Origin of the sequence: Marinobacter antarcticus, from assembly GCF_900142385.1 — a bacterium.
GTDB classification, from domain to species: domain Bacteria; phylum Pseudomonadota; class Gammaproteobacteria; order Pseudomonadales; family Oleiphilaceae; genus Marinobacter; species Marinobacter antarcticus.
The window spans coordinates 1,657,729-1,715,399 of record NZ_FRAQ01000001.1 but is presented as its reverse complement, the minus strand read 5'-3'; the positions used below and the strand labels follow the sequence as shown (position 1 = coordinate 1,715,399).

At 55.7% G+C, this 57,671-nt stretch carries 52 protein-coding genes (2 of these 52 only partly in view); 26 read left to right on the top strand and 26 right to left on the bottom strand.

Annotated elements, in window-relative coordinates:
* Together BUA49_RS08075 and oadA are read left to right on the top strand one after the other, a co-directional pair.
* Positions 1-165, top strand: partial view of an acetyl-CoA carboxylase biotin carboxylase subunit gene (locus BUA49_RS08075; protein ID WP_072796660.1) — the final stretch only. It extends 1,251 nt beyond the left edge of the window; only the last 165 of its 1,416 coding nucleotides appear in the window; its start codon lies off the left edge, out of view; its stop codon occupies positions 163-165.
* A gap of 19 nt (positions 166-184) precedes the next feature.
* Positions 185-1,990, top strand: coding sequence for a sodium-extruding oxaloacetate decarboxylase subunit alpha (gene oadA, locus BUA49_RS08070; RefSeq protein ID WP_072796659.1), 1,806 nt, complete (start codon positions 185-187; stop codon positions 1,988-1,990).
* A 63-nt stretch (positions 1,991-2,053) separates the two neighbouring features.
* Here the strand turns inward: oadA and rimO are convergent, their stop codons facing one another.
* A complete protein-coding gene (gene rimO / locus BUA49_RS08065) occupies positions 2,054-3,397 on the bottom strand; it encodes a 30S ribosomal protein S12 methylthiotransferase RimO (RefSeq protein WP_072796658.1) in 1,344 nt (447 codons plus the stop codon).
* Positions 3,398-3,692: 295 nt separating this feature from the next.
* Between rimO and BUA49_RS08060 the strand changes: the two genes are divergently transcribed.
* The 9 genes from BUA49_RS08060 to lnt all read left to right on the top strand — a co-directional run bounded on the left by BUA49_RS08060 (position 3,693) and on the right by lnt (position 13,641).
* Positions 3,693-4,103 carry a PilZ domain-containing protein gene (locus BUA49_RS08060; RefSeq protein WP_072796657.1) on the top strand — a complete coding sequence of 137 codons (411 nt, stop codon included), beginning with the start codon at positions 3,693-3,695 and terminating at the stop codon, positions 4,101-4,103.
* 169 nt (positions 4,104-4,272) lie between these two features.
* A complete protein-coding gene (gene cysD, locus BUA49_RS08055) occupies positions 4,273-5,181 on the top strand; it encodes a sulfate adenylyltransferase subunit CysD (RefSeq protein WP_072796656.1) in 909 nt (302 codons plus the stop codon).
* A gap of 1 nt (position 5,182) precedes the next feature.
* A complete protein-coding gene (cysN, locus tag BUA49_RS08050) occupies positions 5,183-6,841 on the top strand; it encodes a sulfate adenylyltransferase subunit CysN (RefSeq protein ID WP_072796655.1) in 1,659 nt (552 codons plus the stop codon).
* A gap of 256 nt (positions 6,842-7,097) precedes the next feature.
* Entirely contained in the window at positions 7,098-8,114 is a 1,017-nt protein-coding gene (locus BUA49_RS08045; protein ID WP_072796654.1) for a nucleoid-associated protein, read from the top strand.
* 268 nt (positions 8,115-8,382) lie between these two features.
* Positions 8,383-9,729, top strand: coding sequence for a tRNA (N6-isopentenyl adenosine(37)-C2)-methylthiotransferase MiaB (gene miaB / locus BUA49_RS08040; RefSeq protein WP_072796653.1), 1,347 nt, complete (start codon positions 8,383-8,385; stop codon positions 9,727-9,729).
* Between the two features lie 73 nt (positions 9,730-9,802).
* Positions 9,803-10,786 (top strand): PhoH family protein, encoded by a 984-nt coding sequence (locus BUA49_RS08035; protein WP_072796652.1) that lies wholly within the window; start codon positions 9,803-9,805, stop codon positions 10,784-10,786.
* On the top strand, positions 10,783-11,256 hold the full coding sequence (gene ybeY / locus BUA49_RS08030; RefSeq protein ID WP_072796651.1) for an rRNA maturation RNase YbeY: 474 nt from the start codon (positions 10,783-10,785) through the stop codon (positions 11,254-11,256). Before BUA49_RS08035 ends, ybeY begins: the two co-directional genes overlap by 4 nt.
* The gene (locus BUA49_RS08025; protein WP_072796650.1) at positions 11,253-12,101 is read left to right on the top strand and encodes an HlyC/CorC family transporter; all 849 of its coding nucleotides are present in this window, start codon (positions 11,253-11,255) and stop codon (positions 12,099-12,101) included. The genes ybeY and BUA49_RS08025 overlap by 4 nt, the downstream gene beginning before the upstream one ends.
* A gap of 58 nt (positions 12,102-12,159) precedes the next feature.
* The gene (lnt, locus tag BUA49_RS08020) at positions 12,160-13,641 is read left to right on the top strand and encodes an apolipoprotein N-acyltransferase (RefSeq protein ID WP_084063564.1); all 1,482 of its coding nucleotides are present in this window, start codon (positions 12,160-12,162) and stop codon (positions 13,639-13,641) included.
* Positions 13,642-13,723: 82 nt separating this feature from the next.
* Here lnt and BUA49_RS08015 read toward each other — a convergent pair whose 3' ends face one another.
* On the bottom strand, positions 13,724-14,272 hold the full coding sequence (locus tag BUA49_RS08015; RefSeq protein ID WP_072796649.1) for a zinc ribbon-containing protein: 549 nt from the start codon (positions 14,270-14,272) through the stop codon (positions 13,724-13,726).
* Between the two features lie 156 nt (positions 14,273-14,428).
* Here BUA49_RS08015 and leuS point away from each other — a divergent pair, with 156 nt between their 5' ends.
* From leuS to BUA49_RS07995, 4 genes are all read left to right on the top strand, one after another.
* Positions 14,429-17,014 (top strand): leucine--tRNA ligase, encoded by a 2,586-nt coding sequence (gene leuS / locus BUA49_RS08010; RefSeq protein WP_072797763.1) that lies wholly within the window; start codon positions 14,429-14,431, stop codon positions 17,012-17,014.
* A gap of 1 nt (position 17,015) precedes the next feature.
* Complete coding sequence (locus BUA49_RS08005; protein ID WP_072796648.1) at positions 17,016-17,612, top strand: LPS-assembly lipoprotein LptE; 597 nt, start codon at positions 17,016-17,018, stop codon at positions 17,610-17,612.
* Positions 17,609-18,616 (top strand): DNA polymerase III subunit delta, encoded by a 1,008-nt coding sequence (gene holA / locus BUA49_RS08000; RefSeq protein ID WP_072796647.1) that lies wholly within the window; start codon positions 17,609-17,611, stop codon positions 18,614-18,616. Before BUA49_RS08005 ends, holA begins: the two co-directional genes overlap by 4 nt.
* A 110-nt stretch (positions 18,617-18,726) precedes the next feature.
* Positions 18,727-18,990, top strand: coding sequence for a hypothetical protein (locus tag BUA49_RS07995; RefSeq protein WP_072796646.1), 264 nt, complete (start codon positions 18,727-18,729; stop codon positions 18,988-18,990).
* A 436-nt stretch (positions 18,991-19,426) separates the two neighbouring features.
* Here the strand turns inward: BUA49_RS07995 and BUA49_RS07985 are convergent, their stop codons facing one another.
* From BUA49_RS07985 to bioB, 7 genes are all read right to left on the bottom strand, one after another.
* Positions 19,427-21,223: an acyl-CoA dehydrogenase C-terminal domain-containing protein gene (locus BUA49_RS07985; RefSeq protein ID WP_072796644.1), complete on the bottom strand. Its 1,797-nt coding sequence runs from the start codon at positions 21,221-21,223 to the stop codon at positions 19,427-19,429.
* 220 nt (positions 21,224-21,443) lie between these two features.
* Positions 21,444-23,243, bottom strand: a complete 1,800-nt coding sequence (locus BUA49_RS07980; RefSeq protein WP_072797761.1) for an acyl-CoA dehydrogenase C-terminal domain-containing protein — start codon at positions 23,241-23,243, stop codon at positions 21,444-21,446.
* Positions 23,244-23,563: 320 nt separating this feature from the next.
* The gene (locus BUA49_RS07975) at positions 23,564-24,313 is read right to left on the bottom strand and encodes a putative metalloprotease CJM1_0395 family protein (RefSeq protein ID WP_072796643.1); all 750 of its coding nucleotides are present in this window, start codon (positions 24,311-24,313) and stop codon (positions 23,564-23,566) included.
* An 11-nt stretch (positions 24,314-24,324) separates the two neighbouring features.
* Positions 24,325-24,570, bottom strand: coding sequence for a flagellar biosynthesis protein FlgE (locus BUA49_RS07970; RefSeq protein ID WP_072796642.1), 246 nt, complete (start codon positions 24,568-24,570; stop codon positions 24,325-24,327).
* 64 nt (positions 24,571-24,634) lie between these two features.
* Positions 24,635-25,327 carry a dethiobiotin synthase gene (bioD, locus tag BUA49_RS07965; protein WP_072796641.1) on the bottom strand — a complete coding sequence of 231 codons (693 nt, stop codon included), beginning with the start codon at positions 25,325-25,327 and terminating at the stop codon, positions 24,635-24,637.
* Positions 25,328-25,342: 15 nt separating this feature from the next.
* On the bottom strand, positions 25,343-26,503 hold the full coding sequence (gene bioF, locus BUA49_RS07960; RefSeq protein WP_072796640.1) for an 8-amino-7-oxononanoate synthase: 1,161 nt from the start codon (positions 26,501-26,503) through the stop codon (positions 25,343-25,345).
* 20 nt (positions 26,504-26,523) lie between these two features.
* The gene (gene bioB / locus BUA49_RS07955; RefSeq protein ID WP_072796639.1) at positions 26,524-27,582 is read right to left on the bottom strand and encodes a biotin synthase BioB; all 1,059 of its coding nucleotides are present in this window, start codon (positions 27,580-27,582) and stop codon (positions 26,524-26,526) included.
* Positions 27,583-27,911: 329 nt separating this feature from the next.
* Between bioB and BUA49_RS18030 the strand changes: the two genes are divergently transcribed.
* A complete protein-coding gene (locus BUA49_RS18030; protein WP_228704428.1) occupies positions 27,912-28,367 on the top strand; it encodes a ComF family protein in 456 nt (151 codons plus the stop codon).
* A gap of 11 nt (positions 28,368-28,378) precedes the next feature.
* On the opposite strand, the gene BUA49_RS07945 is transcribed toward BUA49_RS18030, so the two are convergent.
* Positions 28,379-29,488 (bottom strand): NAD(P)/FAD-dependent oxidoreductase, encoded by a 1,110-nt coding sequence (locus BUA49_RS07945; RefSeq protein ID WP_072796637.1) that lies wholly within the window; start codon positions 29,486-29,488, stop codon positions 28,379-28,381.
* A 170-nt stretch (positions 29,489-29,658) separates the two neighbouring features.
* Here BUA49_RS07945 and BUA49_RS07940 point away from each other — a divergent pair, with 170 nt between their 5' ends.
* The 4 genes from BUA49_RS07940 to cmoB are packed head-to-tail and all read left to right on the top strand — an operon-like array spanning position 29,659 to position 32,843.
* A complete protein-coding gene (locus BUA49_RS07940) occupies positions 29,659-30,660 on the top strand; it encodes a serine/threonine protein kinase (protein ID WP_072796636.1) in 1,002 nt (333 codons plus the stop codon).
* A gap of 30 nt (positions 30,661-30,690) precedes the next feature.
* Positions 30,691-31,077 (top strand): kinase, encoded by a 387-nt coding sequence (locus tag BUA49_RS07935; RefSeq protein ID WP_072796635.1) that lies wholly within the window; start codon positions 30,691-30,693, stop codon positions 31,075-31,077.
* Positions 31,070-31,825, top strand: coding sequence for a carboxy-S-adenosyl-L-methionine synthase CmoA (gene cmoA, locus BUA49_RS07930; RefSeq protein WP_072796634.1), 756 nt, complete (start codon positions 31,070-31,072; stop codon positions 31,823-31,825). Before BUA49_RS07935 ends, cmoA begins: the two co-directional genes overlap by 8 nt.
* Before the next feature lie 25 nt (positions 31,826-31,850).
* The gene (gene cmoB, locus BUA49_RS07925; RefSeq protein ID WP_072796633.1) at positions 31,851-32,843 is read left to right on the top strand and encodes a tRNA 5-methoxyuridine(34)/uridine 5-oxyacetic acid(34) synthase CmoB; all 993 of its coding nucleotides are present in this window, start codon (positions 31,851-31,853) and stop codon (positions 32,841-32,843) included.
* A gap of 56 nt (positions 32,844-32,899) precedes the next feature.
* Here cmoB and BUA49_RS07920 read toward each other — a convergent pair whose 3' ends face one another.
* From BUA49_RS07920 to BUA49_RS07870, 11 genes are all read right to left on the bottom strand, one after another.
* Positions 32,900-34,195 (bottom strand): adenylosuccinate synthase, encoded by a 1,296-nt coding sequence (locus BUA49_RS07920; protein ID WP_072796632.1) that lies wholly within the window; start codon positions 34,193-34,195, stop codon positions 32,900-32,902.
* A gap of 68 nt (positions 34,196-34,263) precedes the next feature.
* The gene (locus tag BUA49_RS07915) at positions 34,264-35,445 is read right to left on the bottom strand and encodes an ATP phosphoribosyltransferase regulatory subunit (protein ID WP_072796631.1); all 1,182 of its coding nucleotides are present in this window, start codon (positions 35,443-35,445) and stop codon (positions 34,264-34,266) included.
* A 179-nt stretch (positions 35,446-35,624) separates the two neighbouring features.
* A complete protein-coding gene (gene hflC / locus BUA49_RS07910) occupies positions 35,625-36,500 on the bottom strand; it encodes a protease modulator HflC (RefSeq protein WP_072796630.1) in 876 nt (291 codons plus the stop codon).
* Between the two features lie 2 nt (positions 36,501-36,502).
* The gene (hflK, locus tag BUA49_RS07905) at positions 36,503-37,699 is read right to left on the bottom strand and encodes an FtsH protease activity modulator HflK (RefSeq protein ID WP_072796629.1); all 1,197 of its coding nucleotides are present in this window, start codon (positions 37,697-37,699) and stop codon (positions 36,503-36,505) included.
* Between the two features lie 79 nt (positions 37,700-37,778).
* On the bottom strand, positions 37,779-39,077 hold the full coding sequence (gene hflX / locus BUA49_RS07900; protein ID WP_072796628.1) for a ribosome rescue GTPase HflX: 1,299 nt from the start codon (positions 39,075-39,077) through the stop codon (positions 37,779-37,781).
* Between the two features lie 117 nt (positions 39,078-39,194).
* Positions 39,195-39,446: an RNA chaperone Hfq gene (gene hfq, locus BUA49_RS07895; protein WP_072796627.1), complete on the bottom strand. Its 252-nt coding sequence runs from the start codon at positions 39,444-39,446 to the stop codon at positions 39,195-39,197.
* Between the two features lie 34 nt (positions 39,447-39,480).
* A complete protein-coding gene (miaA, locus tag BUA49_RS07890) occupies positions 39,481-40,479 on the bottom strand; it encodes a tRNA (adenosine(37)-N6)-dimethylallyltransferase MiaA (protein WP_084063515.1) in 999 nt (332 codons plus the stop codon).
* 70 nt (positions 40,480-40,549) lie between these two features.
* Positions 40,550-42,436, bottom strand: coding sequence for a DNA mismatch repair endonuclease MutL (gene mutL, locus BUA49_RS07885; protein ID WP_072796625.1), 1,887 nt, complete (start codon positions 42,434-42,436; stop codon positions 40,550-40,552).
* A 21-nt stretch (positions 42,437-42,457) separates the two neighbouring features.
* Positions 42,458-43,789 (bottom strand): N-acetylmuramoyl-L-alanine amidase, encoded by a 1,332-nt coding sequence (locus tag BUA49_RS07880; protein ID WP_407656690.1) that lies wholly within the window; start codon positions 43,787-43,789, stop codon positions 42,458-42,460.
* A 61-nt stretch (positions 43,790-43,850) separates the two neighbouring features.
* Positions 43,851-44,348 carry a tRNA (adenosine(37)-N6)-threonylcarbamoyltransferase complex ATPase subunit type 1 TsaE gene (gene tsaE, locus BUA49_RS07875; RefSeq protein ID WP_072796623.1) on the bottom strand — a complete coding sequence of 166 codons (498 nt, stop codon included), beginning with the start codon at positions 44,346-44,348 and terminating at the stop codon, positions 43,851-43,853.
* Positions 44,345-45,919 (bottom strand): bifunctional ADP-dependent NAD(P)H-hydrate dehydratase/NAD(P)H-hydrate epimerase, encoded by a 1,575-nt coding sequence (locus BUA49_RS07870; protein WP_072796622.1) that lies wholly within the window; start codon positions 45,917-45,919, stop codon positions 44,345-44,347. The genes tsaE and BUA49_RS07870 overlap by 4 nt, the downstream gene beginning before the upstream one ends.
* 147 nt (positions 45,920-46,066) lie before the next feature.
* Here BUA49_RS07870 and queG point away from each other — a divergent pair, with 147 nt between their 5' ends.
* The gene (gene queG, locus BUA49_RS07865; protein WP_072796621.1) at positions 46,067-47,146 is read left to right on the top strand and encodes a tRNA epoxyqueuosine(34) reductase QueG; all 1,080 of its coding nucleotides are present in this window, start codon (positions 46,067-46,069) and stop codon (positions 47,144-47,146) included.
* Here queG and orn read toward each other — a convergent pair.
* On the bottom strand, positions 47,141-47,683 hold the full coding sequence (gene orn, locus BUA49_RS07860; protein WP_072796620.1) for an oligoribonuclease: 543 nt from the start codon (positions 47,681-47,683) through the stop codon (positions 47,141-47,143). The genes queG and orn overlap by 6 nt on opposite strands.
* Before the next feature lie 109 nt (positions 47,684-47,792).
* Here orn and rsgA point away from each other — a divergent pair, with 109 nt between their 5' ends.
* Positions 47,793-48,848 carry a small ribosomal subunit biogenesis GTPase RsgA gene (gene rsgA, locus BUA49_RS07855; protein ID WP_072796619.1) on the top strand — a complete coding sequence of 352 codons (1,056 nt, stop codon included), beginning with the start codon at positions 47,793-47,795 and terminating at the stop codon, positions 48,846-48,848.
* Between the two features lie 16 nt (positions 48,849-48,864).
* Here rsgA and motB read toward each other — a convergent pair whose 3' ends face one another.
* Together motB and motA are read right to left on the bottom strand one after the other, a co-directional pair.
* Entirely contained in the window at positions 48,865-49,824 is a 960-nt protein-coding gene (gene motB / locus BUA49_RS07850; RefSeq protein ID WP_072796618.1) for a flagellar motor protein MotB, read from the bottom strand.
* A gap of 25 nt (positions 49,825-49,849) precedes the next feature.
* Positions 49,850-50,701 carry a flagellar motor stator protein MotA gene (gene motA / locus BUA49_RS07845; RefSeq protein ID WP_072796617.1) on the bottom strand — a complete coding sequence of 284 codons (852 nt, stop codon included), beginning with the start codon at positions 50,699-50,701 and terminating at the stop codon, positions 49,850-49,852.
* A gap of 197 nt (positions 50,702-50,898) precedes the next feature.
* Between motA and asd the strand changes: the two genes are divergently transcribed.
* Entirely contained in the window at positions 50,899-51,756 is an 858-nt protein-coding gene (asd, locus tag BUA49_RS07840; protein WP_072796616.1) for an archaetidylserine decarboxylase, read from the top strand.
* A gap of 2 nt (positions 51,757-51,758) precedes the next feature.
* Here the strand turns inward: asd and epmA are convergent, their stop codons facing one another.
* Together epmA and efp are read right to left on the bottom strand one after the other, a co-directional pair.
* The gene (gene epmA / locus BUA49_RS07835; protein ID WP_072796615.1) at positions 51,759-52,727 is read right to left on the bottom strand and encodes an EF-P lysine aminoacylase EpmA; all 969 of its coding nucleotides are present in this window, start codon (positions 52,725-52,727) and stop codon (positions 51,759-51,761) included.
* Between the two features lie 7 nt (positions 52,728-52,734).
* On the bottom strand, positions 52,735-53,310 hold the full coding sequence (gene efp, locus BUA49_RS07830) for an elongation factor P (protein ID WP_072796614.1): 576 nt from the start codon (positions 53,308-53,310) through the stop codon (positions 52,735-52,737).
* Positions 53,311-53,355: 45 nt separating this feature from the next.
* Here efp and epmB point away from each other — a divergent pair, with 45 nt between their 5' ends.
* The 3 genes from epmB to BUA49_RS07815 all read left to right on the top strand — a co-directional run.
* Complete coding sequence (gene epmB, locus BUA49_RS07825) at positions 53,356-54,405, top strand: EF-P beta-lysylation protein EpmB (RefSeq protein WP_072796613.1); 1,050 nt, start codon at positions 53,356-53,358, stop codon at positions 54,403-54,405.
* Between the two features lie 226 nt (positions 54,406-54,631).
* Entirely contained in the window at positions 54,632-56,440 is a 1,809-nt protein-coding gene (locus tag BUA49_RS07820; RefSeq protein ID WP_072796612.1) for a GTPase, read from the top strand.
* Positions 56,441-56,629: 189 nt separating this feature from the next.
* Positions 56,630-57,671: the start of an EAL domain-containing response regulator gene (locus BUA49_RS07815; protein ID WP_072796611.1), read on the top strand. It continues 1,043 nt past the right edge of the window; 1,042 of the gene's 2,085 nt are visible here — the first part of the coding sequence; it begins with the start codon at positions 56,630-56,632; the stop codon falls past the right edge of the window.

The following is a 57,671-nucleotide window of genomic DNA, read 5'->3' as shown; positions in this document are numbered from 1 at the left end:
CAGTATTACCAGCAAATTCTGGAGCATCCGGATTTCCGCGCTGGCATCTTTGACACCAGTTTTGTGCCCAGCCATCCGGAGCTGCTGAAGTATTCCACCAAACGCCACCCCAGTGAAATTGCACTCGCCATCGCCGCTACCATCGCCGCGCACTCAGGCTGGTAAACCGCAGGAGAATGACATTATGAGCCAAGCAAAGCCCATTGAAGTAACAGACCTGATTCTGCGTGACGCGCACCAGTCGCTGATCGCCACCCGCATGCGCACCGAAGACATGCTGCCCATTTGCGGCAAGCTCGACCAGGTAGGCTACTGGTCGCTGGAAGTCTGGGGTGGGGCCACTTTTGACGCCTGCGTGCGGTTCTTGAAAGAAGACCCGTGGGAGCGGCTGCGCCAACTGCGCGAAGCCCTGCCCAACACCCGCCTGCAAATGCTGTTACGGGGACAAAACTTGCTGGGCTACCGCCACTACGCCGACGATGTGGTGGAAGCCTTTGTGCAAAAAGCGGCGGATAACGGCGTCGACGTGTTCCGGGTGTTCGACGCGCTGAACGACCTGCGCAATATCGAAACCGCCATGAAAGCGGTAAAAAAAGCCGGCAAGCACGCCCAGGGCACAATCTGCTACACCACCAGCCCGGTACACACCCCCGCACTGTTTGTACAGCAAGCCAAAGAGATGCAAGCCATGGGGGCAGACTCCATTGCCATCAAGGACATGGCCGGACTGCTGACGCCCTACGCCACCTTCGACCTGGTCAAGGCCATCAAGGCAGAAGTGGATCTGCCATTGGTGATTCATAGCCACTCCACCTCGGGCCTGGCGCCGCTGTGCCAACTCAAGGCCATCGAAGCCGGCGTCGATCGCATGGATACGGCCATTTCCTCGTTCGCTTCGGGTACCAGTCACCCGGCAACAGAAACCCAGGTCGCCGCGCTGAAAGGCACTGATTACGACACCGGGCTTGATTTGAACCTGTTGAGCGAAATTGCCGATTACTTCCGCGAGGTGCGTAAAAAGTATCAGCAATTTGAAAGCGAGTTCACTCGCGAGGACGTTTCGGTGCAGATCAACCAGGTGCCTGGCGGCATGATGTCCAACCTGGCGAACCAGCTGAAAGAACAGAACGCGCTGGACCGCATCCGTGAAGTATTCGATGAAATTCCAAGGGTGCGGGAAGACCTGGGCTTTCCGCCGCTGGTCACACCTACCTCACAGATTGTGGGCACCCAGGCGGTGTATAACGTTCTGGCCGGCCAGCGCTACAAAACCATCACCAACGAAGTAAAGCGCTACCTTCAGGGTGGCTATGGTAAACCGCCAGCACCGGTGAACACTGAAGTGCGCAACAAAGCCATCGGCAATGAAGCCGTGGATGAAGGCCGCCCGGCCGATCAGCTCAGCCCGGAAATGGACAAGCTGCGCAAAGATATTGGTGAGCTGGCCCTTAACTCGGAAGACGTGCTCACCTACGCCATGTTCCCCGACCTGGGCCGCGAATTTCTGCAACAGCGCAAAGACGGCACCCTGGTGCCGGAAGCCCTGTTGCCACCGGAGACAAAAACCCGTGAGCGCCTGAGCACCGGCGTCGCCACCGAATTCCGCATTGAAGTGCACGGTGAAAGTTACGAGATAGCGGTCACCGGCTCCGGCGATTCGGGTGCAGGCAAGCGCAAACTCTACCTGTCGCTGGATGGCATGCCGGAAGAAGTGCTGTTTGAGTCGTTGAACGAATACGTGGCAGAGAGCAGTAGCGGCCGCAAAAAAGCCTCAACACCCGGACACGTGAGCACCGCCATGCCTGGCAATGTGGTAGAGGTTCTGGTGAAGGAAGGTGACAGCGTCAGCGCCGGTCAGGCCGTACTGATCACCGAGGCGATGAAGATGGAAACCGAGGTACATGCCAATATTGATGGCAAAGTAGAAGCCATCTATGTGTCCAAGGGCGACCGGGTAACTCCAGGTGAAGTGCTGATTGAGATCGCCTGATCAGCAGGAAAGATCGCAAGTCGCCTCTGGCTGCAGAGGCGACTTGCTGATTTCAGTAAACGCTCAGGCCAGCACTGCCCAAAGGTCGTGCTCGTCGGCGTGTTCAACCACCACACTAACAATCTGCCCCGGCTTCAGGTCGGTGATATCATTCAGATACACCATACCGTCAATCTCTGGAGCATCGGCTTTGGAGCGACCGATGGCACCCTCTTCATCTACCTCGTCAATCAGCACCTCAATGGTGGTGCCAATTTTAGCCTGCAAACGGGCACCTGAGATCTCGGCCTGCTTGGTCATAAACCGGGCCAGGCGCTCTTCCTTGACGTCTTCCGGCACTGCGCCTTCAATCTCGTTGGCTTTGGCCCCTTCCACGGCGCTGTAGGTGAAGGCACCCACGCGATCCAGCTGTGCCTCGTCCAGCCAGTCCAACAGATACTGGAAGTCTTCTTCGGTTTCACCGGGAAAACCGACAATAAAGGTGGAACGAATGGTCAGCTCAGGGCAGATTTCCCGCCACTTGCGGATACGATCCAGGGTTTTGCTGTCATGGGCCGGGCGCTTCATGGCCTTCAGCACTTTCGGGCTGGCATGCTGGAACGGAATATCCAGATACGGCAGGATTTTCCCCTCGGCCATCAGCGGAATGATGTCGTCTACATGGGGGTAGGGGTAAACATAGTGCAAGCGAACCCAAACGCCCATTTCGCCCAAGGCTTCGCACAGCGACTGCATTTTGGTTTTCAGCGGACGCCCCTGCCAGAAACCGGTGCGGTACTTGGTATCTACGCCGTAGGCCGAGGTATCCTGGGAGATCACCAACAGCTCTTTCACACCTGCATCGACCAGCCGTTGGGCTTCGTCCATCACGTCGCCAATGGGCCGGCTGACCAGATCGCCGCGCATGGAGGGGATGATGCAAAAGGTGCAGCGATGATTGCAGCCTTCAGAAATTTTAAGATAAGCAAAGTGCCTTGGCGTCAGCTTGATGCCCTGGGGCGGCACGAGATCGGTGAACGGATCATGCTTGCGTGTCGGTGGAACAAACTGATGCACCGCACCCACCACCTCCTCGTAGGCGTGCGGACCGGATACCGCCAGCACCCCCGGGTGGGTTTCGCGGATTTTATCGGCTTCCACACCCATACAGCCGGTGACGATGACTTTGCCGTTTTCGCTGATGGCCTCGCCAATAGCATCCAGAGATTCCTGTTTGGCTGCATCAATAAAACCGCAGGTGTTCACCACCACAATGTCTGCATCGTTGTAGGTAGGCACTACGTCGTAGCCATCCAGTCGCAGCTGGGTCAGGATGCGTTCGGAATCTACCAGCGCCTTGGGACAGCCCAGACTGATGAAACCAACTTTGCCGTTACTAGCCACTGTATTCTCGTTTTTGTCTGTCATAAAACGCTTCAGGATTCCTGGCACCCGACGGGAGCACGCGAATGAATGGGAGCGGGAATTTTACACCAATCAGGCGCCTTCCTGCAGTAAAAGCCGAGCAGCGCTTGAGGCTAAACGTTCCTGATCTGAATCAAAACTGTGAACCTTTGTTCAGAAAAATATAATAAATCTGCAACAATGTACGACACTCAAGTTGCTGATCAGAAAACAAACAACTACACTTTTTATCGTTTACACGTTGTTCTGAATCATTATTTGAGTCTGAGCATGCCCTACAGTGCCCATAAGAGAGCCCATGAAAGCTGCCACAATGAAGCCAAATTTACGTAACCAGCAACGCGTGGATGTTGTCAGTGACATCGTCATCGAGAAGCCGGATGGTTGCCTGCTCACCTGCACAATATCCAACCTTTCTCGCACAGGCGTAATGGTTTCCTGCAATCAGGAAACCGCAGGCCAGCTCATTCCGCGCTTGAAAGCACCCGCTCCGGGGAACTGGATTACGGTTAAAGCCCGGTTCTCTGTACCTGTCGTCGCAACCCAGCCAGTATCGATTTTAGCCAACGGGAATATCGTTCACCTGCGAAGAATGGCCCGGGACGAATTTCAGCTGGGCATCCAGTTTGCGGATTTTGAGGGGAACGGGTTTGATTATGTAGACAGGTACGTGCGCAAGCTTCTGGTTGACACGCCCAAACCTGCCTGACACCGCACGACATAGCGCGCCCATTCTTATTACCGGTCGCGCTCACTTCGCCGCTATAATGCTATAACTTAAAACTCTAACCGCAATGCTTCTTATAGCCTTATTGCCTCTGATATGATTGCCGCTCAAATTTGCACGCCCTCAAGGCCCGCTGCGGCAATGGATTATCATGACCACATACAACCTCACGCACCTGAAGCAATTGGAAGCGGAAAGCATCCATATCATCCGCGAAGTGGCCGCCGAGTTTGATAACCCGGTAATGCTCTACTCCATTGGTAAGGATTCTGCGGTCATGCTGCACTTGGCCCGCAAGGCTTTCTACCCGGGCAAATTACCCTTTCCTCTGATGCACGTAGACACCACCTGGAAATTCCGGGAGATGATTGATTTCCGGGAGCGCAAGGTAAAGGAATACGGGCTGGATCTGATTGTGCACACTAATCAGGATGGCGTGGAACAGGGCATCGGGCCGTTTTCTCACGGCAGCGCAAAACACACGGATGTGATGAAAACTCAGGCCCTCAAGCAGGCCCTGGACAAGTATGGATTCGATGCGGCATTCGGCGGCGCTCGCCGGGATGAGGAAAAATCCCGGGCCAAGGAGCGGGTTTATTCCTTTCGGGACAAGTACCATCGCTGGGACCCCAAGAACCAGAGGCCGGAACTCTGGAACACCTATAACGGCAAGGTTAACAAGGGCGAGAGCATTCGGGTGTTCCCGCTCTCCAACTGGACTGAGCTGGATATCTGGCAGTACATCTATCTGGAAGACATTGAAATTGTTCCGCTTTACTACTCGGCGGTGCGCCCTGTGGTGGAGCGCGACGGCTCACTGATCATGGTGGACGACGATCGCATGCCTATTAAAGAGGGTGAAACGCCGATGATGAAATCCATCCGTTTCCGCACCCTTGGGTGCTACCCGCTGACCGGCGCCATTGAATCCGAGGCAGACACTTTGCCCGAGATCATTCAGGAAATGTTGCTGGCGACCAGCTCAGAACGCCAGGGCCGCATGATCGATCACGATTCGGCCGGCTCCATGGAACAGAAAAAGCGGGAAGGGTACTTCTGATATGTCACATCAATCTGACCTCATCGCCGAGGACATCCAGGCATACCTCAAACAGCACGAGAACAAAGAGCTGTTGCGCCTGCTTACCTGCGGCAGCGTCGACGACGGTAAAAGCACTCTGATCGGCCGACTGCTGCACGACACCAAAATGATCTACGAAGATCACATGGCCACCCTGAAAACCGACAGCGCCAAAATGGGCTCCACCGGCGAAAAGCTGGATCTTGCCTTGCTGGTTGACGGTTTGCAGGCCGAGCGTGAGCAAGGCATTACGATCGATGTCGCCTATCGTTACTTTTCCACCGACAAGCGCAAGTTCATCATTGCAGACACGCCGGGGCACGAGCAGTACACCCGCAACATGGCCACCGGCGCTTCTACCGCTCAGGTCGCCATTCTGATGATCGACGCCCGCCGTGGCGTGCTGACCCAGACTCGCCGGCATTCTTATATTGCCTCCCTGCTTGGTATCCGGCACATCGTGGTGGCGGTGAACAAGATGGATCTGGTGGATTTCAGCGAAGACCGCTTCAACGAGATCAGAGAGGAATACCTGGCCTTCGCCGCCAAGCTCGGCCTGAACGATATCCGGTTTGTGCCGATCTCGGCACTGGAAGGCGACAATGTGGTCAATCGCAGCGAGAACATGCCATGGTTTAACTGCCAGCCGCTAATGGGCATTCTGGAAACGGTGGAAGTCGATCGCGACAAGAACCTTGAGCATTTCCGGTTCCCGGTGCAGTACGTCACCCGGCCTAACCTGAACTTCCGCGGCTTCTGCGGCACGATTGCCTCGGGCGTGATTCGCCCGGGCGACAAGGTTATGGCCCTGCCCTCCCGGCGCACCAGTTCCATCAAGGAAGTCGTGACGTTCGATGGAAATCTTGATGAAGCCTACATCGACCAAGCCGTAACGCTGACGCTTACAGACGAAATTGATCTCAGCCGCGGCGACATGCTGGTGAAGCCTGAAGATGAGCCGGAAGTGGGCAACCGTTTCAAAGCCAATATCGTATGGATGACAGATGCACCGCTGCAAACCGGTCGTCTCTACGACATCAAGCTGGGCCCGACTTTCACGTCAGGCACCGTTCGAAAAATCCACTACCAGACCGACGTAAACACACTGGAGCAGCACGCCAACCCGGCCCTGCTGCAGGTCAATGAAATCGGCCTGTGTGATCTCACCCTGAGCCAGCCAATCGCCTTTGATGCCTATCGGCGCAATCACGCGACTGGCAGCTTCATTGTTATCGACAGACTGACTAACGTAACCGTTGGCGCCGGTATGATCGATGGGTTGGCGGATTCCGCAGAAACCCTGGAGCCCGTAAGCCCGGAAGAGCGTGAGCGCCGACTAGCTCAGAAACCCCTGATTATCGGTTGCTCCGGTAAGCAGGCACCCGCCCTTGCCCTTGCTGTAGAACGTGCTCTGTTTGATCAAGGTAAAACCACCGTCATTCTGAGTGAGGATAACGCCGGTGATGCCGACAGTCGCCGCCGCGCTGCGCAGCTGCTGACAGCCTATGGCCTGATCGCAATTGCTGTGAACCTTGGCGCAGATGTGGCCAATGTTTCGATAAAGGCTGATAGCACAGAGGAAGTTTCCGGTGTTGCTGCAACGCTGGTTCAGGAGCTGGTTCGCAATAAACGGATCTAAGCCAAGATCAGCATTAATATCGCTCTAACGCAGTGATAAAAGCCAAGGGGTGGGGATGTCTTTTCTGCCGGAAAAAGATGTCTGAGCGCAGCGAGTTGCTTTTTCCAGAAGAAAAGACATCCCCACTGCTTGGCCAACTCCCAACTAGACAATTCTCGTTTTAGTCGTGAATGTAATGGTTGTCCGTGGCAGAATCTGTGGCCCTGAAGGTTTCCTTCGGGGCTTTTTTGCTTATTAATTCGGGAATTTTCTGTTTATGGCCATCAAACACCTGCGCACCGCTTTTTCCAGTCAGTACCAGCCGGGGCAGCCTGCTCGCCTCCAAAGTGGTGAATCTCTGCAAGAACCCGGTGGCGATTATGAGGCTCTGCATAAGCAGATGAAACGGTTGTTCAACAGCAAGCCGGGCAAGAAATACGGGCGGTTTTCGGATGACATCGGTGAGAGCCCTCTGAGGAGCTGGCTGAAGGAATACCTTGAGGACAAGCAGAGCTTTGCGGCTTTCACTGATCGGTTGTTCGGGCAGTGGCAGGAACTGCTTACCGGGTCTCAGGAGGAGTTTCAAGGGCAGTTGATGATTGTCCATGAGGCATTGGCGGATTCAGAAGTGGTCTATCTGCTGATTATGGAGAGCGACGGCGCCTTGCGTTTTGATGGCACTCAGGCTCTGGATACGACAGATGTGCTGAGCATGTCGCGTCTGAATTTGGCGATGCGTGTTGAGCTTGATGACTGGCTGGGCGATAACGCAGCTGAGAACTATCTTACTCTGGTTCATGCACGCGGCACTGGCGAGCCCGGTGAGCTGTTTATTCGGCTTTGTGGTTTTACCAACCAGGTGGATGTGGAGAAGGAAACGCTGACGTTTCTGGATGCGGTGGAGGCTTTTGCGAAGTCTTCGGAGCCGGAGAAGGCCGGCGAGGTACGTACTCGGGCCTATGAGTTCTGCAAGGAGCAGCATGCGCTGGGTGAGCCGGTTGCCATTGAGGCGCTGTCTGGCTATCTGGATGAGGAGCAGCCGGAGCGTTTCAAGGAGTTTGCGAGTAAAGCAGCGGAAATGCCGGAGAGTGGTGTATTGCATCCGGATCATCGCAAGGTGAAGAAGCTGGTGCGTATTGCGGGTTCTGGTGGTGGTATGAGTGTTTCTTTTTCTTCGGATCTGGTGAATCAGGCGATTTACTACGATCGCGACAAGGATGCGCTTACGATTACGCGGTTGCCTAAGGCTTTGCGGGAGCAATTGGAGCGGTTTCTGGAGAATCGGGAGGATTAACGTCCCACCTCGGGGGCTGGCTCCGCGGCGCGGCGTGTCTTTTCTTCTGGAAAAAGCAACTCGCTGCGCTCAGACATCTTTTTCCGGCAGAAAAGCCTCACCACACCCCGGGCCGATCTGACATTTTAGGTTTGACTGGCAGTTTACCGAGACAAGGCTGGTTACAGAATGATCACGCCGTTATAATGCGCAGTTATCCTTTTCAGCGCGCCCAATTTGGACAATTCAAAGCTCCAGGCGCCAAATACATCCAGTTGTGTTGAGACCCATGGCCAAAAAGCTATACATCAAAACCCACGGTTGCCAGATGAACGAATACGATTCATCACGCATGGCCGACCTGCTTAAAACCGGCGAAGCGGTTGAAATGACGGACTCCCCGGACGACGCCGATATCCTGTTGCTGAACACCTGCTCCATCCGGGAAAAAGCCCAGGAAAAAGTCTTTCATCAGCTGGGTCGCTGGAAAAAGCTGAAAGCGAAGAAACCGGAACTGATTATTGGTGTCGGTGGCTGTGTCGCCAGCCAGGAAGGCCAGGCCATTATCGAACGGGCGCCTTATGTTGATATGGTCTTTGGCCCGCAAACCCTGCACCGCTTGCCGGATATGATTACCGAAGTGCGCATGAAGGGTAACGGCGTTGGCGTGGTGGATGTCAGTTTTCCGGAGATCGAAAAATTCGACAACCTGCCGGATCCGGGTGCCGACGGCCCCTCAGCGTTTGTTTCCATCATGGAAGGCTGCAGCAAATACTGCACGTTTTGTGTGGTGCCCTACACCCGTGGTGAGGAAGTCAGCCGGCCGGCGGACGATGTGATTGCCGAAGTCGCCCACCTGGCCAGTCAGAACGTGCGCGAGGTGAACCTGCTCGGCCAGAACGTTAACGCTTATCGTGGAGAGACCCACGATGGCGATGTCATGGATCTTGCGGAGCTTATTACCCTGATCGCCACTATCGACGGCATCGATCGCATCCGCTACACCACCTCACACCCGGTTGAATTTACCGATGCGATGATTGAGGTTTACGAACAGGTGCCCGAGCTGGTCAGCCATCTGCACCTGCCTGTACAGAGCGGTTCGGATCGCATTTTGTCGGCTATGAAGCGCGGCCACACGGCGCTGGAGTACAAATCCAAGCTTCGCCGCCTGCGCAAGATTCGTCCCGATATCAGTTTTTCATCGGACTTCATCATCGGTTTTCCCGGTGAAACCGAAAAGGACTTTGAAGACACGATGAAACTGATCAACGATATCGGTTTCGATATGTCGTTCAGTTTCGTTTACAGCGCCCGGCCGGGAACTCCGGCATCCGATCTGCCGGATGACACTCCGATGGAAGTAAAGAAGCAGCGCCTGAAAATTCTGCAGGACCGGATCAATCAGACAGTGATGGATATCAGCCGCAAGATGGTAGGCTCGACCCAGCGTATTCTGGTGACGGGGCTGTCGAAGAAGGACCCTGGGGAGTATTCTGGGCGCACGGAGAACAATCGGATTGTTAATTTCCGGCATGAAAATCCGGGAATTATCGGGCATTTTATCGACGTCGAGATTGTTCAGGCATACGCAAATTCTCTGCGTGGCTTGCCGGTAGATTCGGAATTATATTGAGCTTCAGACCATTACAACACCGCTAGCTATGCATTCTCCCGAAAACGGGGAAACCATCAGAACCGGAGTAATATTGGACACCAACGATTCCAGACAATTTGATTTACACCCCATAGATCAACACAGGTTGACCACGCTTTGCGGACAGTTTGATGAGAATCTGAAGCACGTCGAACGGCGCCTGCAAGTATCGGTCAGCCGCAGGGGCCACCACTTCCGGGTGGAAGGTGAAACCGAACACGTTGCCGCGGCTGTGGAAGTGATTCGGCATCTCTATCGGGAAACCGAAGCCACGGATGATATTTCACCGGATACCGTACACCTTTACATCCGGGAAACCGGGTTTGAGCGGCTACCGGAAGATGTGCCGTTCGACGGTGCCGTGACCATTATTAAAACCCCGAAGCTCACCGCCAAACCTCGCGGTGCGAATCAGCAGAAGTATGTGCATAGTATTCGCTCCCACGATATAAACTTCGGTATCGGCCCAGCCGGCACAGGTAAAACCTGGCTGGCCGTTGCCTGCGCGGTGGAAGCTCTGAAAGATGAGCAGGTGAAGCGGATCTTGCTGGTGCGCCCGGCGGTTGAGGCGGGTGAGAAGCTGGGCTTTCTGCCCGGGGATCTGGCACAGAAGGTGGATCCATATCTCCGGCCGCTATACGACGCGCTTTATGAAATGCTCGGGTTTGATCATGTCACTCGACTTATTGAGAAAAGCGTCATCGAGATTGCGCCGCTGGCTTTCATGCGTGGTCGCACTCTGAACAACTCGTTTATTATTTTGGATGAAAGCCAGAACACTACCCGCGAGCAGATGAAAATGTTCCTGACGCGGATCGGTTTTGGTTCCACTGCCGTGATCACTGGCGATACCACGCAGGTGGATCTGCCACGCGGCCAGAACTCCGGGCTGATCCATGCAGCGGGTGTGCTTAACAACGTCACGGGTATCGGTTTTACCCGTTTCGAAGCCAAGGACGTTGTCCGACACCCCCTGGTCCAGCGAATAGTGGAAGCCTACGATTCGTTTGATGACGGGAGCGACCGCAAACGATGAGCGAACTGACGGTTGATCTCCAGAACGTGGTTGACGGGCCCGGAGTGCCTACGGAATCCCTGTTTCAGTCCTGGGCTCAGGCTGCCTGGTTAGGGCCGGATCCTTCCGAGGTCACCATCCGTATTGTCGGCATTGACGAGAGCCAGGCGCTCAATCATCAATTCCGCGGGAAGGATAAACCAACCAATGTGTTGTCCTTTCCATTTGAAGCCCCAGCCGGTATAACAGTGCCATTGGCAGGAGATCTCGTTATTTGTGCCCCTGTCGTGGAAGATGAAGCCAGGGACCAATGCAAAGAGCCGGCAACTCACTGGGCACACATGGTGGTGCACGGGATGTTGCATCTCCAAGGCTATGATCATATTGACGATGAAGGCGCAGAGGCCATGGAGGCTCTGGAAATCCGGTTGCTGGCACAGTTTGGGTTCGGCAACCCCTACACAGCAGAGGAAACGGTAAAGGACTCATGAGCGACGATCAGTCGAGTCGCAGTCAGGGCTCCAACAAGTCCTGGCTGGAACGTATCTCACATGCCTTCTCCAGCGGGCCAGAATCCATCGAAGATGTGCTGGAACTACTGCGGAGCGCCGAATCCCAGGCCATCATCGATGTCGATGCCATGAGCATCATCGAAGGCGCGATGCAGGTGGTGGATATGCGTGTGGATGAAATCATGATCCCCCGCTCCCAGATGGTCACCGTTCGAGCCTCCCAGGACCCGAAAGAATTTCTGGATGAAGTCATCTCGTCTGCCCATAGCCGGTTCCCTGTCATTGGCGACAGCCAGGATGATGTCATCGGCGTTCTTCTCGCCAAAGACCTTTTGCCTCTGGCCCTGAACAACGACATGGACTGGTCTCATGTCCGCGAGATTCTACGCCCTCCAACGTTTGTTCCCGAGAGCAAACGCCTGAATCAGCTACTCAAGCAGTTCAAGGAAAACCGCAATCACATGGCAATCGTCGTGGATGAGTACGGCGGAACGGCGGGTCTGGTGACCATTGAAGACGTGCTCGAGCAGATCGTCGGCGAGATCGAGGATGAGCACGATTTCGACGAAGAAACCCACATCAAGGTCCGCGGCAATGGCTCTTACGCCGTGAAAGCTGTGACGCCGGTTGACGACTTCAACGAGTTCTTCAATACGGGGCTGGATGAGGAAGAGTTCGACACCATTGGCGGCGTAGTACTCAAGGAATTCGGACACCTGCCCAGACGCGGTGAAACGGTTGAATTCGGTGGTTTGCGCTTTACCATTGCTAATGCCGATAACCGTGTCATCCGTCTGTTACAGGTAACCCGCAGTGAGCCTTGACGATTCAACACCCCCGATTGCCCCAACCCGTTCGTTATTTCCCAATCGCTGGTTAAGTATGGCAACCCTCGTGGTTGCCGGTGCTCTGCAAACCCTGACCTTTTCGCCGTTCCACCTCTGGTGGCTTGGCCCGGTTTCCTTGCTACTCACTTTGCTGGTTACCATTCCTCTGCCGGCAAAGAAACTGTTTGCCGCGGGCTGGCTGACCGGTCTGGGCCTGTTTGGCTCAGGGGCCAGCTGGGTCTATATCAGCATCAGTGAGTATGGAAACACGCCTATCCCGGTTGCAGTGTTGCTTACTGTTGCTTTTGCGGCAGGGCTTGCTCTGTTCCCTGCCCTGGCATTCTGGTTCTGGGGCAAGCTGGCGAAAGACAGCGCCGTACGGAGGCTCATTCTATTCCCAGCCATCTGGATTCTCGGGGACTGGCTCCGCGGCTGGCTACTTACCGGTTTCCCCTGGCTTTATCTGGGCACAGCTCATACGGACGGCCCATTGGCAGGGTTGGCACCGGTGGTTGGCGTTCATGGCCTAACCTTCTGGATAGCTGCCAGCAGCGCCGCAATCTTTGCGACAACCTGGCTTATTGCCCGGCGGCACCATATCAGCGCCGGCATTGTGGCGGTTGCGGCACTGACACCCTGGCTCGCGGCTCCGGCTCTGAACCGGGTTGACTGGACAGACATCAACGCAGAGCCCATTTCGGTGGCGGCAATGCAGGGCAATATCCCCCAGCAGATCAAGTGGGACCCGGAGTTTCTGAAAGATCAGATTGTGGCTTATCTGGGCATGACGGAATCATATTGGGATACCGATCTGATTCTCTGGCCTGAGACGGCTATCCCCATCCCCCAGGATCAGGCGGGGAAAATCATTGATCACATCGAAGAGAACCTCGGTGAAGAGAGTACTCTGATCACCGGTATTCCCTGGTACGGCTTCAGCGAGCGGGCCGGGGGCTTTACCTATCACAACAGCATTATGGCCATTGGCAACGGCGAAGGAATTTATCATAAGCAGAAGCTGGTGCCTTTTGGGGAGTACGTTCCTCTTGAGGGTATCCTGCGGGGGCTGATCGGCTTTTTTGATTTGCCCATGTCGAGCTTTACCCGTGGCCCGGAAAACCAGGCGCCGTTGCAGGCCAATGGTGCCCGGGTGATGCCGTTTATCTGTTATGAGGTTGCCTATCCGGATTTTCTTGCGCGCAATGCGGTGAATACGGATTTGCTGCTGACAATCAGCAACGATGGCTGGTTCGGTGATTCGGTGGGGCCGTTGCAGCACTTGCAGATTGCCCGCATGCGGGCGTTGGAAACCGGGCGTTATATGATTCGCGGCACGAACAATGGGGTGACGGCGATCATTGATAATAAGGGGCAGATCACGGCGCATATTCCGCAGTTTGAGCGGGAGGTGCTGACAGGCGAAGTCTTCACGGCGAGTGGCAGCACGCCTTATATGGTGACGGCTTCCTGGCCGGTACTGACGTTGGCGTTGATCCTGATTGTCTTTGTTCGCGAGCGGGTTATTCCTGAAAGCTGATTCTGTTTGAGCTTTCGTGCCAGCAGCCACGGCCGCCCAAACTCGAGAGGGAGGCGCCAGCTCCCTTTTTCTCAGACCAGCATCAGCTTTCTTTTTTTGGCCAGCGGCTGGTTACGCGCTTGTAGTATTGCGAACCACAGGCTTCGCAGGGTTTCAGGTGGCTGGTAGAGGTGAGACACAGCATGTGCTCGCAGTTCAGGCACTGGAACATACCGGCCGTGGCAACCTCACCGGCGATGTACTGCCCGGCACCATGGCTTTCGAGTTTTTGCCGCAGTGCCAAGGTGTCCACCAGAGTCTGGTCAGCAACCGACAGCAAGCGTTCGCTCAGCCGGTGCTCCAGTAACGACAGGTCGAGCTGCAACCACTCTGCGAGGCCTTCACCGGTTTCATCCACAAAGTGGATCAGATGTTCCAGATCTCTCTGAAGGTAGGTTCCAAGGAGGCTGATTTCGTCCCTGGTCATTTCCTCCAGTTCCTGTTCAGCCTCTATCGCCTTATCAACCTCTTCTTCCAGAGTTTCCAGCGTCGTTTCCTGTATTGTGCGTAGCCGTTGCTGAACCTGCTCGAGCATGCGGTCATAGGCCTCAAGGGCCTGACCTGAGAGATGGTTTCTTTCCGGATCCGTCATCGCATTTTCCTTTTATGAATGCCGTTGCTTCATTGTGGGCCATCATCTGCAGCCGGACAAGCATGTGGGAGACTACCTGTTACGACTTGTGTGCGTTAGAATGTCCGGCCCCTCCGCACATCACTTTGATACAGGGTAACTTTGGTAATGGCAGGTATGGACGAGCAGTACAATCCCCGTGACATAGAACACAATGCGCGCACCTTCTGGGACGAAAACAAAACCTTTGAAGTCAGGGAAGAGCCGGGTAAACCGAAATACTACTGCCTGTCCATGTTCCCCTACCCCAGCGGCAAGCTCCACATGGGGCACGTCAGGAACTACACCATCGGCGATGTTATCTCCCGCTATCAGCGTATGCAGGGCAAGAACGTTATGCAGCCCATGGGCTGGGATGCGTTTGGCCTGCCCGCTGAGAACGCTGCCATTGCCAACAAAACCGCGCCGGCCAAGTGGACTTACGCCAACATCGAGTACATGAAAAACCAGCTCAAACAGCTGGGTTTCGGCTACGACTGGAGCCGTGAGCTGGCGACCTGCAAGCCGGACTATTATCGCTGGGAGCAGTGGTTTTTCGCACGGCTTTATGAAAAAGGCCTGGTATACAAGAAAATGGCCACCGTGAACTGGGACCCGGTCGACCAGACCGTTCTTGCCAACGAACAAGTAGTCGATGGTCGCGGCTGGCGCTCCGGTGCGCTGGTTGAGCAAAAAAAGATTCCCCAGTGGTTCATTCGCATTACCGATTACGCAGAAGAACTGCTGAACGATATGGACGACATGGATGGCTGGCCGGAACAGGTCAAGACCATGCAGCGCAACTGGATCGGCAAATCCGTGGGTACGGAACTGACCTTTCCTCTAAAGAACAGCGACGACGGCCTCACGGTTTATACTACTCGCCCGGACACGCTGATGGGCGTGAGCTATATGGCCGTCGCAGCTGAGCATCCGCTGGCTAAAGCAGCCGCCGAGCGCCACAAAGACGTTGCTAAATTTGTGGAGGAGTGCCGTAACAGCAAGGTGGCCGAAGCTGAAATGGCCACCATGGAAAAGAAAGGCGTGGATACCGGGTTCAAGGCTATAAACCCGCTCACTCAGGAAGAAATTCCTGTCTGGATCGCCAATTTTGTTCTCACGGATTACGGAACCGGTGCGCTGATGGCCGTGCCCGGCCACGATGATCGCGACCATGAGTTTGCACTCAAGTATCACTTGGCCGTGAAGCAGGTTATTGCCGCCAGTGATGGGCGCGAAATCGACGTGCAAGAGCAGGCTTTCACTGGAAAAGGCGTGCTGGTCTCCTCCGGCAAATACACCGGCATGACCAGCGAAGAAGCCTTTGACGACATTGCCAATCATCTGGAAAAGCATGGCATCGGCAAGCGCACCATCAACTACCGCCTGCGTGACTGGGGCGTATCGCGCCAGCGTTACTGGGGCGCGCCCATTCCCATGGTCACACTGGCAGACGGCACCCAACATCCGGTTCCGGACGACCAACTGCCGGTACTGTTGCCCGAAGACGTCGAAATGACCGGCGTACAGTCTCCGATCAAAGCGGATCCCGAGTGGGCCAAGACCACTTTTGAGGGCCAGCCCGCGACCCGCGAAACCGACACCTTCGACACCTTTATGGAATCGTCCTGGTACTACGCACGCTTCTGCAGCCCCAATTACGACAAGGGCATGCTGGACCCTGCGGCAGCAAACTACTGGCTGCCGGTGGATCAGTATATCGGCGGCATCGAGCATGCCATCCTGCACCTGCTTTACGCGCGCTTCTTCCACAAGCTCTTGCGTGATGTTGGTCTGGTAACCAGCTCTGAGCCATTCAAGCAGCTTCTGACCCAGGGCATGGTGCTGGCAGATACCTACTATCGCGAAGATGACAAAGGCGGCAAGGTCTGGATTGCTCCGGCGGATGTCACCGTTGAGCGTGACGACAAAGGCCACGCGATCGGTGCGGTTCACAAGGACGACGGACAGCCTGTGATCTCCGGCGGCGTGACCAAGATGTCGAAGTCGAAGAACAACGGCATAGATCCCCAATCCATCATTGATGCGCACGGCGCAGACACCGTGCGCCTGTTTATGATGTTCGCAGCTCCACCCGAACAGTCTCTTGAGTGGTCGGACAGCGCTGTGGAAGGCGCTCACCGCTTCCTTAAGCGGCTGTGGCGCCTGGTGCATGAGCAGGTTGCAGGCGGCGGCGTGCCGGCTCTGGATGTGGGCTCTCTGAATGACTCCCAGAAAAGCCTGCGGCGTAAAACCCATGAAACCATTGCCAAGGTGAGCGACGATATCAGTCGCCGCCTGACCTTCAACACAGCCATTGCTGCGGTGATGGAGCTGCTGAACGATGTCAGCCGACTGAACAATGAGGACCCACAGACCCGCGCAGCCCGTCAGGAAGCCCTGGAAGCAGCGGTCGTGATGTTGGCGCCGATTGTGCCGCACATCTGCCATACTCTCTGGCAGGCCTTGGGTCACCGTGACCCGATTGTTGATGCGCCCTGGCCGGTAGCTGATGAATCCGCCATGGTTCGTAGCGAGATTCAGGTTGTTCTGCAGGTTAACGGCAAAGTGCGCGCCAAAGCAGACGTTCCAGCCGACATCAGCAAAACAGATCTGGAACAGCTGGCACTGGAAAACGAGAATGTTATGCGTTTTATCGAAGGCGCTACGGTTCGCAAAGTCATTGTAGTACCCGGCAAACTGGTCAACGTGGTGGCTAACTGATATGCGGCTGCGCACCCTGCACGGAAACACAACCCGACTGATCACCGTTAGTATGATGGCGATCAGCCTGGGGGCCTGTGGTTTTCAGTTGCGGGGTGTACCACCGGTTTCCTCTGCCCTGGAGCCTCTGGAACTGGATTGCCAGCCTCCTGTACCCGCGTCTCTTTGCCTGTCAGTTCGCGAGCAGCTTGAGCTTGGAGGTGTTCAGCTTGTTTCGGGTGAAGACGCCAACTATCGCCTCAGGCTCCGTGGTTTTGAACAGGATCGCCGTGCCTCCGCAATTACCGTTCAGGCTGCGGCTGCCGAATATACGCTCAGGCACTCGATTAATCTTGAGCTGATCAGCGCCGACGGAGTTCCGGTTATCGCCAGCACACGCCTCACAACCACTGAGAGCTACAGATACGACGAGACCAACGTGCTTGCCAAACAGCGCGAGGAAGAGAGCCTCCAGCAGCAGCTGAGCGACCGCCTGGCACAGCAGATTATCTTCCGCCTGGCACCTATTACTCCGGAACGGTTGCAGGAAGTCCGGGACAACCACGAAAAATCCAGCGCCCCGGCCGACACGACCGACAAGCACCCTGCCAAACCATGAAGACGAATCCGGGCCAGCTGTCACAGCTACTCCGCAAAGGCCTCGCGCCGGTCTACCTGGTTTCCGGGGATGAGCCCCTGTTGGTACAGGAGTGCTGCGACCAGATACGCAGCGCTGCCAAAGAAGCAGGCTTCCACGATCGCCTGACCTTTCATGCCGATCAGCAACTTGACTGGAATATGGTTGCCGATGAATTCAATGCCATGTCTCTGTTTGCTGAACGGCGCCGAATCGAGATTCGCCTGCCCACGGGAAAGCTGGGAGATGGCCGCGCTGTTCTGGAGCGGGTCCTTGCTCAACCTCCTGAAGATATAATTGTCCTGTTGATTAGCTCCCGCTTGGACGCTGCAGAAACCCGGCGCAAATGGTACAAGGAACTACAATCCAAAGGCGTCCACGTGCCGGTATGGCCGGTGGACGCGGATAAATTTCAGGGCTGGCTTCAGCAACGCGCAGGAAACCGCGGGCTGAGCCTGACCCGTGGGGCTCTGGCAATGCTCGCAGAAAGGCTTGAGGGCAACCTTTTGGCAGCCAGTCAGGAACTAGACCGCTTGGCGCTGCTGACCAACGGCAATACTATTGACGAAGAAACTGTTGAGCAGGCGGTGCAGGATAGCTCCCGTTTCAACGGTTTCGAACTGGTCACTGAACTGCTTTCCGGCCGTGCGCCCCACGCTGGCAAGATGATTGGCGTGCTGCAGCAGGAAGGTGAAAACCCTCTTGGCCTTCTGACGGTATTGAGCCGTGATCTCAACCTGTTACTTGAACTGAAGACCGGTGAGAACAGAACCGAGAACCCATCCGCATTTTTTAAAAAACGCGGCGTCTTCCAGCCACAACGAGCACGGGCGTTGGAACAGGCGGCCCGACGACTGGACCCAATGCAACTGCACGAAGCCGTAAAACTTTGCAGCCAGGTTGATCGCGCTGCAAAAGGCTTTGACGAGCTTTCCCCTTGGCATTACCTGAGGGATATGTCGGCACTGCTTGCTGCCAGATCCTGATCTGGATCAAACACGCTCCATATAGGCCCCTTTCTGCACCCCAGCCACTTGACAGTTTTTCACGATTAGTTGCATGGTAAGAGCATCATTAACTCAAAGAGGTGCTTGATATGGGTCTTCAAGAAGAGCTCAAAACTCTCTCGGATAAAATCAAACAGTATCGTGATGAAGCTCGAGTGCAACTTCACCTGGCTCGTCAGGACGTAAAAGATGAGTTTGATGACCTCGATCAGGAATGGGGCAAGTTCAGAACTCGCTTTGATCAGGTAGTGGATGATGCGAGCGATGCATCCCAGGAAGCACGACAGACAGTAAAGAAACTCGGAGAAGATCTGAAGACGGGTTACCAGAGCATTCGCGATAAAATAAAGTGAAAGCGTTAATCTGTTAACAGAATGCTACAAATATTTACCATAGGGGCTCTCGCAACGGAGTCCCTATGCCATAATCCTCTGTGGTAAGTGAACTGAGCGTCACAATTTTTTTGACGAATTCGCCCGAGTCGCGCTGCGCGACTAATAAGGCGCGTTTCGCCAAGGCGCTTACAGACACTGAGAGGTATAAATGGCCTATGAAAAAGTTGTTCCTCATCCCGACCGCTCTGGTTATCCTGCTGACCGCAACGTTTGTTATCGGCCAGAACACTCGTTTCAGTGACCCCAAAACCGTCATAAAAGAGTGGCGGAGATTCAAGGTAATGAGAACCCCTATATAACCGACCCGACGCGTCTTGAGCGCCTCTAGCGCTGACTGAAACAACATAAAAAAAGCAGGCCCGAGGGCCTGCTTTTTTTCACTTCCAGGGAGGAATCAGAATTCCTCGGCGGTAAGCGCCATCATAGAGTCACTGCCGCTTCGGATACCTTCCGCAAGGGAAACCGTTTTCGGCAACAGGCGATCGTAGTAGAAGCGTGCGGTTTTCAACTTGCCGCTGTAGAAGCCGGACGTATCATCGCCAGCTTTGGGTGCCGCTGCCTTCACAATGCGTGCCCACATGTAGCCCAGCGCCGTCAGCCCGAACAGGTCCAGGTAGTCTACTGAGGCTGCGCCAATGGCATTGGGGTTGTCAGAAGCCTGGGTAATAACGTGTTCGGTAACATCCGACAAACGTTCAAGTGCCGCCGCAAGCGGCTCCAGATATGGACGCAGGCTCTCTTCACCGCTGTTTTCCTCGATAAAGCTGGCCACATCTTCAGCAAACAGCTCATACAGCTTGCCCTGGCTTGCAACCACCTTGCGACCCATAAGGTCCAGAGCCTGGATGCCGTTAGTGCCTTCGTAGATCTGGGTAATGCGGCAGTCCCGAACCAGCTGTTCCTGGCCCCACTCACGGATAAACCCGTGGCCACCAAGTACTTGCTGGCCCATGATGCAGGCATCCAGACCACGATCTGTCAAAAATGCTTTTGCAACCGGCGTCAACAGTGCAACCATACCTTCAGCGTGCGTGCGACGATCCTCTTCAGCGGCATCCGCATACTTTGAGATATCCAGCCACTGCGCCACGTAGGTTGAGAAAGCGCGACCGCCTTCAACGTAGCCTTTCATGGTCAGCAGCATACGACGCACATCCGGATGCACAAGAATCGGGTCTGCCGCTTTTTCAGGCTGCTGCGCACCAGTCGGAGCGCGACTCTGGATACGATCCATGGCGTATTCCCTTGCGCTCTGCAGGGAAGCTTCTGCAGCGCCGATACCCTGGATACCCACACCCAGACGTTCGTAGTTCATCATGGTGAACATGGCGTTCAGCCCCTTGTTCTCCTCACCCACGAGCCAGCCTTTGGCACCGTCAAAGTTCATCACACAGGTTGCTGAGCCTTTGATACCCATCTTTTTCTCAATGGAACCACAGCTTAGGCTGTTGCGCTCCCCCAGGGAGCCATCGTCGTTCACCATGAACTTGGGAACCAGCAGCAGGGAAATACCCTTGGGGCCTTTCGGCGCGCCCGGCAGCTTGGCCAGCACCAGGTGGATAATATTCTCCGCCATGTCGTGCTCACCCCAAGTGATAAAAATCTTGGTGCCGGTCACATTGAACGAGCCGTCGTCGTTGGGCTCTGCTTTGGTGCGGATAATGCCCAGATCGGTCCCGGCATGCGGCTCTGTAAGATCCATTGCGCCAGACCAGACACCTGAATACATGTTGGGGAGGTACTTTTCCTTCAACTCCTGGCTGCCGTGCGCATCCAATGAGAGGCAGGCACCGGCGGTCAGCATGGGAGCCAGGCCAAATGCCATGTTGGCGCCCTGCAGCATTTCCTCAAATTGGGCGACCAGCGTTTTGGGCATACCCATGCCACCAAATTCAGGATTGCCACCAAGACCATTCCAGCCGCCCTCTACAATCGTTTGATACGCTTCTTTAAAGCCATCCGGCGTGGTTACTTCGCCTTCGTTCCACTTGCAGCCCTGTTCGTCTGCTTCGCGGTTCAGGGGCGCCAATACGCCGCTGGTAATTTTACCGGCTTCTTCAAGAATCGCATCGGCGGTGTCGGGATCCACGTTCTCGGCTACTTTGGGCAGTGATGCCCAAAGTGCCGGCGCATCAAAAACTTCGTTCAGTATAAAACGCATGTCACGCAAAGGTGCCTGATAATCACTCATCAAAACTCTCCAGTTTCAAAACAGTCCAATTTCCAGAATAGTCTGTCTGTGCAGGTGGCAAACAAGCGCGAAGCCAGGCCACCCGCTCGGCCCGTGTGTCCGGGATTGTTATCTTTTATGGGCAAATATTCTAACTCAAACCCGACCGTAACTCATGAAAAAAGCCCGGCTCCTGAGAGCGCGGGCTTTTTTACCGGTTAACCTGCAACGCTCTCCAAAATCAGAGTGCGAAGGCTTCTTCCGGCATATCCAGCAGAGTATCCGCGCCAGCCAGCATGGTTACTGCGTGGGTCTTGGTGCGCGGCAGCATGCGGGTAAAGTAGAAGCGTGCAGTCTGCAACTTGGCGTTGTAGAACAGCTCTTCAGTGGTACCTTCAGCCAGCTTCTCCTGAGCAATTTTAGCCATACGAGCCCACAGGTAAGCAAACACCGCGTAACCCGAGTACATCAGATAGTCCACAGATGCGGCACCGACTTCCTCGCGGTTCTTCATGGCGGTCATGCCCACTTTCATGGTCAGGTCGCCCCACTCTTTGTTGAGCTCTGCCAACGGCTCGATAAACTGCTTCATCTGCTCGTTATCGGCGTTCTCTTTGCAGAATTTATGCACTTGCTTGGTGAAGCCCTTCAGAGACTCGCCTTGCGTCATCAACACCTTACGGCCAAGCAAATCCAGCGCCTGGATACCGGTTGTACCTTCGTAGATCATGCCGATGCGAGCATCACGCACGTTCTGCTCCATGCCCCACTCGGAGATATAACCGTGCCCACCAAATACCTGCATGCCCAGATTGGCTGCTTCGTATCCCATCTCGGTCAGGAACGCTTTAACAATCGGGGTCAAGAAACCCAGCAGCTCATCCGCTTCTTTGCGCTCTTCTTCTGACTTACCACGTTGAAGAATATCCGCTTTCTGCGCCGTCAAATAAATCAGTGCACGGGCGCCTTCTGCGACGGCTTTCTGAGTCAGCAACATGCGACGAACGTCCGGGTGAACGATGATCGGATCCGCAATGCCTTCTGGGTTCTTGGCACCGCTCAGTGAACGCATGGCCAGACGGTCCTTGGCATAGGCCAATGACCCCTGGAAACCAAGCTCTGCTGCGCCCAGGCCCTGAATGGCGGTTCCGATACGCGCTACGTTCATGAAGGTAAACATGCAGTTCAGGCCCTTGTTCTCCGGCCCGATCAGCCAGCCTTTGGCACCGTCGAAGTTCATCACACACGTAGCGTTACCGTGGATACCCATCTTGTGCTCCAGAGAGCCGCAGGATACCGCGTTACGCTCGCCGGCGGAGCCGTCTTCAGCAGGCACGCACTTGGGCACTATGAACAGGGAAATACCCTTGGTACCTTCCGGCGCACCTGGAAGACGCGCAAGTACGATATGAACGATGTTATCGGTCATATCGTGCTCACCGGCCGAGATGAAAATCTTGGTGCCGGTAATACTGTAAGAGCCGTCTGCGCTGGGCTCTGCCTTGGTGCGCAGGGTGCCCAGATCGGAGCCACAGTGGGCTTCGGTCAGACACATGGTACCTGTCCACTCACCGCTGATCATTTTGGTGAGGTAGGTCTGCTTCTGTTCTTCGGTACCATGCGCTTCCAGCGTGTTGATCGCGCCATGGCTCAAGCCTGGGTACATGCCCCACGACCAGTTGGCGGTGCCGTTCAGTTCGCTCATCACGATACCGAGCGAATCGGGAAGGCCCTGGCCACCGTAGTTGGGGTCGGCAGCCAGTGATGGCCAACCGCCTTCAACAAACTTGTTGTAAGCTTCCTTGAAGCCTGTCGGTGTTTTCACACCGTCTTCGCTCCAGGTGCAGCCTTCCTTATCGCCGACCGCATTCAGCGGGGACAGTACCTGCTCAGCAAACTTCGCACCTTCCTGGATAATGGCATCAACCATATCCGGAGTTGCGTCTTCAGCACCTTCCAGACTGGCGTAGTGGGCCTCGCTGTCAAGCAGCTCGTTCATTACGAATTTGATATCACGCAGGGGCGCTTTGTACTCAGGCATGTAAACCACCTCGGTTTTCGGTCTTGGCTGAAAAAGAAATAACAGCTTGTGGCCTTGGATTTGCTCAGACACTGCGACGTTGGGCGCCGCAGCATTAATTAAACACTTGTTTGAAACATACGTTTAAAGACACAGAATTGTCAATACCCGAAGGCACAATTTGTGTAGAGATTGGTCACCGACGCACATTTCAGCGGAGCGTTCAAAACGCACTCACGAGCGCATCAATGGCGTCTGGCCGGGTTCTAAGCCGCTTTGGGCTATTTATGGGATGTAAACGGCAGGAGCCCGAGCAATTAGCAGGCTAACAAATTACCAAATCAGGCCGAAATGGGTAGAAACCCGTCTACTACGGAAGTTGATCCTGGCACGAAGCCAGCGATATCCTGGTAGATATTACTGGCTTGCTGAGCGGCTCTGGAAGGCCGCTCCGAGGCGCTTTCCTGGGAGCCAGGAGAGCCATCTTCATTATCGCGCACTGACGCTTTTACCTGAGCGCCGGAGGAATCCTGCCCCGAAGCAAGCTCGGACTGAGCTTGCAGCATGATCTGCATAGCCTGTGATGCAACGGCACGATCCTGACCCGAGGGTTCCGCGGGCGCCATCGCAGCTGCACGAACCACTCGCATTTTTTCGATGGTTGCCTGCGGATTGCCATTAACAGAGGAGATATCAATAGACACTTCGCCACCTACCGCGTATTGGGCTCCATCCGGGCCTCGCTGATAGGTAAATGACATGGCGCCTGAGTGTTGACCTCCGGTTGCCTGGTGGGCAGCCTCATGGGCGCGCACTTCACGATCCCGGGCTTTGAGCTCTGTGAGCTGTTTCAGCTCGGCTTCTTCCAGTCCGCCTGCCCCTTTGCTGGAGGCTTCAGATTCACCGGGTTTACGATTTGCTCCCGCAATTTCGCTCTCATCTGCAGCACGAACCGCCCGGCTATCGGTTTCCGCAGGTGGCTCGCCATTCGCGTTGCCGGTATTGCGCGACTCACGAACAGCCGGGGCTGCGGAACTATATAGAGAGGAGCTATATGGAGATATGGGAGGGAGTGACGAAAGTGGGTTCATGGAACCAGAACTCAGACCATAATGTCTAAAAGGGTGCCGAGTGTCTCGTCAGCAGCTTTCACCACCTGTGCAGACGCCTCTACGCTACGCTCATAGAGCTTGAGATCGACGATCGGTTCGATAAGGCTGTTCCCGTTTGCGGCGCTGCCCTGGGGGCCATCAACGCCGCCGCGGGCGATTTTGCGGGCGGCGTTCTCCATGCCGTACATGCCGTCCTGGATACCTTGAATGCCAATTGCGAGCGTATTACTGATCATGACTGCTGCTTCCCGTGACCATTAAATAGCACCATTAATTGGAACCATTAGGCCACATTGTTGTTCAATTTTCAAACAGCACTTCAACATCAAGATAACCGCTCAGGGTTTCCGGGTTCGCACCCTCAACCCAGGGCATAACACCCAGACAGGGAGCCTGGAGATGCTCTACAAGATAGCGCAGAGTTTCCTGTTCACAGCTCATTGCCACAGACTCAGCGTGATTAGCCGCCCAGCCCGCGAGCACCAATCCATCGTTGCGGATAGCCTCCGCTGTTAACAGCGCCTGGTTAATACACCCGAGCCTGAGAGCAACCACAAGAATCACCGGCACACCGAGTTCCCGGGGTACGGCCGAGTATGTTTCCCGGTCATTCAACGGGACTCTCCAGCCGCCGGCACCTTCAATCAGCAAAAGATCCGCCGGGCGCATTTGCATTCCACGGCAGAACCCCACCAGCCGGTCCGCAGAGATGGTACGCCCTGCTTGCGCGGCTGCAACATGCGGCGCAATGGCCGGCGCCAACGCGACGGGGTTCACAAGATCGTAGGCAATCGTTTCAGTGGCCGCTTGCTGGAGAGCCAGTGCATCTTCATTGCGATGCCCCTCTGGCGTGCTTTCGCAGCCGGAAGCAATGGGTTTCATACCCAGCGTGCGCTTGCCAGACGCTTTAGCGGCTTCCAGAATTGCCGCAGATACCATGGTCTTTCCAACCCCTGTATCTGTACCTGTCACAAAAAACGTTTTTTTAGCCATAGCGTCAAACAGTTATCAGGATCTCAATAAATAGCGACAATCCGACAAAGCCTGCAAAAGACTATCCAGATCATCATGTGAATGGGCAGCACTCAGCGTAACCCGCAAGCGCGCTTCACCCTCGGCTACCGTGGGAGGCCGGATAGCCGTCACTAGCAATCCGTGCTCTTCAAGCGCGTGGCTCAATGCCAGGGCTCGTGTGTTGCTTCCGATCATAATGGGCTGAATGGGCGTGCGCGAAGGCATGAGATCATAACCCAGAGCGGAAGCCTTATGCCGGAACCTCTCAATCAGATTATGCAGATGCGAACGCCGCTCATCGCCATGCTCAATCAGATCAAGACTGGCGCAGGTTGCCAGCGCCAGTGCCGGAGGCATGGCCGTGGTGTAGATGTAAGTGCGGGCCTTCTGCACCAGATAATCCATCAGCACTGCCGACCCGGCCACAAACGCCCCACTGGTACCCGCAGCCTTCCCTAATGTGCCTATAAGAATCGGCACATCGTCTTCAGACAAACCGTACTCCGCTGCGCTCCCCTGCCCATGCGGCCCAAGAACCCCGAAACCGTGGGCATCATCCACCACCAGCAAGGCACCGTGCTGCCGGCAAACCTCAGCCAACTCGCGCAGAGGAGCCACATCACCATCCATGCTGAACACACCGTCGGTAACCACCAGCTTGTGACCTGAAGTCTCAGCAAGCATGGCCGCAAGCGACGTCACATCCCCATGAGCATAACGGCGAACCTTCGCCCGACTCAGGATGCAGCCATCAATAATGGAGGCATGGTTCAATCGATCTGAAAAAACCGTATCCCCACGCCCTGCCAGCGCAGAAATCACACCCATATTGGCCATGTAGCCAGTAGAGAAGAACAGTGCCGAACTGCGTCCGGTAAACGCCGCAAGACGCTCCTCTAAGAGGTGGTGCGCCTCATGGTGCCCACAGATAAGATGGGAAGCCGCTCCACCCAGCCCCGTTTCCGGCAAGGCATTTCGGAGTGCTTCAATATTTGCAGGGTGATTGGCAAGGCCAAGATAGTCATTGCTACAAAACGAAAGCAATCGCTTGCCATCGGCTGTTAACACCGGCTGCTGAGGACCTGAAACCTGCCGACGTGTCCGGTAGAGCCCGGTCTGTTTTCGTTGTTCCAGTTCTGACGCAAAATCCCGCACGTTGTTTGCTCCAATGCAGGTCAGGCAGATTCCCGAGTAGCGTCATAAAACATGTGACGAGTCGCCTCATGCTCCAGCGCCCCGGCAATCGCCTCTTCCTCCTGCGCCTCAGATGCACACTGTTCCCGCTGCTCCGGCCGGATACCCAGGCGACGGAACAAAGCCATATCCGCATCCGCCTCCGGATTCGCCGTCGTCAGAAGCTTCTCGCCATAGAAAATGGAATTCGCACCTGCCAGGAAACACAACGCCTGCATTTGCTCATTCATCATTTCCCGCCCTGCGGACAGGCGCACGTGAGAAGCCGGCATCATGATTCGGGCGACTGCAAGAACGCGGACAAACTCAAACGGATCCAGATCCTCCACGTGTTCCATGGGCGTCCCTTTCACCTTCACCAGCATATTTACCGGCACACTTTCAGGGTGATGCGGCAGATTTGCCAGCTGAGTCAGAAGTCCGATCCGATCATCTTCATCCTCGCCCATACCCATAATGCCGCCACAGCAAACTTTCATGCCCGAATTACGCACATTATCAAGCGTATCCAGCCGATCCTGATAGGTACGTGTGGTAATAATGTGGCTGTAATATTTTTCGGAAGTATCAAGATTGTGGTTGTAGTAATCCAGCCCGGCTTCTGCCAGCTCTCCGGCTTGCTCCGGCTTCAGCATACCCAACGTCATGCAGGTCTCCAGGCCCAGAGACTTCACCTGTCGAACCATGTCCAGCACATAGGGCATATCCTTCGCAGCCGGGCTTCGCCAAGCAGCGCCCATGCAAAAGCGCGACGCACCTTTTTCCCTGGCGGCGCGGGCTTCCGCAACGACTGTCTCGATCGCCAGCAGTTTCTCCTTTTCCAGACCGGTATTGTAATGACCGCTCTGGGGGCAGTATTTGCAGTCCTCCGGACAGGCTCCGGTTTTGATCGACAGTAAGGTGCTGATCTGCACCTCGTTTGGGTCAAAATGCTGTCGGTGCACCGACTGGGCGCGGAACATCAGATCATTGAAAGGAAGCTCAAAAAGTAACCGAGCTTCCTGGAGCGTCCAGTCGTGGCGTATTGCTGTGGCAGTCATACAGAAGTCCTGTTAACCTTTTTCGGTATCTGGGTTTACGGATGAATCAGATGATAAAGGGACTGAACCGGCTGTCAACCTTAAAATCATTATTGGTTGACAGAGAAAACATCAAAGGCCTGTGCGTCGGCTGCCTTTCCTCCACTTCTGTTAACGGCTTATGCTGTTCTTGCGAGGCCGACCTTCCGGTTAACCGATGGCACTGCCACTGCTGCGCCCTGCCGCTCGCGTTCTCTGGAGCTGACTTACTTTGTGGTGACTGCCTGACATCACCGCCGCCGTTCGATCGCTCTCTAATACCCTGGCGCTACCAGTATCCGGTCGACAGCATGATCAGCCGCTACAAATACAACGGCCAGCGGAAATTTGCCCGACCACTTGTCACAGGCTTCTCGGACTACCTGCAATCCGCTTTCGAGGGCTGCAGTGATGCCAAGCCGGACATACTGATTCCCTCACCCATGCTCCCCGCTCGCCGTCGTAAACGCGGCTTCAATCAGGCCAGGGATATTGCAGAAAGCCTGGGCCAGGCACTGAGCATTCCGGTTGACGCTGGCGTGGTTCGCCGGATACGCAAGGTTCAGTCCCAACGAGGACTGAGCAGAGAGGCAAGACTGGCAAATCTTCGTGGCGTTTTTAAGGTCTGCGCGGCGGTGCCAGAAAGGGTCGCCATCGTGGACGATGTGGTAACAACCGGCGCTACGATGCGGTTGCTTGCGTCGGCGTTAAGGGAGGCAGGCGCACAGGAGATTCAGGTTTGGGCACTGGCGCGGACACCAGGCTAACCTGATCTGACCTATGCCAGCTTGTTCTTCACCAGATCGGCAATTGCCAGACAGGATGTCAGCCCCGGAGATTCAATACCAAAAAGGTTTACCAGCCCCGGAACACCGTGCTCCTCGGGACCATCGACCCGGAAATCAAAAAAACCGCCTTCCGCATCTTTCAACTTCGGCCGGATGCCTGCATAGGCCGGCTGGAGGCGCTCGACCTCAAGGCCGGGCCACCACTGCCTGATACCAACCGCAAAGGCACGCACCCGCTCGGGATCAACCGCATAATCCTCCCGCTTGATCCACTCTACGTCCGGGCCAAAGCGTGCCTGGCCGGCGAGATCAAGAGTAAGGTGAACACCCAAGCCACCCGGCTCGGGAACCGGATAGATCAGGTTGCTGAACGGATGACGACCGCTATAACTGAAATAGACACCCCGGGCGAACCATTGGGCTGGTTTCTGCTCATCAGGAATACCCACCCAGTTCCGGGCCAGCGGAACCGCACCTAACCCGGCCGCATTGACAAGATTCCGGACCTTGAGCGTGCACGGCATAGCGCCGGCGATCTGAATCAGGTGGCAGCCGCCCGCTGATTCCACGCGTTCGACCGGTGAGCGTAATACGAGCGAACCACCCGCATCCTCCAGTTCACCCAGTAACGCAAGCATAAGACCATGAGTATCCAGAATGCCGGTTTCCGGCGACCAGAGCCCTGCGCTAACGCGGACTTCCGGCAACTGCCGGGCGACGGTCTCACCATCCATCAGAGCCAGAGCGATATCATTTGCCGCAGCGTGCGACTGAATTCCTTCAAGCAACCGGCTTTGCGCTTCACTGGTGGCAATAATCCACTTGCCGCACTTTCGATACCCTACCTTGTGGCTTTCGCAGTAGTCGTATAATTGCTTGCGGCCCTTCACGCAAAGGCGGGCTTTCAGTGAGTTCTGCGGATAATAGATCCCGGCATGGATCACCTCGCTGTTTCGTGACGAGATACCTTCGCCAAAGCGATCTCCGGCTTCCAGAACAATCACGTCACGGCCTGTCCGAGCGAGGGCCCGGCCAACCGCAAGCCCCACAACACCGGCTCCGATAACAGCGGTGTCCAATTCGAGAAAATCACTTGTCACGAGATAAACCTGCTGCCGGCTGAGCGTTTCCGGTAAACGGAAAACAAAGGGGCTTACGTTAACCCAATCCTGCGCATGCAGGAACCCATGGAAACATCCCGGACCCGTATTACGGGAGCACTGGCAAGCAGGTATACTTGAGCCCAAATTTACCAGCTTGGCTTCGCTTTATGATGAACGTCTCAGCCCATCCATACGATGCCCTGACTCCGGACACACTTCTGGATGCCATGGAAGAAGCCGGCTTCGCAGTCAGTGGGCGCCTTTTTGCTCTGAACAGTTATGAAAATCGCGTGTACCAGATAGGGCTGGACGAAGGCCCTCCGGTGGTCGCCAAGTTCTACCGCCCCGGTCGCTGGACCGAAGAGCAGGTGCGAGAAGAACATGAGTTTACCCGGGAGCTGCTGGAAGCCGATATTCCGGTGGTAGCGCCCCTTGAAATGCCATCCGGCGACACGCTCGGAAAGCATGGTGAGTTTATGTTTGCTGTCTTTAACCAGCGTGGCGGCCAGGCGCCTGACACAAGCATTACCGACACCCTGTATCGACTCGGACAATGGCTCGGCCAGATTCACAACATTGGTACCCGGAAGCCTTTTCAACATCGCGTGGCCCTGTCGCCTCTGGATGGCATTGAAGCGAGCAACCATCTTTTACTTGAGGGAGACTGGATCCCGAAGGACCTTCGACCAGCCTGGGACAGCCTGATTCCAGACCTGCTAACCCACTGCCGTGCCCGCATGGAAGATGCCGGCACCGTTGAAACGCTGCGACTGCACGGAGATTGTCACGCCGGTAATATTTTATGCCGCGATGAGCAGATGCTTTTTGTGGATCTGGACGACTGCCGTTCAGGCCCTGCCATTCAGGACATGTGGTTGTTACTGAACGGCGACGATCACGAACGTGGGGCACAGCTCGGTGAATTACTGGAAGGCTATGAAATGTTCCGGGATTATAATCGCCGCGAGAGACACCTGATCGAGCCTTTGCGCTGTTACCGGCAGATCAGCCACTGCGCCTGGCTTGCAAAGCGCTGGGATGATCCTGCATTTCCGCGCTTTTTCCCATGGTTCGCTCAGCCCAGATTCTGGTCAGATCAGGTGTTATCACTGAGAGAACAGCTGGCCGCTCTGCAAGCGCCGTCTATTACACTCCCCGGTCAATATTGATCATTCATTCACGTTCAAAATGAGGTAGGCATGAGCCAGAACGAGTCCCGTTACACCATCCGCAGCCTGTTTGTGACCGCCCTGGCCACCATCATTGGTACCGTACTGGTACTGGAGGTCAGCGGAAGCATCAAACATTCAGATAACAAGGATCATGTGCCGGTCGGCGACTTCCAGGCGATCCATGTAACGCCGGGCGAGACCTTCCGCATGTCACCCAAGGCCTCCGAGCTCCACGCGACCTGTGAAAACGGCTATCTGGCCGTCGCTGCGGATGTGGACTCGTCCTTCCGTGGCATCCTGGTGGATTACAAAAACCGGGGCGTACGCTGTTACCGGCCCTCTCCCACTGCGCCGGCGGCAATACCTCAGCCCGATGCGCCCGCTCAACAAGAGGATCCCGCCAGCGATGAGTAGAACCGATCGCTCACCGGAGCAACAGACAGATCGGCTTTTCGCCACCGAACGGCAGCCTGAAGACTTCCGTTTCGATGCGGCGGTTGCCCGCGTATTCCCGGATATGATTCGCCGGTCTGTCCCCGGTTACACCACCATCATCCCGATGATTGAAGTAATCACAGAACAGTACGCCCAGCCGAACTCCAATTGTTATGACCTGGGCTGCTCACTGGGAGCCTCCACCCTGGCCATGAGGCACGGCATTTCGTTTGACAGCTGCTCTCTGGTGGGCGTTGATAATTCCGAAGCGATGATCGAGCGCTGCGAGCATCACATCGCTCTGGATGATCACTCGCTGCCGGTCAGTCTCCGTTGCGAGAATATTCAGGAAACAGAGCTGACTAACGCTTCCGTGACGACTCTGAACTTCACGCTGCAGTTTGTTCCGCCAGAGCAGCGAAGCAGCCTTTTGAGCAAAATTGCCGATGCAACCCGGCCTGGTGGCGCGCTGATCCTTTCGGAAAAAATCCGCTTCGATTGCGAAGATGAACAGACCATTCAGACCCGCCTCCACCATGAATTCAAACGTGCCAATGGATACTCAGGCCTGGAGATAAGCCAGAAGCGCAGCGCCATCGAGCAGGTGCTGATTCCGGAAACACTGGACGCTCACAAGCAGCGTCTTAAAGACGCGGGCTTTGATCGAGTGCTGGTCTGGTATCAGTGCTTCAACTTCGTATCCATGCTGGCTATCAAGGCCGACTGAAACCCATACGGAGAGCGAGCAGACCATGTCGAACTTTGACTGGAAAACCTGTTTTGGGCGGCTATTGACTGAGCTGGATAACACTGGCCAAAGCAGCTGGGCAGATAGTGTCAGAAGCCAGCTGACACACCGCTTTGATGACAACCCCCACGGCGACCTCGGCCGCTGGCAGTCAGCACTGGACAACCTCCCGGATATTTCCGGGATAACATCAGAACTGAACACCTCCGCGATCACCCTCGGCTCAGCAGGCTCCCTGAGCAGTAACCAGCAGCAAGCGCTTGAGCGCGGACTCAGGGGCCTTATGCCGTGGCGCAAGGGGCCCTTCGACTTCTTCGGCACCCACATTGATACCGAATGGCGTTCTGACTGGAAGTGGGACCGGGTATCACCGTACCTTTCAGACCTTGCCGGCCGGCGCATTCTGGACGTAGGTTGTGGCTCGGGTTATCACTGCTGGCGCATGCTGGGCGAAGGTGCAGAACGTGTGATCGGTATTGATCCCGGGCTGCTGTTCATGTTCCAGTTTCTCAGCTTAAAGCGCTATCTGGGAGAGGTTCCGGTCGACCTTCTCCCGATACGTATGGAGGACCTGCCTGAAGGGCTTGAAGCCTTTGACACCACCTTTTCCATGGGCGTGCTTTACCATCGCCGATCGCCTCTCGATCACCTGCTGGAGCTGAAAGGTACGCTGCGCCTGGGAGGAGAACTGGTACTGGAAACTCTGATAGTGGATGGGCCCGAAGGCTTCAGCCTGATGCCCGAAGACCGCTATGGGCAGATGCGCAACGTATGGTTTCTGCCAAGCTGCGACACGCTACTGAGATGGCTGGATCGTACCGGATTCCGCAACGCCCGGGTTGTGGATGTCTCGGAAACCAGCACTGACGAACAGCGCAGCACAGACTGGATGCGCTTCAATTCCCTTAAGGATTTTCTGGACCCGGCAGACCCCACGAAAACCATAGAAGGCTATCCCGGACCAAAGCGCGCCACAATCATTGCAGAGAAACCCTGAAAACAAAAACCCGCCGTGCCGGTTAAGGCAGAGCGGGTTTTTGAACTGCCTAACGCTTAGCCGTCAAACGGGTGGCGCAGGATAATGGTTTCAACCCGGTCAGGACCGGTGGAAATAATATCGATCGGAGCTTCAATATTCTCTTCCAGAAACTGGATATAAGCTCGGGCATTTTCTGGCAACTGCTCCAGCTTAGTCAGCCCGAATGTGCTTTCACTCCAGCCCGGCAACTCGACGTATACCGGCTCGATATCCCTATAGCTGTCGCAACCGATTGGTGGGCGGGTAATTTCGCCATTAGGCGTTTTATAGCCTACGCAGACCTTGACGGTTTCCAGCCCATCAAGAACATCCAGCTTGGTCAGGCAGATACCGGACACGCTGTTGATCTGAATTGCATGGCGCAGGGCAACCGCGTCAAACCAGCCACAACGGCGGGAACGACCGGTTGTTGTACCAACCTCACTGCCTTTGACCGCCAGATGCTGCCCCATTTCATCAAAAAGCTCAGTCGGAAACGGGCCAGAGCCAACACGAGTGGTGTAGGCCTTGGTAATGCCCAGCACGTAATCGAGATACAAAGGGCCAAAACCAGAGCCCGTGGCGGTGCCGCCAGCTGTAGTATTAGATGAGGTTACGAACGGGTAAGTCCCGAGATCTATATCCAGCAAGGACCCTTGGGCACCTTCAAACATGATGTCCTGCCCACGCTTGCGATAGCCGTGAAGCAAATCGGTAACGTCTGCAGCCATAGGCAGAATTTCCTCACCCATCTGCTTCAGCTCTTCCAGAGCCGCATCGATATCTTCAGCGTCTTCCTTGAAGTACTCGGTCAGTACAAAGTTGTGATAAGACATGATTTCCCGCAGCTTCACCTCGAAGCCAGCCGGATTGTGGAGGTCACCAAGACGAACGCCACGACGGGAAACCTTATCTTCGTACGCCGGACCAATTCCCCGGCCGGTGGTGCCTATCTTGTCATTACCTTTGGCGCGTTCGCGAGCCTGATCAATACGCACGTGAGTGCGCAGGATAATCGGGCACGCCAGGCTGATACGCAGCCGGTCGCGAACCGCAACGCCGGATGCTTCAAGCTCCCGGACTTCTTTCAGAAGGGCTTCCGGCGAAACAACAACCCCGTTACCAATCAGGCACTGAACGTCTTGCCGCAGGATACCGGAGGGAATCAGGTGCAGGGCCGTTTTCTTGCCTTCTATGACCAGAGTATGGCCCGCGTTATGGCCGCCCTGAAAACGGACCACCGCTGCCACTTTTTCTGTCAGCAGATCAACGATTTTACCCTTGCCTTCATCACCCCACTGGGTGCCCAGCACAACAACGTTTTTACCCATGATTCTCTCTCAATGCGCACACAGTAAAGCGTGCGTCTTGCAAATTTGGTAAATGTACCTGTATGAGCTCAGCTCAGCGTCTGAACGACCCAATCATCACCCTGTTTTACCAGCTTCCGGTCACATCCCCGGGTTGAGGGATCCACTCCGCTGTCTTCCGGTAGTGCCCGGACAACGGTCTCCGTCATCCTCAGCTCCGAGACCACCTGCTCCAACGCTGCATCATCGCCTGCAGGCGCCCAAACGGCTTTGCTGCCACTGACAGAGCGCTCGCCCAGAGTTACCAGCGCCCGTATGTCCAGGCTGAACCCTGTAGCAGGACGTGCCCGCCCGAAATCACTGCCAATGGCATCATAACGGCCACCCTTGGCAACGGAATCACCGTGGCCCGGCACATAAGCGGCAAACACCAGGCCAGTGTGATAGTTGTAACCGCGCAGCTCGCAGAAATCGAAACCGAAACTGACTTCCGGAAAGTCTCTCTCGAGCATCTCCGCGACCCGGCCTAACTGATCGAGAGCTGCGCTCAGGTTATCAGAGGCACCACTCAGTATTCTGCGCGCCTCTGCCAGAGCTTCCGGGCCACCGCTTACACGGGCAAGTTCACGAAGACGCGCACCTGCTGATCCTGCCGGGCAGTCACCGAGAAGCCTGTCAAGTTCAGGTACCGACTTGCGTGCCATAGCATCAAAGATCGCCGCACTTGTATCACGATCAAATTCAGCCTCGCCAATCAGGCTTTCGTAGATGGACACGTGGGCCAGATCCAGGTGGACGTGCGGCAGGCCAGCAACGCGAAGGGCCTCAAGCATCAGGCTGATGACTTCCAGATCCGCAGACTCAGACGCGCTGCCGAATAACTCGCAGCCTGCCTGAATCGGCGTACGCCCGGTCAGCATATGTTTAGGGCGGGTATGAAGTACATGCCCGGCATAGCACAGGCGCGTAATACCCTCCTGCCCCAGAGTGTGGGCGTCAATGCGCGCAGCCTGGGGCGTCATATCGGCACGAACACCCATCATGCGCCCGGTCAGCTGATCCGTCAGCTTGAAGGTCTGCAACTCCAGGTCGTGTCCGGTTCCGGTAAACAGGGATTCGAGGTATTCGATAAGCGGCGGGATTACCAGTTGGTAGCCCCAGCGCTGGCAGGTATCCATTACATCCCGGCGCAGCGACTCTATCTGTCCGGCCAGTGGCGGCAAGATATCCTCCACCCCGTCCGGCAGTAACCAGCGATCAGATACTGTCATGAGATTCCGTTGTCCATCCTGCGCACTCCTGCTCGTCATGCAGAAGAAGCACACAGATATTAGGGTGACATTCGGGGCAGAAAAACCCGAACCAAAACCTGACGGATTTTACACTGTTGGGGGACACAAAAAAACCGGAATACCTGGGTATTCCGGTTTTTCGGTGTACCGGGCGAGTTTTAGCTTCCGCCCTTTGAATCCTTCAGGAATTTCATGAATTCACTGTTGGCGTCAATAACCATCATGTCGCTTTTGCTGGAGAAGGTATTCCGATATGCCTGGAGGCTACGGTAGAAGCTGTAGAACTCCGGGTTGGAGCCATAGGCATCTGCGTAGATCCGGGCAGCTTCACCGTCGCCTTCACCCCGGGTTGTTTCCGAGGAGGCGAATGCTTCCGCCAGTGTCACAGTTCTCTGACGATCGGCATCTGCGCGGATACCTTCGGCCAGCTCACGCCCTCGAGAGCGGAACTCCTGAGCCAGCTTCTCACGCTCAGTCGCCATCCGGCGATAGACTGCCTCACTGACTTGCCCCGGGAACTCGATGGCCTTGATCCGGATATCTATTACATCAATACCGAATTCCTTGACCGACGTCTCGTTAACCCGTTCACGCAGGGTGCTCATCAGTTCATCCCGCTGACCTGAAACCACTTCGTGCATGGTACGAACACCAAACTCATCCCGCAGGCCGTTATCCACTCGGGATAACAATAGCGACTGAGCGCGTAACTCATCCCCGCCTGTAGCACGGTAGAACTGATCCACATCGCGGATCTTCCAGGCGATATAAGAGGTGACGTCCAGCGGCTTCTTCTCAACCGTCAGATACTGCCGCGAAGGCAAATCCATGGTCAGCAGGCGGATATCAAACTCCCTGACCTGATCGATTACCGGCACCTTGAAGTGAATGCCCGCCTGGACGTCGGTCTCAACCAACTCACCAAACCTCAGCATGACCCCACGATGGGTTTCAGGAATAATAAAGACACTCGAAAGTACCAGCAGAACAACGATAAGAGCGCCTGCAAGACCCGCTACACTTTTAGATCCCATGATTATCTGCTCCTCCGTGTATTAGTGTCCTGCCGGGTTCGAATTTCCTTGATAACCTGATCCGTGACCGTCTGGATATCCATCTGCCCGTCGCTGCCGGAAGACTGGTTTCCGCTTCGTGGCAACCCGCCGCCCTGGGTAAGGCGATCCAGTGGCAGATACATCATATTGCCGCTGCTTTCGGTATCCACAAGAATCTTGCTGCTGCTCGAAAGCACAGTCTCAAGGGTCTGCAGGTACATACGCTCACGAGTTACCGTCGGTGCCATCTGATACACAGCCAGCAACTCGAGGAAACGGGCGGTTTCACCACGGGCACGCTCGGTGACTTCTTCCTTATAGGCGCTAGCCTCTTCAATCATGCGTTGGGCTTGACCGCGGGCTTCAGGAACAACCTTGTTTCGGTATGTTTCCGCCTCTTCCTTCACTTGCTGCTCGTCCTCACGGGCACGCTGAACCTCACGGAACGCGTCCTGTACCGCTGGGGGCGGCTGGGTGCTTTCAACGTTAACCCGGACAATTTGAAGACCGGTTCCATATTCCTCAAGGAAGCCCTGGAGCCGCTGCTCAACACGAACGGCCAATTCTGCGCGCCCCTCCGTGAGCACATCATCCAGAGACGAACTGCCAACCTCATGGCGCAGCGCACTATCCGTCGCAAATGCCAAAGCCTGGTTGGAGTCCCGGACGTTCAGCACATAGTCACGAGCCTCGCCGACACGGTACTGCACCTGCAGGTCAACCGTGACCAGGTTTTCGTCCTGAGTCAGCATCTGGCCACTGGATTGGGCGGTTCTCACGCTGGTGACCAGCACCTTGGTGACGTCATCAATCAGAGGCACCTTGAATCTCAGGCCAGGGCTTTCTGTCTTGGAATACTCACCAAACCTCAGCACTACCGCGCGCTCCTGCTCGTTCACAGTGTAGAACGACTGAAAGATCACGTAGCCCACGACAAGAATGGCTCCCAGCGCGAGAACGGCACCAAAACCGCCCGCCACACCTGAACTACCGCCACTGTTGCCGCCGTCGCCACCTGATTTCTTGCCTTTGCCACCCAGCATTTTATTGAGTTTGTCGAGACCTTTTTTCAGCGCCTCATCAAGGTCTGGTGGTCCCTGATCATTACCGCGACGACCACCACCATTTCCCCAGGGGTCATTGTCATTGCGGTTTCCACCCGGTTCATTCCAGGCCATAGTTCTCTCCGTTCCTAACATGTCGAATGGTTGCAAATACTAGGGATTTATAATCGCCCCGGCAATAGCTGCTATGGTTTCAGGCTTGCCCGTTATCCAGGCGCACTGTTTCTTCACTCATGCCGGCACGGCTCAGCAGCTGCAGCCAGTCCCGGTGTTGCAGCCGGGTTTCGAGTACCGTGTCTCCGGTTTCCCGGTGCTTTTCACTTAGCACCGAGCCAGCCTCGTGCAGGAGCGCCCGGAGCTTGCCATCAGCAGGCCCGAGCAAAACAAAATGGTGTACAACATCTTCAGCCAGTCGCTCTACGATGGCGTCGTAAAGACCATCCAGGCCCGCACCCGTAACGGCCGAGACCCAGGCACGAACAGGCACGCCATCCTCATTGCGCTCGACCCGAGGTGTAAAATTGTCCAACAAGTCTATTTTGTTGAACACTTGAAGCACAGGTACCTCATCGGCGCCGATTTCCGCCAGCACTTCCTCAACCTGCTCAATGTTTTCATCACGACGGCTGTCGTGGCTGTCAACAATGTGCAGCAGAATGGTTGCTTCCGTCGTCTCTTCCAGGGTTGCCCGGAATGCTTCAACCAGTTTATGCGGCAGATGCCGAATAAAGCCCACGGTATCTGCCATTACGACCGGCCCGATATCCGGAAGTTCCAGGCGCCGGATCGTCGGATCCAAAGTTGCGAACAACTTATCTGCAGCGTATACGGAAGAAGTGGTAATCCGGTTGAACAGAGTGGACTTGCCAGCGTTGGTGTAGCCTACCAGAGATACCGTCGGAATATCAGCGCGCTTACGCGCTCGACGACCCTGATTGCGCTGACGACGAACCTTTTCGAGACGTTTGTGGATGGACTTGATGCGTTCGCGCAACAGCCTACGGTCGGTTTCCAGCTGGGTTTCACCGGGGCCGCGCAGGCCAATACCGCCTTTCTGACGCTCAAGGTGCGTCCAACCGCGAACCAGGCGCGTTGACATGTGGTCCAACTGGGCCAGCTCTACCTGCAGTTTGCCTTCATGCGTGCGAGCGCGCTGAGCAAAAATATCCAGAATGACACCCGTGCGATCGAGCACGCGGCATTTTAGCTCACTCTCGATATTCCGTTCCTGACTAGGTTTGAGGGCATGATTAAACAGAACAACATCTGCCTCATGCAGCGCCACCGCATCGCGGATTTCCTCAAGCTTGCCTTCGCCCACGAACAGTCTGGGGCTGGGCTGTTTGCGGGAACCGGTCACTACTCCAACCGACTCAACTCCGGCAGATGACACAAGCTCCCGGAACTCATCCGGATCTTCAGAGCCGTCATGGGAGGTAAAATCGATGTGGACGAGTATCGCTCGCTCACCTACATCCGGGCGTTCAAACAATGGGCATCAACTCCGAAACAGCTTGGCTGTTATCCTCATAAAAACAAACACCCGCGACCATCGGAACCCAGAGGCTCGTCAGGAACGCGGGTGGCAATACCGGCAAGCCGGGTCAATTCAGTCTTCAGGCTCACCATCTTCCGCCGGATTCTGCTGAGGAATGCGAACATTCCGGGCAGGCACAACGGTGGAAATTGCGTGCTTGTAGACCATCTGGCTGACAGTGTTTTTCAGCAAAATCACAAATTGGTCAAAAGACTCTACCTGCCCTTGCAGTTTGATGCCGTTAACCAAAAAGATGGAAACCGGAATGCGTTCCTTGCGTAAGGCATTGAGGTAAGGGTCTTGTAACGAGTGCCCTTTTGACATGTGTGTTCTCCTGTTTATTAGTAAATGCAGATCGTCAATATTCAGAGCTAAATGTGGTGTGAAACCTGACTTTTTTCAAGGCTGCCTCAACGATAAACCCGTCTTCGCTGTCCAGCCAGTTCAAATCAGACCACTTGCGAAGCCAGGTGAGCTGCCGCTTGGCAAGCTGACGAGTGGCCGCGGCGCCCTTACTTACAAATGCGTCATAATCATGTTCGCCGGCCAAGTAACTCCAAGCCTGACGATAACCGACACAGCGCATGGAAGGGAGGTCCGGGTTCAGATCACCTCTGCCCATCAGAGTACGGACTTCATCCAGCAACCCCGCTTCCAGCATATTCAGAAAGCGCTGGTGAATCCTGTCGTGAAGCACTCGCCTCTCCGGGGGCACCATGGCAAGCTGCGTTATAGTATACGGAAGCGATGAAGTTTCGTCTGCCTGCCATTGAGTAAAATAAGTGTAATCCTCAATACCCTTACGGCCTGCCTCTTGGCGAAATGGCCGGCTGCCCTGCGCCTCCCAGAAAGCCGAAATCGGCCGCCCGGTCAGGCGGATAACTTCCAGAGCTCTTAACAGGCGCTGATGATTATTCGGATGGATCAGTTTTGCCGCTACCGGATCGGTTGCCTGCAGTTCCGCATGCAGCGCAGCCCATCCAAGCTGTTCTGCCTCCGCCTCAAGAGTTCTGCGTAGCTCCGGACTGGCCGACGGCAGCCCCGACATACCATGCAACAATGCCTTGAAGTACATCATGGTGCCGCCCACAAGCAGAGGAATACGCCCGGCAGCGGATATCCGTTCCATTTCAGTCAGTGCATCCCGACGAAAATCGGCAGCAGAATAGGTTTCAGACGGATCGCAGATATCAATCAACCGATGGGGGGCGCGGGCCAGTTCATCAGCAGTGGGTTTGGCCGTACCAATATCCATGCCACAGTAAATCATTGCCGAGTCAACGCTGATGATGTCGCATGGCAGCTGCTCGCAAAGCGCCATGGCCAGATCCGTCTTGCCTGAAGCCGTGGGCCCCATCAGGAAGATGGCCGGCGGCCTGTCCTGCTCACCACAGGCGCTAGTCGGTTGTGGCACTCTTGGTGACACTCTAGCGCCCCCGCAGGAACAGCTTGTCTAGCTCCGCCAGTGTAACCAGCGTCCAGGTGGGGCGGCCATGGTTACACTGACCACTGCGCTCTGTCGCTTCCATGTCCCGAAGCAGGGAGTTCATTTCAGGCATGGTTAGCTGGCGATTTGCCCGCACCGAACCATGACACGCCATGGTCCCGAGAAGCTCGTGGGTAACGGCTTCGACCCGATCACTCTGGCCGTGCTCAATCAGATCAGATAAAACATCCCGAACGAGCTGCTCTGTATCGGCTCCCCGCAGCAGCGCCGGTACCTGCCGGATTGCAAGCGTCTCAGGCCCGATACGCTCAATCTGCAGCCCAAGCTGTTGCAGGTCCTCTCCGTGAGTTTCAGCGAGCGCCGCCTCTTTCTGACTGACAGCAAGAGACAGAGGCACCAGTAACGGTTGGCTTTTGAGATCCTGCTCTGCCAGTGCGCGCTTCATTCGCTCGTAGGTAATACGTTCGTGAGCCGCATGCATATCCACTACGATCATCCCGACACTGCTCTGGGCCAGTATATAAATGCCGTGCAACTGGGCAATAGCATAACCCAGAGGCGGCTCTTCATGACCATCCGCGTTGACCGGGTGATCCATCGATGGGGCAGGCTCTTGCCGGGCAGTAACACCACCGCCACCGAGAGACTGATAAAACGCCATCTGATCGCTCGCCCGCCATTCCTGCTGCGGCGCTACCTGCCCGCCAAAACCAGCACCCGGAGCATGACTGTCTGCGGAAGGCATCGCCGGCTGCCCGTTCCAGGACTGGTGCGGAGCAGCTGACCTGGCTGCCGGAGATTCTCCCGGCCCTGAGACCTCGCGACCGAAGGACTGGGCCACCGCGCCCCGGAAATGGTCGTCAGGCCGCACATCAGCCAGAGCTTTGTGCAGCGTACGGAAGATAAAATCATGCACCAGACGACCATCGCGGAAGCGCACTTCGTGCTTAGTCGGGTGCACGTTCACGTCAACCGTGGCGGGATCGACTTCAAGGTAGAGAACAAACGCCGGGTGGCGGTTGTTGTACAACACATCGCGGTAGGCCTGGCGAACGGCATGGGCAACCAGCCGGTCACGGATTACGCGGCCATTGACAAAGAAATACTGAAGATCGGACTGGCTGCGAGAGAATGTAGGCAAGGCCACCCAGCCCCACAGGCGCAAACCTGTGGCCTCCGCATCAATAACCACCGCATTGTCGATAAACTTCTGCCCGCACAAGGCACCAATGCGGCGTTCTCTGTCCTGCATGGATTCCGCAGGCCGGAGGTTCTGAACAACCCGCTGGTTGTGACGCAGAGTAAAGCCTGCATCAAACCGACTAAGCGCCTGGCGCCGCACACACTCTTCTACGTGGTTGAATTCGGTTTTTTCGGTACGGAGAAACTTGCGCCGCGCCGGGGTATTGAAAAAGAGATCCCGGACTTCAACGGTGGTGCCCACAGGATGCGCAGCCGGCGAGATTCGAGCGTCCATGTCACGACCTTCAACTTCTACCCGGGAAGCTGCCTCTTGCCCTTCTGTGCGGGAGGTCAGCGCAAGGCGCGACACAGAACTGATACTGGCCAGAGCTTCACCCCTGAAACCGAGGGAAGCCACGGCCTCAAGATCATCAAGGCTGGCAATTTTGCTGGTGGCATGGCGGCTTAGCGCCAGAGGCAGGTCGCTTTCAGCAATACCACTGCCGTCGTCACGCACCCGGATCAGCTTTACGCCTCCCTGCTCCACTTCAACATAAACGCGGTCCGCGCCCGCATCGAGCGCGTTTTCAACCAGTTCCTTGACAACGGATGCAGGGCGCTCAACTACCTCGCCCGCGGCAATCTGGTTTGCCAGCCGCGGCGAGAGCAATCGGATGGAGGGCATGTTTCGGGGCTACCTCTTGCTTCAGGATGAAGGAATACGAATGGTTTGCCCTACCATAACACGGTCGTCCCTCAGGCCGTTAAACTGCATCAACTCGCTGACAGTGGTCTGATTTTCCCGCGCCAGTCCGGATAAGGTATCGCCACTCTGAACCCTGTGCTGGCTTATAGCGTTGCCGCCCTGACGGTTCTGTTTCTGCCATGCCAGCAAGGTGCCCGGCGGGGGTGTTTTACGAAAATACTCGTCAACACCATTCATGATGGCGCCAGCCAGTTTCCGGCGATACCAGTCCGTAGCCAGATTTTTCTCTTCCTGCGGATTGGAGATGAAACCCGCTTCCACGAGGATGGAAGGGATATCCGGTGACTTGAGCACCGCGAATGCCGCCTGCTCCACACCTGACTTATGCAGGCGAGCCACGCTGTTGAGCTTGCCCAGCACGGAGCTGCCCACACCGAGGCTGGCGTTGATGCTGGCTGTCATGGACAGATCGAGCAACACGCCGGCCAGCATATCATCCCGCCCATCCAGAGAAACGCCGCCGGTACCGCCGATGAGGTCAGAGCGGTTTTCACTCTGCGCCAGCCAGCGCGCCGTTTCACTGGTTGCGCCGCGCTGAGACAACGCAAACACTGAGGCGCCCTTGGGCTGAGGCGTGCGGAAAGCGTCCGCATGCACCGATACAAACAGGTCGGCGCTGTACTTGCGGGCCAGAATTGTCCGGTTCCTCAGCCCGATATAATAATCTCCGGTACGGGTGAGCTTGGCGATGTAGCCTGGCTGTTTATTAATCATATCCGCAAGGATGTGAGCCATTTTCAGAACAACATCCTTTTCGCGGGTGCCTCGCGGCCCGATAGCTCCCGGATCCTCACCACCGTGGCCCGCATCAATAACCACAATGACATCGCGCTTGCCGGCCGAATCGTGGGTTACCGTAGGTTTGGTCGCTTTTTCCAGGCGGCTGCCACTTTCATCAATGAGGTCAAGCACCAGGCGATGTCCATACTGCTGGTTGGGCTCTAGCTGGAAGCTCCGGGGCTTAATATCACTGACAAGATCAAGAACCACCCTCAGATCTGTGCCGTTACGCGTCGCACTTCGGATGCGCCGGACCGGGCTACCGGACAGATCGAGTTTGTCGAAATCTGTATTCAGCCGGGTATTCTTGAGATCAATCACCAGACGCGAAGGGTTACTCAGCGCGAACATGTTGTGATCAACCTTGCCCGCAGTATCCAGCACCAGGCGAGTGTGATCCGGCGCCGGCCAGATGCGGATACCTTCCACCTGAGTACCGGCCTGAGCGGACATGCTTGCCATAAGCAGGCACAGAGTCGCCAGAGCAATCATTGCTTTAATCGTGAGCTTGAGTTTATTCATACAGCTTGCCTGTTTATCCAGTGCCAGTCCGTTAATGGTCCGGCCCTATCAGTTCAAGTTCGTTCAAAAGTGATGCACCCAGTTCAGAGCCTGCCCGGACCACCGCCGAGCGACCTTCGCCCTGATACTCCAGGTGCACTTCGAGATCGGGCGCGGGCAGCAGCCCTTCTCCACGCTCTGGCCACTCGATAAGACAAATACTCTGGCCGTTGAAGTAATCCCGGATGCCCATGTATTCAAGCTCTTCCGGGTGGCCCAGCCGGTACAGATCAAAATGATAGATCGGCGGTGTCAGGTCTTCGTAAGGCTCAACTATCGTATAAGTCGGGCTCTTCACAGCGCCCTTGTGCCCAAGCCCCCTGATAACTCCGCGACTGAGCGTGGTCTTACCCATTCCGAGATCGCCTTCGAGAAACACCGTCAGCCCCTGATCCGATTCTTTTGCCAGGCGGGCAAGCTCTCTTCCCAGCTTCTCTGTCTCGGCCTCGCCTTCCAGAAACAGTCTGCGCTCGTTCCCGAAAATGCTCATTCTCCCTCCTTGCTGCAGTTACTGCCCGGCTCTGCTTCCCGGAAAACCAGCGGCAATGCATCAATCACGTCGGTCGGTATCAAGCCGATATAGCCCTTGTCCGCTGAAGCTCTGCAGGCAGCCTCAAGGTGCACCACCGCTCCCAGGGTTGCGGCACGGGCAGGCGCTTCAGTCGTCTGGGCATAGGTCTGGGCATAGAGAGCACCGATGATTCCGGATAACACATCACCCATGCCTCCGGTCGCCATACCCGGGTTGCTGCCACCGGCAATATCCACCGCTTCCGCGCCAGACGCGATGATCGTCCCGGCCCCCTTGAGCAAGACCACCCCACCGTAAAGGGACTGCAACTTTCTGGCCGCAGCCACGCGATCGACCTCTACTTCGGGCACCAGGCAGTTCAGCAGTCTGGCCGCCTCGCCCGGGTGCGGTGTCAGAATCTGGTTGCGGGCGGGCGTCACTACCCGGGACGAAAGCAGGTTCAGAGCATCTGCATCCAGAACACGGGGCTTTCCGCTTTCAACCACCTGCTGCAGCATTTGTTGTCCCCAGGAGTTCTGCCCCAAACCTGGCCCGCACACCACTACCGTTGCGGCATCCAGCAATGCTGGCAGTTCCGAACCGTGAATCAGGCCGTGAACCATTACCGACGGACAACGCGCCAGGGCGGCCGTTACATGTTCAGGGCGCGTTGCCAGTGAAACCAGCCCCGCACCGGAGCGCGCCGCCGCTTCTGCTGCCAGCATGCCGGCACCACCAAAACCCCGGCATCCAGCGACCACCAGAACATGACCAAACCGGCCCTTGTGGGCGTTAGCCGGCCGCGCAGGCAGCCAGCCCAGTACGGACTCCCAGCGCCGAAGCATGGCGATCGGGGCCTCGCCGCTCTCAACGACGCCGGCGCTTGCATTCAGTGTTTCAAACATTACATCGCCACACACCGCAGCGCCCTGGCCGGTATACAGCCCGACTTTACGGCCGATAAATGTGACGGTCATGGCGGCCTGCACCACCTCGCCCTCAGCCGCACCTGTGGTAGCATCCAGGCCGGATGGCAAATCCACAGCCAGCACGGGTAGTCCGGAGCGATTACAGCATGCAATCACCCCGGAAAATGGTTCTCTGGGCGCGCCGGAAACACCGGTGCCGAGCATGGCATCAACAATCAGCTCTGCTGTTTCAAACACAGAGTCCAGCTCAGGCTCGCCGATATCCGCCAGCGCCTGCACCTCTACGCCATCAGCAACAGCTTTCTGCCAGGCTTGACGGGCATCACCGCCCAATTTCTCTGTGGGAGCAACCGCAATACAGCGCACAGCCAGCCCGTGCCGCACGGCATTGGCCGCTATCAGATACCCATCACCGCCGTTATTACCAGCACCGCAGAGAACCAGCAGAGGCTCCACTCCGGGCCAGCGCACAACCAGCCGGCGAAATGCCGCACGAGCGGCGGATTGCATCAGGTCAAAACCATCAACGCCTTGTTGCCCGATAACATAATGATCAATTAGGCGCACAGAATCGGCGGAAAACAGTGCGTCTGATAAACTGCCTCCAGCGTGCTGTGGCATGAGCCTTTGCTCCCGTTACAGAAACCGGTTTAAGAAAATTGGCCAGCTATCTGTAAAGCATAGCAAAACCGTGGAAAAGGTCATAACTTAATCAAATTAAATATCCTTACCCCCAGCGCCTGCGAGGCAGTTACATCAACGGAGCCTATGAGCACGACTGAAACCAACACATCTCTGACACCAGAACTGGCTGATTTGCCGACACTTATCCGGCAATGGGCCAGAGAACTCGGGTTTTCGGATGCGGGTATCACAACCGCAGATACCGGTGAACATGCCCAGCACCTGCAAGACTGGCTGGATAAAGGTTATCAGGGCGAGATGGAATACATGGCCGACCACGGAGACAAGCGGTATACGCCGAAATCGCTGGTGCCGGGCACAACCCGGGTAATCTCCGTGCGCATGGATTATCTGCCTGCACCCGACAGCCCGAAAGAAGCGCTTACTAACCGGGAAAACGCCTATATCACTCGCTACGCCCTTGGCCGTGATTATCACAAGCTGATCCGCAAGCGATTGGCAACCCTGGCAAAGCGGATTGACGATGCGGTAAGCGGCTATGATTATCGAGCCTTTGTAGACAGTGCACCTGTATTGGAGAGAGCGCTGGCACAAAGGGCGGGGCTGGGCTGGATTGGCAAGAACAACATGCTGATACATCCGAAGGCCGGGTCGTTCTTTTTCCTGGGCGAAATATTTACCAGCGCGCCTCTGCCGGTAGACGCCGCCTTTGAAACCGACCATTGCGGCAGCTGCTCCGCCTGCCTCGAACTGTGCCCCACGGATGCTTTTGTGGGGCCGCACAAGCTGGATGCCCGGCGCTGCATCAGTTATCTCACCATCGAACTTAAAGGCAGCATTCCGGAGGAGTTACGTTCGCTCATGGGTAACCGGGTTTTCGGCTGCGATGACTGCCAACTCGTCTGCCCCTGGCAGAAGTTCAGCAAACCCGCCCGCGAAGATGACTTTCAGCCCAGACACGGTCTGGACAACAGTTCTTTGGCGGAGTTGTTTCTGTGGACTGAAGAGCAATTTCTGAAGCGAACCGAGGGCTCGGCTATTCGCCGCACGGGATACGAGGGCTGGTTACGAAATCTGGCGGTGGGGCTGGGCAACGCGCCCTCTACTATCCCGGTGATTGAAGCCCTTAAAAAGCGCGCAGACCATCCATCCGATATGGTCCGCGAGCATGTTCAGTGGGCCTTGGCACAGCACGACTTATAGCTTGAAGAAGTGCTCCCGGTAATGGCGCAGTTCGTTGATGGAATCGCGGATGTCGTCCAGCGCCTGATGGCTGCCCTGTTTTTTAACACCTTGCAGTACGTCCGGTCGCCAGCGGCGGGCCAGTTCTTTGACTGTGGAGACATCAAGGTTGCGGTAGTGAAAGAAGTCTTCGAGCTGGGGCATGTATTTCACGAGGAAGCGGCGATCCTGGCCGATGCTGTTACCGCACAAGGGGGATTTACCCGATTCCATGTACTCTTTCAGGAAAGCGATGGTCTGTTGCTCGGCTTCGGCCTCGGAGACTTTGCTTTCGCGGACGCGTTTGGTAAGGCCGCTTTCGCCGTGGGTTCGGGTGCACCATTCATCCATCGCGTCGAGCAGGTTGTCGGGCTGATGGACCGCGATGACCGGGCCTTCGGCCACAAGATTCAGTTCTGAATCGGTGATGATGGTGGCCATCTCGATGATGCGTTCTTTTTCCGGATCAAGGCCGGTCATTTCCAGATCAATCCAAACCAGGTATTTGCCTGCTGACATTCTGTGTTCCTCAATTCTTTGACTTTAGAGTAGGTGGAGCTGAATAGTCATTATTCCGGTATGATGGCATAGCAACGACACCACTTTCATCCGTGTTATCTGAGACCTTATGGCAAAACGGCAACTGAACAAGCAACAGCAATTCCGGATCAAGAAGGTTCAGGAGGAGCGTGCTGCCCGCGCGGCTCGCAAGGAGAAGTCAGTTCAGGCGCAGGCCGAAGCCGGTGAACTGGGGCCGGAGCAGGAAGGACTAATCATTGCTCACTATGGGCAACAGCTTGATGTAGAAGCCTTAGAGGGTGAACACAAGGGTGATGTTCTGCGCTGCTTTGTTAGAGCGAATATTGATAGCCTGGTGACAGGCGATCGGGTTGTCTGGCGACCTGGCAAGAATGAGACGGGTGTGATTGTTGCCCGCTGTGAGCGCGATAACTTATTGCAGCGTCCGGATAACTTTGGTGCTGTGAAGCCGGTGGCAGCGAATATTGATCATATTATCCTGGTGATTGCGCCGGAGCCGGAGCCCCATGACAATCTGATTGACCGGTATCTTGTGGCTTCTGAGATCACGGATATTCCGGCTGTTATTCTGTTGAACAAGACAGATCTGATTAACGATCAAAACCGCGCGCCGATTGACGCTTTGCTGGCGCGCTACGCGGCGCTGGGCTATGAGGTAGTGCGCACCTCAGCGGTTCAGTTCGACGGCGGGCCTTCGCCGGAGGTTGAAGCTCTGGTGAAGGACAAAACGAGCGCTTTTGTGGGCCAGTCGGGGGTTGGCAAATCGTCAATTATCCAGACGCTGATGCCTGATGAGGCGATTCGCGTTGGTGCGGTTTCTGAAAGCACAGGCAAGGGTGTTCACACGACCACTACGGCGAAGCTATTTCACCTGCCGATGGGCGGAGATCTGATTGACTCGCCAGGGATCCGGGAGTTTGGTCTGTGGCATATGTCGCCGCAAGAAATCGAGTACGGCTTTCGCGAGATTCGCGATGTAATCGGCTACTGCAAATTCCGCAACTGCAGGCACATGGGCGATCCCGGCTGTGCCATTGATGCGGCGGCAGAGGCGGGCAAACTCAGCCCGGAACGTCTGCGAAGCTTTCACCGCATTCTTCAGGATATGGCGGAGCAGCAGTCGCGGGGCTTAAAAGCCAACTGATACCGCACCGTGCGAACTACCAGTTCAGCTCGCCCGGTGCGGGTTCTGCTTTCTCCTTCATCCAGTCGCCGCTTTCCAGGTTCTCCATGGCCTTTTCCTGCTCTTTTTCAGAAGGAACCGTGAGATCGATCAGGGGGGCACCTTTTGCGCTGGCGCTGCTTTGAATGCTGTTCACTGTTTTCTTGTTGAGCACGATGATGGAAATGCGACGGTTTACCGGTGCCGTGGGCTCGCCCTGATCAAACAGTATAGAATCGCTCAGCCCAACAACCCGCGCTATTTGCTGGCCGCGCACGCCACCGGCAACCAGTGCCCTGCGAGCAGTGTTGGCACGGTCTGCTGAAAGCTCCCAGTTGGTGTAACCAGGGCGTCCCCCGAAGGGGGTGGCGTCGGTATGGCCGGTAATGCTGAGTTTGTTATCGACTGCCCCAAGAGTTTTTGCCAGTTCGAACAGAATTTCCTGTGAGTAGTATTTCAACTCAGCCTTGCCACTATCAAACATGGGGCGACCGGAACGGTCAACTATCTGGATTCGCAGCCCCTCGTCAGTGATATCGATCAGCAGCTGATTCTTGAACTCCTGCAGAGTTTCATTCTCTTCAATTCGTTGCTTCAGCTCCTGAAACAACTCTTCCATCCGTCTCTGCTCAAGGGTTTCTGACAACTTATCTACAACATTGTCGTTGATCGCAATCTGACCTGGTTCTATATTTGGGCTGGCCTCATTGATGACTGACGCACTGCCTTCAAGATCCACCGGGCTGGGCGATCCGCCTTCAGTGAAGCCGACAGGATCGCGAAAATAGCCTTCCACCGCTTTTATCTGTTCCGGTGACGCGGTCGCAGTAAGCCAAAGCACCAGGAAAAACGCCATCATCGCCGTTGCGAAGTCGGCAAAAGCCACTTTCCAGGAACCACCATGGTGGCCCGCAGCAATGACTTTTTTACGTTTGATGATGATCGGCTGCTGTTCCACAAGTCCGCTCCGGGTTCAGGTTGCGCTATTTGGCGCGCACGTGATCGTTCAGTTCCTGAAATCCAGGCCGCTTGTCCGTGGGAAGCGCCTTGCGACCAAATTCGATGGCCATCTGGGGCGCCTGTCCTGAAACCGTTGCCACAATTGCAGATTTGACGCATTCGTAGGCTTTGAGTTCGTATTTTGCAGCATGTTCCATGGCGATGGAGGTTGGCCCAACAAAGCCATAGCCCATCCAGATGCCCAGAAAGGTGCCCACCAGTGCCGCTGCCACACTCAAACCAATGCGCTCAGGCCCTTCACTCAGAAAGTTCATGGTGATCACGATACCAAGCACCGCCGCGACGATACCCAGACCCGGCAGGGCATCCGCAATTTTGTTCACTGCGTGAGCGGGCTCTTCAAGTTCGTGCTGGCGGCTGTCAATTTCGTTTTCCATCATGCCTTCCAGCTCATGGGTAGCCATGTTTCCCGCGCTGATTATGCGCAGGTAGTCCGTAATAAAATCGAGCAACGTCTTCGATTTCATAATGGCCGGGTAACGGCTGAATATCTGACTGGATTCCGGGTTATCAATATCCTCTTCGATGGACATAACCCCCTGCTTGCGGGATTTATCAAAAATCTCGTAGAGCATGCTCAGTAAATCCATGTAGTAGGACTTGTTGAACGGTGAGCCCGTCAGCAGGCGCAAAATGCCGGCAAATACGTCTTTCACGGTATGCAGCGGGTTGGCAATCACAAAAGAGCCAATAGCTGCGCCGAAGATAATGAGCAGCTCTGTCGGTTGCCACAACACCATAAGATTGCCGCCGTGGAGGACATATCCACCAAGAACGCTGGCAATGACAATCACTGAGCCAATAATAAGTAGCATGGGAAGAATGTAAGCCTTTATATTGAGGGTATCGGCCAGTGCCGGTAATGATCATGCATTTTCTGGTCTGATCATAGCAAGCCTCTGCATTATCCGCGAAGCCATGAAACAATTTCTATACATACAGACGTCTGCGCAACACTCTTGCAGTACTATTTGGTAAACTTTGTGTCTTTGAACGCAGAGGATCTCTTTCAATGTTCGACAAGCTGTTTGTTCTGAGTCAGTACGTCACTCCGCAGCTCGCGGTTTCGCACTTGGCCGGCCGCCTTGCAGACAATGACCGCACCCCTGCGCTCAAAAATCGAGTGGTCAAATGGTTCGTCAAGCGCTATGGCGTAGACATGAGCGAGGCCGCCGAGCAGGATCCGACCGCCTACGCCAGCTTTAACGCATTTTTCACCCGGGCGCTGAAGCCCGGCATCCGCCCTGTTGCCGAAGGCGAAAGCACCTTTGTAAGCCCCGTGGATGGCGCAATAAGCCAACTTGGCCAGGTGACCGGCGACCGGGTGTTCCAGGCCAAGGGCCAGTCTTTCAGCCTGACCGAACTGCTCGGCGGAGACACTCGGCGGGCGGAAGCCTTCTCAGGGGGCGAGTTTTCAAACCTGTATCTATCCCCCAGGGATTACCATCGCGTTCACATGCCTCTGGCGGGCACGCTTCGGGAAATGGTTTATGTTCCCGGCAAGCTGTTTTCGGTAAATCCGGCCACTGCGGAGAATGTTCCTAATCTGTTTGCCCGTAATGAGCGTGTTGTCTGTATTTTTGATACAGCGGCGGGCCCTATGGCGCTGGTTCTTGTGGGCGCGATGATTGTGGGCAGCGTTGAGACGCCTTGGGCGGGGATTGTGGTGCCCAATAACAGTGGTGTAAAGGCGATCACCTATGAAGGTGAGAGCGCCATTTCGTTTGCCAAAGGCGAGGAGATGGGGCGTTTCCGCTTAGGTTCTACGGTGGTGATGGTTATGCCTAAGGGTAGCGTTAGCTGGGATGCTGAGCAGGTTGCGGGGAAGCGGGTTCGTATGGGTGAGGCATTTGGTCAAGTTAGCGCCTGACCTCAAGCTCGCTCTAGCGGGAACGCCAAAACATCTGCAATATCGCGGGTGCCGATCTTGAGCATTAGCAAGCGATCAAGCCCTAAGGCTACGCCGGCGCAGTCCGGCAAGCCTTGCTCCAAGGCGGCCAGGAAGGCTTCATCGACGTTCATTTCGGGTTTTCCGGCGGCTTTGCGCAGGCGGTTGTCTGCTTCGAAGCGGTTGCGTTGTTCGTCGGCGCAGGTGAGCTCCCAGTAACCGTTGCATAATTCCAGGCCGTCGATATAGAGCTCGAAGCGGTGGGCTACGTCGAAACCGTCAACCTGGGAGATTCTGGCCAGGGAGGCTTGAGTCGCCGGGTATTGGTTGATGAATACCGGGGTTTCGTTGCCCAGGTTGGGCTCGACGGCAAAGCTCATCAGTAGATCCAGACAGCCGTCGCGGCTGAGGTCTTTCAGCTGCTCTGGCTCCAGCCACTGCCGGCAGCGCTGGTGCAGTTCACTTGCTGATATTACAAAAGGGTCGATGCCTGCCCAGTCGATCATTGCCTGGCGATAGCTTGTTGTTTTTGGCCGGGGGCATTTCAGCCAGCCGCACACCAGGTCGGAGACTTCTGTCATCAGGGCGACATCGTCCAAGCCTGTGCGGTACCACTCGAGCATGGAAAACTCGGGGTTGTGGCGGCGGCCGCGCTCACCGTTGCGAAAGACTTTTGAGATCTGGTAGATCGAACCGGAGCCTGCGGCCAGCAGTCGTTTCATATGGTATTCAGGAGAGGTCTGAAGCCAGCCGCCTTCAACGCCCTGGGCGCTTACCTGTACGGATACACCATCGAGGTTAGGCTCAGTTACACCGCAGCGGCCAAGTACCGGGGTTTCGACTTCCAGCACACCGCGTTGCACGAAAAAGCCGCGCACAAAGGATGACTGTTGTGCGCGGCTTTTCAGAGTTGCCAAAGAGGCAGTGGGCTGCCAGTCAGGCTGGTTTTTCATAGAGGTATCAGCTGCTTTTTACCCGGTTCATGTACTCACCAGAGCGGGTGTCGACCTTGAGCACTTCGCCGATGGTGATAAACAGGGGTACGCTCACAACCGCGCCGGTAGACAGGGTTGCGGGCTTGGAGCCGCCCTGGGCGGTATCACCTTTCATGCCGGGGTCGGTTTCAACCACTTCCAGCTCAACAAAGTTTGGTGGGGTTATCGTCAGGGGTGCACCGTTATAAAGAGTTACGGTGTAGACGTCTTGTTCTTTCAGCCACTTGAGCGTGTCACCGACAGCTTTTGCATCAGCAGGATACTGCTCGAAAGAGCCATCGGTGAGCATGAAATGCCAGAATTCCCCGTCGGTGTAGAGGTATTCCATATCCTGGTCCATAACGTCTGCTGCTTCGAGACTTTCGCCAGATTTAAAGGTACGCTCCCATACCCGGTTACTCATCAGGTTGCGCAGCTTGACGCGATTAAACGCCTGGCCTTTACCCGGTTTTACGAGTTCGTTATCAAGAATGATACAGGGGTCTCCATCCAGCAAAACCTTAAGACCGCTGCGAAATTCGTTGGTAGAATATGAAGCCATGAAATGTCCACCTGCCAAAATGCTGTTTAAAATTCGAAGGCCGCTATGATACAGCGAACCCCCGCCTCTATAGAAGCCCGGCTTTCAGGCGATGATAACCGGAGCTGGCAACAACTGCTTTCCGACTCGATAACCTCGCCACGAGAACTGCTGGCAAGGCTGGACTTGCCCGCAGAGATCTGGCTGGCCGGCGCCGAGGCTGGCCATCGGTTGTTTCCTGTCAGGGTTCCAGATCCTTTTCTGGCGCGAATGGAAAAAGGAAACCCGGCAGACCCGCTGCTGCGACAGGTACTGCCTATGGATCTCGAGACAAACACTGTAGAGGGTTTTGTAACCGATCCGCTGCAGGAAGACGATGCGATTCAGACCACTGGTCTGATCCGAAAGTATCGCAGCCGGGCCCTGCTCATGGTGACCGGCCAGTGTGCCATTAACTGCCGCTACTGTTTTCGCCGTCACTTCCCCTACGACGAACAGCGCCTGAGCCCGGCCGACCGGCAACGGGTGCTGGATACGCTCGCGGCATCCCCGGAAATCAATGAAGTCATTTTCAGCGGCGGCGACCCACTGGCAGTCAACGATCAGCTGCTGGCCCAGTGGGCGTCGGCCATCAGCAGCATCCCTCACATCCGCCGTATACGCCTGCATACCCGCCTCCCGGTGGTGATACCGCAACGAGTGTGTAACACGCTGCTGAAGTGGATCAGCAGCACACCGGTGCAGGTTGTTATAGTGCTGCACATTAATCACCCGGCAGAAATTGACCAGCCAACCCGCCGCGCTCTGAGTTACCTCCGTTCAGCGGGCGCAACATTGCTGAACCAGAGCGTCATTCTAAGGGGCGTCAATGATGATGCTGGTGTGCTGGAGGATTTAAGCGAGGCGCTGTTTGATGCGGGCGTCCTGCCCTACTACCTGCATGCATTTGACCCGGTCGCCGGTGCTCAGCATTTTGACGTATCCGACGACGAGGCCCGCTTGCTGGTTCGGGAACTGCTGTCCAGACTGCCGGGCTTTCTGGTTCCACGGCTGGTTCGCGAAGTTCCCGGAGAAGCAACCAAGACGCCCATTGACCTGTATTCGGAAGCTCTTTAATGGTTTTTATGCAAAGCTGGCCCGATTTCACATGTCAAACATTGTCAACACGCGATTTTCTCGCTTTTTTACACTGGTTTGCTGCTTTAAAGTCCAGTACCGTCTATTTTGTAAAAATATGTATTTACGGTGTTTTCCTGGTAATCCAACGTGCCACAGCAGTGTCTGCTGTGCGGTATCTGAGAACCCGGAATACGAAACGTTGTCCTGATATTGGCGCAAATTCATGGAAGGCATGATCCTCAAACCAGATCTCCGTGTTCCCGAGCAGAAAACGGCCAGTCTGTCGTTCTGCGGTACCACGCCCAAGGCATTCAAGGTCTGGATCAACCAGCTTCCCATGGCCAATATTGGCGAAGTATCGCGCCAGCTCTATCACGCGATCATTGAACTCAACCATCTGTTTCTTGCGCCCCAGCACCGCCTGCAGTTCCTTGAACTGATTCGCGAGCAGATTCATTTCGTCTGCAGTGAGCTTTCCCGTCACTACCTCGGGCTTGCAGTGGCCTTGCCAGAGAAGCAACGCAAAATCGCCAATCTTTCCCAGGCGCTCCAGCTCCACCTTGCCAGCGGCTACAAACTTTGCCTTCTGGAGGCGTTAGACGACGGCGGCCTGGACAAAAACCGCAAACTGATTGCTACTGCTATCCACCGGGCCACGTCCGAGCTTGCTTCGACCATTCTGAGATCGCACCAACTCTATTGCCCGAGCCCGGCACAAAGCTGGCTGGAATGTCACCGCATGTTCCGGTTTGCTCACCGCAACAAGCTTTCTGACGTAACCGTAGAAGACGGCACCTTGAAACAGAGGCTGGCAAGTACTGTCGCCGATAGCTACAAGCGCCTTTTACTTCTGGGCTGCGCAAGACCCAACCAACTCAGACAATCCGAACTGCTTCAGGCATACGAGCTGTTTGAGTCCTGGACCGAGCAAACTCGCTGCGGGCCGGACATCGGAGAAGACACCCTTTTCGTTGTCAATATGGAGCGCGACAGCTCTCCGATTTACAGAAGCCTGCTCGAGGCCAAGCCCGGGGATGAGAGCTTAGGATTTGACACCCGCGAGCTGGCAGCCACAATTTCCGAAAATCTCGATGCCCGTCTTCGCCAACTTCCGGCACCCGGAACTCTGAAAATACCGGGCAATGTCAACGACACCCTGCTCACTCACCTGAGCCAGGCTCTGGGAATTCTGGCAAAACGGAATTTCAACCGGATTTCCAGCCAGGGCACACTGGAAGTCTGCGTAGGGCTCTCTGCAGCGCACTACTTCATTGCCGGCGAAAAGTCATTTACCGAGTTCGTAACCGGCAATGACAACGGCGATCCGGATGACGAAAACCTTTTTATCCGCGCGTCCCGCAAGCGCAGCGACGCATGGGCAGGCGCCCCTGATGCCTCTCCGAGCGATGAGCACCTGCACTCCGCAGATACGCCAATCAATTATCGTGGCAGTTTCGGGAATACACCGACACCCGCAACCGATAAAAGCCGCCCCAGATCACATATCACGCTACTGGTAAATACCAGCCCTGGTGGCTACTGCGTCTCGTGGGAGACCGGTGTTCCGCCGTCGATGCAGGCAGGAGAGATCCTTGGAGTGCGAGAGCAGCGCACTCATCCATGGAGCATTGCGGTCGTTCGCTGGATCCGGCAAATCAGAAATCAGGGCACTCAGATTGGCATCGAGCTTCTGGCGCCCAGCGGTTCACCCTGCGGTGTCCGCCTGCTTCAGAAAGTCGGCAATAGCAGTGAGTATCTGCGCGGCCTGATGCTGCCTGAGATCAGTGTTGTCAACCAGGCTGCCACTTTGCTCACCCCCCGACTGCCTTTCCAGCCCGGCAGCCGGATTTCTCTGCTGCATAGCGGCAGAGAGGAGCAGGGACAGTTATTGAAGAAGGTTTCCTCAACCGGCAGCATCAGCCAGTTTGAGCTGAAACTTCATAATAATGCCGCAGCCTCGACGGCCACAATCCCATCAAGATCGTCTGGTAACAGTGAAGACGATTTCGATTCGCTGTGGCCATCTCTCTGAAAGCCTCCGGCGCCCCCGTAAATCCGTCGGAGGCTTGTTATTGAGCCTCAACCCCTGCATTATTCAGCGATAGTGACAGCCCGGTCTCGCAGTACCAGTTCACAGTTTCCTTCAAGATACTGTTTTTATGGCAGAATTCCTCTCTGCCGGGGCCGGCTCAGCCAACCTGTATTATGAGACGTCTTAGGAATGCAGAAACAGAACGCCACCGTACACCTGCTGATCCTCGATCCTTCCCAGAATGATGCAGAATCCCTGGTAAGCCTGCTCAGAAATGCTGGCAAAGCCACCCGGGCACACCGCATTACCTCCGAAGAAGATCTGGAAGAAGCTCTGAAAAACAGCAACTGGGATCTTCTTCTGGCCCGTGATATCGAGCAAGAGTTCTCAGCAGATAACGCCTTGGCCATGATCCGACGCATGGACAAAGACATTCCGTGCCTGTTTCTGACAGAAGAAGAAAGCCGCGAAAGAACGGTGGCCGTCATGAAAGCTGGCGCCCAGGGCACGGTGCAATCCGGCCACAACGATTTGCTGATACTGAAGGCCAAGCGTGAACTTGCAGCGCTTGAAGATCGCCGCCGCCGCAGAGCATTGGAGTCCCATCTGCGTGAAGCCGAGCAGCGGTGCCAGCTGCTATTGGAAAGCTCTAAAGATGCCATTGCCTATATCAATGATGGCATGCACATCTATGCCAACCAGTCCTACCTGGAGTTCCTGGGTTACGACGATATTGATGACCTGATGTGTGTTCCCATTCTCGACACGCTAACGCCCGAAAGCCAGAACTACTACAAGACGTTCATGAAATCTTTCGCGGAGAAAGGTGAAGATGGCATGACCATCAACTGCACAGCGAAGCGCAGCGATGATCATGAATTGAACGTGACCATGTCGGTGTCCGCTGCAACCTACGATAGCGAAGTGTGCACACAGATCGTGCTCCAGCCGGAGCACAGCGATGCAGAGCTGGAAGAGAAATTACGCGAAATCAGCAGCCAGGATCTCCTTACCGGCCTGTATAACCGGCAATACCTGATGAAAGAGCTCGAACAGGCCATTGCCAATGCCGGAAAAAACAATGAAACCGGTGCCTTGGCGTACATTGCTCTTGATAATTTTATGACCATGAAAGGCCAAGTGGGCATTTCCGGTGCAGATATGCTTTTGGGCGATCTGGCCAGTCTCCTGAAAAAAGAGGCAGGAGATGACCTGATGCTGGCGCGCCTCA

Excerpts from the sequence above, each read along its gene's own strand:
- oadA (WP_072796659.1), top strand. The coding sequence starts at position 185 with ATGAGCCAAGCAAAGCCCATTGAAGTAACAGACCTGATTCTGCGTGAC.
- rimO (WP_072796658.1), bottom strand. The coding sequence starts at position 3,397 with ATGACAGACAAAAACGAGAATACAGTGGCTAGTAACGGCAAAGTTGGT.
- BUA49_RS08060 (WP_072796657.1), top strand. The coding sequence starts at position 3,693 with ATGAAAGCTGCCACAATGAAGCCAAATTTACGTAACCAGCAACGCGTG.
- cysD (WP_072796656.1), top strand. The coding sequence starts at position 4,273 with ATGACCACATACAACCTCACGCACCTGAAGCAATTGGAAGCGGAAAGC.
- cysN (WP_072796655.1), top strand. The coding sequence starts at position 5,183 with ATGTCACATCAATCTGACCTCATCGCCGAGGACATCCAGGCATACCTC.
- BUA49_RS08045 (WP_072796654.1), top strand. The coding sequence starts at position 7,098 with ATGGCCATCAAACACCTGCGCACCGCTTTTTCCAGTCAGTACCAGCCG.
- miaB (WP_072796653.1), top strand. The coding sequence starts at position 8,383 with ATGGCCAAAAAGCTATACATCAAAACCCACGGTTGCCAGATGAACGAA.
- ybeY (WP_072796651.1), top strand. The coding sequence starts at position 10,783 with ATGAGCGAACTGACGGTTGATCTCCAGAACGTGGTTGACGGGCCCGGA.
- BUA49_RS08025 (WP_072796650.1), top strand. The coding sequence starts at position 11,253 with ATGAGCGACGATCAGTCGAGTCGCAGTCAGGGCTCCAACAAGTCCTGG.
- lnt (WP_084063564.1), top strand. The coding sequence starts at position 12,160 with ATGGCAACCCTCGTGGTTGCCGGTGCTCTGCAAACCCTGACCTTTTCG.
- BUA49_RS08015 (WP_072796649.1), bottom strand. The coding sequence starts at position 14,272 with ATGACGGATCCGGAAAGAAACCATCTCTCAGGTCAGGCCCTTGAGGCC.
- leuS (WP_072797763.1), top strand. The coding sequence starts at position 14,429 with ATGGACGAGCAGTACAATCCCCGTGACATAGAACACAATGCGCGCACC.
- BUA49_RS08005 (WP_072796648.1), top strand. The coding sequence starts at position 17,016 with ATGCGGCTGCGCACCCTGCACGGAAACACAACCCGACTGATCACCGTT.
- holA (WP_072796647.1), top strand. The coding sequence starts at position 17,609 with ATGAAGACGAATCCGGGCCAGCTGTCACAGCTACTCCGCAAAGGCCTC.
- BUA49_RS07995 (WP_072796646.1), top strand. The coding sequence starts at position 18,727 with ATGGGTCTTCAAGAAGAGCTCAAAACTCTCTCGGATAAAATCAAACAG.
- BUA49_RS07985 (WP_072796644.1), bottom strand. The coding sequence starts at position 21,223 with ATGAGTGATTATCAGGCACCTTTGCGTGACATGCGTTTTATACTGAAC.
- BUA49_RS07980 (WP_072797761.1), bottom strand. The coding sequence starts at position 23,243 with ATGCCTGAGTACAAAGCGCCCCTGCGTGATATCAAATTCGTAATGAAC.
- BUA49_RS07975 (WP_072796643.1), bottom strand. The coding sequence starts at position 24,313 with ATGAACCCACTTTCGTCACTCCCTCCCATATCTCCATATAGCTCCTCT.
- BUA49_RS07970 (WP_072796642.1), bottom strand. The coding sequence starts at position 24,570 with ATGATCAGTAATACGCTCGCAATTGGCATTCAAGGTATCCAGGACGGC.
- bioD (WP_072796641.1), bottom strand. The coding sequence starts at position 25,327 with ATGGCTAAAAAAACGTTTTTTGTGACAGGTACAGATACAGGGGTTGGA.
- bioB (WP_072796639.1), bottom strand. The coding sequence starts at position 27,582 with ATGACTGCCACAGCAATACGCCACGACTGGACGCTCCAGGAAGCTCGG.
- BUA49_RS18030 (WP_228704428.1), top strand. The coding sequence starts at position 27,912 with ATGATCAGCCGCTACAAATACAACGGCCAGCGGAAATTTGCCCGACCA.
- BUA49_RS07940 (WP_072796636.1), top strand. The coding sequence starts at position 29,659 with ATGATGAACGTCTCAGCCCATCCATACGATGCCCTGACTCCGGACACA.
- BUA49_RS07935 (WP_072796635.1), top strand. The coding sequence starts at position 30,691 with ATGAGCCAGAACGAGTCCCGTTACACCATCCGCAGCCTGTTTGTGACC.
- cmoA (WP_072796634.1), top strand. The coding sequence starts at position 31,070 with ATGAGTAGAACCGATCGCTCACCGGAGCAACAGACAGATCGGCTTTTC.
- cmoB (WP_072796633.1), top strand. The coding sequence starts at position 31,851 with ATGTCGAACTTTGACTGGAAAACCTGTTTTGGGCGGCTATTGACTGAG.
- BUA49_RS07920 (WP_072796632.1), bottom strand. The coding sequence starts at position 34,195 with ATGGGTAAAAACGTTGTTGTGCTGGGCACCCAGTGGGGTGATGAAGGC.
- BUA49_RS07915 (WP_072796631.1), bottom strand. The coding sequence starts at position 35,445 with ATGACAGTATCTGATCGCTGGTTACTGCCGGACGGGGTGGAGGATATC.
- hflC (WP_072796630.1), bottom strand. The coding sequence starts at position 36,500 with ATGGGATCTAAAAGTGTAGCGGGTCTTGCAGGCGCTCTTATCGTTGTT.
- hflK (WP_072796629.1), bottom strand. The coding sequence starts at position 37,699 with ATGGCCTGGAATGAACCGGGTGGAAACCGCAATGACAATGACCCCTGG.
- hfq (WP_072796627.1), bottom strand. The coding sequence starts at position 39,446 with ATGTCAAAAGGGCACTCGTTACAAGACCCTTACCTCAATGCCTTACGC.
- miaA (WP_084063515.1), bottom strand. The coding sequence starts at position 40,479 with ATGGGGCCCACGGCTTCAGGCAAGACGGATCTGGCCATGGCGCTTTGC.
- mutL (WP_072796625.1), bottom strand. The coding sequence starts at position 42,436 with ATGCCCTCCATCCGATTGCTCTCGCCGCGGCTGGCAAACCAGATTGCC.
- BUA49_RS07880 (WP_407656690.1), bottom strand. The coding sequence starts at position 43,789 with ATGATTGCTCTGGCGACTCTGTGCCTGCTTATGGCAAGCATGTCCGCT.
- tsaE (WP_072796623.1), bottom strand. The coding sequence starts at position 44,348 with ATGAGCATTTTCGGGAACGAGCGCAGACTGTTTCTGGAAGGCGAGGCC.
- BUA49_RS07870 (WP_072796622.1), bottom strand. The coding sequence starts at position 45,919 with ATGCCACAGCACGCTGGAGGCAGTTTATCAGACGCACTGTTTTCCGCC.
- queG (WP_072796621.1), top strand. The coding sequence starts at position 46,067 with ATGAGCACGACTGAAACCAACACATCTCTGACACCAGAACTGGCTGAT.
- orn (WP_072796620.1), bottom strand. The coding sequence starts at position 47,683 with ATGTCAGCAGGCAAATACCTGGTTTGGATTGATCTGGAAATGACCGGC.
- rsgA (WP_072796619.1), top strand. The coding sequence starts at position 47,793 with ATGGCAAAACGGCAACTGAACAAGCAACAGCAATTCCGGATCAAGAAG.
- motA (WP_072796617.1), bottom strand. The coding sequence starts at position 50,701 with ATGCTACTTATTATTGGCTCAGTGATTGTCATTGCCAGCGTTCTTGGT.
- asd (WP_072796616.1), top strand. The coding sequence starts at position 50,899 with ATGTTCGACAAGCTGTTTGTTCTGAGTCAGTACGTCACTCCGCAGCTC.
- epmA (WP_072796615.1), bottom strand. The coding sequence starts at position 52,727 with ATGAAAAACCAGCCTGACTGGCAGCCCACTGCCTCTTTGGCAACTCTG.
- efp (WP_072796614.1), bottom strand. The coding sequence starts at position 53,310 with ATGGCTTCATATTCTACCAACGAATTTCGCAGCGGTCTTAAGGTTTTG.
- epmB (WP_072796613.1), top strand. The coding sequence starts at position 53,356 with ATGATACAGCGAACCCCCGCCTCTATAGAAGCCCGGCTTTCAGGCGAT.
- BUA49_RS07820 (WP_072796612.1), top strand. The coding sequence starts at position 54,632 with ATGGAAGGCATGATCCTCAAACCAGATCTCCGTGTTCCCGAGCAGAAA.